The organism is Bradyrhizobium sp. WSM1417 (genome assembly GCF_000515415.1).
Taxonomy (GTDB): Bacteria; Pseudomonadota; Alphaproteobacteria; order Rhizobiales; family Xanthobacteraceae; genus Bradyrhizobium.
On the sequence record NZ_KI911783.1, the window covers coordinates 2473925 to 2530839 of the forward strand.

Genomic DNA, 56915 nt, shown 5'->3' on the forward strand with positions numbered 1-56915 from the left:
GCGCAAAGGCAGCGTGCCGCTTACAAGCCGTAGAGCGCCGCTAGGCGCCTCTTGCGCGATGGCAGCTGAAATCCATCGAGAAAAGCTGCACAAACGCAGGAATTTGTCGCGCGTGGCCAGCTCATTGCCGGAATCGAGATTGGATACTTATTACATTTGCGACTGTCGCGGAAGCACTCAGATGGATCGCGCCGCGCGCATCAGCATCAGGCTCAAGCCCTTGCGGCCGGTGTCCCGCACGGATCGCAAAACTTGGCACCGCCCCTGCCGTGTGCGGGCAGTGGTGCTGCGGAAGAAAATGCCCAAGGTGTCCACGTAACGCCGACAGGAGGCGAGAATGCGAAACAGCTCCCATAGTTGTCACCACGATCAGTCAAGGTGCTGCGCGGTGTGCGGCGGAAAGTTTGGGCTGGTCCGCCATTATTCCTGGCGCACGGCTCTTTGCTCTAAGAAATGCGTTGGCCGCTTCAAAGCCCGGCGCGAGGCCGATCACATCTGGCTTTGCTTGCTGCACTTGGCTCAAGACACGGCACGACCAAATGCGGCAGAGAATGCAAAAGCGACAAGGGCGGTGGCTGAGTAGGATTTTCATGGTATCAAAGTATCAAGCGACAGAGAGGTCGGCGACAATCATCGATTTCACTGCTTACAGGACCAACAAGCGTGCTGCGGCTGGGTCGTCAAGGAACCAGGTTTGCTCGACTGCACCGAATAGCGCGATCGTACCTCTCTATGTGTTTTGGCTTTTCCTGGCTTGGACCCCATTAGGTTTGATGGGTCTGCCCGTAACGGAAAACCAACGTTCATGATGCCGAGCACGCTGCTGCTCGTTGATTTTCGGTGCTACTATGCGATTCAGTCGCTCAAGGTTCCTTTGACGATAGGATAGTCGCGCGCGCAGTTCGCAACCTCCTGTGAGCATTTGTGCTCTAGCCTAGCGAGTCCGCGGAAGAATCAATGCCCTCTTGTTTACCGGCATTCGAGTTCCGGAATTCACATCGCCTGATGTCCGGCATGCTGTTCTCGCTTATCTAAACATGCGGTTTGATCCAGTGAAGACGTCGTTCGAGAACGTCGAGTTTCCCGAGTCCGGTAGGTTGGTTAGTCGAGGTCGACAGTAACCGATCGACTTCGCAGCTGGCTCAACAACCGCCGGAAACTGCGGCAATCCAACCTAGTCTCTCCACACGTTGGTGTGGTAGCTCCAAGAGCCTCATACTGTGCGGCTGTGAGTCGGCACTGACTGCGCCAGATGAGCATCGAATGCGGACGCCACAGTCCTGACGAGAAACTCGGCGCCTTTCCTGACGAACAGTCGCTCGTCGCCGTCCATGGTCACTGCGCCGTCTGGAATCAGGCTATCAGCCGCGAGCGATCGACGATGGCCGACTTCGGATCGCGACCGAGCGACCTTCGACAGGTCGAGGGCCATGTCGCACATCAGTCGCTCGATTAGATCGGCTCGGAAGCGATCGTCACCCGTGAAGGCATACCGCTTGAGGGTGGCGGGCCGGTCGTGGGCGATGCGCGCCAGGTAATCACGGGTTACCACGACGTTCTGTGCGAATCCCTGCGGCATCCTTCCGATGGCGCTTGCCCCTAGCCCGATCAGCGTTTCGGCGGTGTCGTCGGTGTAACCCGGAAGTTCCGACGCAGCCGCCCCTGGCGCTTCGCCGCAGCAAGATTGTCGCCGGGTAGGGCGAAATGGTCGAAGCCAATGCGCACATAGCCCGCGTCGACCGTAAGCGCGAAGCCGATACCCTTGCTTCAGAATTCGAATGAACGTGCGAAAGAAGCCTCCGGCTTGGACGGAGGTTTGGGATGGGATTGGACAGCAAAAAGGACGTCCATTTGGACGGCTCAACGAGGGGGTCGGTGAGCCGGCTGGAGGTTCTTGAAGGACCATCGGGGCGCCGCGTACGTTCGGAAGCCGAGAGAGCTCGGATCGTCGCCGAGAGTCTGTTACCCGGTGCCCAGGTGTCCGAGGTGGCGCGCAAGCACGGAGCGACGCGCTGGCAGATCTACGATTGGCGGCGGCGGTTTCGACAGCGAGGCATGTTGCCGCCGCGCGAGGCATCGCAGCCGACATTCGCGCCGCTGGTCGTGGAAGGTGCGTTGGAGGAGCGTCAGGTTCCGGCGATCAAGCTCGAGATCTCGATCGGCGATGTCGTGCTGCGGACGGACACAGCCATAGATGGCGAGCAGCTGTCCCGTGTGATCCGCGCGATGCGAGCGTCACGATGATCGCGGCCGGTGCCGATCTGAAGATTTACATCGCGACGCGGCCGATCGACTTCCGCTGTGGCCACGATGGGCTTGCGGCGAAGGTGCAGGAGATGCTTCGTCTCGACCCGTTCAGCGGCGCAGCCTTCGTGTTCCGATCGAAACGAGCGGACCGGATCAAGATTTTGGTCTGGGATCGAACGGGTCTGGTGTTGGTGCACAAGCGTCTTGAAGGTTGCAAGTTCGTTTGGCCAACGATCGCAGACGGCGTGATACGGATATCGCCGGCGATGTTCGCAGCCCTGTTCGAGGGGCTGGATTGGAGGTTGGTCCGCCCGGAAGAAGCGCGGCGTCCCCAGGCGGCTGGATAACTGCGGCAGAATGACTCGGCAGCTATTTTGAATGTGGCACGCGCGGCGGCGATGTGCTCGAAATAGCGCATGAGCATCGCGGCGCTGCGCGACGAAAATGAACAATTGAAAGCGCTTTTGGCGCAAACGCAGGCGGCCTTGAGCGAACATCAGGCGGCGCTGGCGACGTCGGAAGAGGCGCGGCGTCGGTTGGAGGTCATTCTCGGCGAATTGCGACGCGAGAAGTTCGGCGCGACGTCCGAGAAGCTGCGGCCAGATCAGTATCACTTGCCGCTGGAAGACGTGGAGATCGCGCAAGGCATCCTGGACGCGGCGCAGGAGAGAGCCGAGGCTGTGATCAAGGGCCGATCGCGGAGCGCGCCGGATCAAGGTTCTCATCGCAATCGCGGCTGCCTGCCTGCCCATTTGCCGCGGGTGGAACGGATCATCGAGCCTGCGAGTACGCTTTGCCCGTGCGGTTGCGGCGCCATGACGAAGATCGGCGAGGACGTCAGCCAGCGCCTCGACGTGATCCCGGCGCAATGGCGCGTGCTGGTCACACGCCGCCCAAAATACATCTGTCGCCGCTGCTCCGGCCCCGTCGTGCAGGCGCACGCACCGGAGCACGTCGTGCCCGGCGGGCTGCCGACCGAAGCGGCCATCGCGCATGTGATCGTCTCCAAATTTGGCGACCATACGCCATTTTACCGTCAGGCCGAGATCTATGCGCGCCAGGGCATCCGGCTTGATCGGGCGACACTGGGCAACTGGTCCGGCCGCGCCTGCTTCCATCTTCAGCCCATCGCGGAACACATGCGCCACCACCTGGCCATGGCGGATCGGCTGTTCATGGACGAGACCAAGGCGCCGGTACTCGATCCGGGGCGCGGCCAAACGAAGAAAGGCTACTTCTGGGCGATTGCCTCAGACGACCGCGGCCACAGCGGCCCAAGTCCGCCGATCGTGCTGTTCCGATATGCCCCCAGTCGCAGCGGTGCCTTCGCTGAGCAATTCCTGGATGGCTTTGGCGGACGCTTCCTGCAATGCGATGCCTATGACGGTTATGATCGACTGACCGAAGTCGCTCGACTGCAAGGGCCTTGGACGCTCGTGCATTGCTGGAGCCACTTGCGCCGACGCTTCGTCAAATTGGCCCGCAATAGCAAATCGCCGATCGCCGAGGCCGCCATTCGGCACATCGCACAGCTTTACGCCATCGAAGCCATGGTGCGCGGTGCATCGCCGGACATCCGGCTCGCCGCACGAAAGGAGCATTCGTTGGCTCTCGTCGCCGCTTTGAAAATGTGGTTCGAGAAGCAGCTGTCGATGATCTCCAGCGGTTCGACGCTCGCCGAGGACATCCGCTACGCGCTCAATCATTGGCAAGGTCTGACCCGCTTCCTCGAAGACGGGCGCCTCGAGCTCGACACGAACCCTGTCGAGAACGCCATCCGGCCAGTCTGCCTGACCAGAAAAAATGCGCTCTTCGCCGGTCATGAGGTCGGAGCCGAAAACTGGGCCTTGCTCGCCTCGATCGTCGCCACCTGCAAGCTCAACGACGTCAACCCGGCCGCCTACATCGCCGAAACACTCGAGACGATCATCGACGGCCATCCCCATAGCCGCATCAAAGACCTCATGCCGTGGCGATTCCGCAAAACGTCAAGCCAGCCTCAATAGGGTTGCGGCTAAGCGCTTACAGTCGACCAGGGCTTCCGCAATCAGTTCCGACTGAAGATGACGCTCGACTGTCTGGGGCAGGGCGTGTTCGTCGATCTTGCGCTGATGTTTCTTGAAGGAGGGCATATGCGCGTAACCGAACACCCACAAGCGATCCGGCCGGAGTTCGATGCATTTGGCGACCGTGTCTAGGCACGATTGCATGGTCTGAAGCGGCAGACCGTAGATAAGATTGAAGTTGAGCCAGCCGACGCCGGCTCGCCGCAGGCGCTCAACGCTCGTGGCGGTCTGCTCGAAAGTCTGCAGGCGGTTGATGGCGCGCTGCACAACAGGATCGAAGCTCTACACCCCCAGGCTCGCGCGATTGACTCCGCTGTAGCCCAAACCCTCTGCGATCGGCTCGGTCAGGGTACGCGGATCGATCTCCCCGGCCATTTCGGCGCCGGGCAACACGAGATACGAGAAGCGGAGCGCGCCGACGAGATCGGCGAAGGCCTCGGGCGTCATGATCGTCGGCGTGCCGCCGCCAAAATGGATGTGCGAGATTGGAAGGCGTTGGCCGTAGTTTCGGCGATTAGGTGCGTGGAAGCCTGTCGTGACCGTACTATTGCGCCAGATTCCGATCTCATCTGTTTCTCCTTCAGCTGCGGAATTGTCTACCGACTTCGCTGAGGAGGCACATTGCGCTGGCGCAATCCTTTGGCCGTTCTGGGCTTCAACTCCGCCCGCAGTAGTTGGCACCACGTTTTGGCAGCTCTGAGGTGCTGCGCTCGCCCGCAGCCGGCAGAACGATCCGAGCCCGATTCAAATCGCGCTGCAATGTCACCGCTGAGCGGCAACATGCCTCAAGCACCTTGCGATCCTTTTTTCGAAAGCTGGACTTCTCTTGTTTCGAGTATCATCCCGATGTTGAATCACCACTCACTATGAAAAGTGGGTACTAGGTCGATCAATCTGTCTATCGTTCGAGTTCGAAGCGGCTGCTCAACTTGGGTGTGCTCATTGACTCCGAACTGCCGTCGTAGTCCTGTCGAGTTACTCAACTTTACCCAACCAGAGTTTGAAAAGCCGCTTACGACCGAACGCTGAGCGCTAGCCTTCCCGACACTACGGCCTCTGGAAGAGGAGGGGGCGCGTGGTCTACGGGCCAGAGAGCCCATCGGAGGGAATCATGCCAAGGAAGCTTGCCGCTTGTCGCGGCCATTCGGCCAATTTTGCCAAAAAAGCTCTCATCAGCTCCACGCTTTTGGCCAGAATGGTCACGGCGTTTACCCAAGCCGAGGCGGACGACATCAACTGGCGCCAGTTCGAAGGCGCATCGATCGTCTGGGCCTACGACATTCATCCGTATGCCGATGCAGTCGCAGCCCAGTTGCCGGAATTCGAGAAGCTCACGGGCATCAAGGTGACGCCCGAGCTTTATCCTGAGGACGCCTATTGGAATAAGTTGACAATCCAGCTCAGTACCAAGTCGCCGAGCTGGGACGTTGTGGGTACGGGCATTCAACCAGCTTGGGATATTGCACCAGGTCAACTGCTTGAGCCGCTCGACCGCTATCTGAACGATCCGAAACTCACGGCGGCTGGCTACGACTACAAGGATTTCTTCCCTGCACTACGGGATGCGCTGACCTGGAAGGTCAAAGAAGGGCAGATCGAGCCGGGAAGCGGACAGGTGTGGGCCATTCCGCATGGCTTTGAGAACATCCAGCTGTTCTACCGCAAGGACATCCTCGCCAAGTACGGCCTCAAGATCCCGACGACTCCTCCGGAGATGTCCGCGGCCTGCGAAAAGCTGAAGGCTGCGGACCCCGCGATCACACCGTTGGGCGTGGGCGGCGTGCGATTTTGGAGCAGCATCCACACGGCTGCGATCTCGATTGCCAGGTCCTACGGGGTGCATGACTTCGTCGTCAAGGACGGTAAGCTGGACACCGACCTCGACTCGCCCGAGTCGATCGCGTTCCACAAGGACTACGTGGACATGATCAAGAAGTGCGCGGCTCCATCCTTTGCCAACGACAACTGGTACCAGGTGGTCGATGGCATCAATTCGGGACGAACAGCGATGGCGATCGATTCCAATATGTTCGGCTTTTGGAATGACGTGGCTGGCAAGCCTGCCTCCGGGAAGATCGCATTCGCGCCTCCGCTGCACGCTCCGAACAGCAAGGATTTCGAATCCAACATCTGGATCTGGTCTCTAGCGATGAATGCTGCGTCGCAGAAGAAGGGGGCAGCCTGGCTCTTCATCCAATGGGCAACGTCAAAACAGGTCGAGCTGAACGGCGCGATCGCTGGCAAGCTCGTCAACTCTCCGCGTGCCTCGACCTGGAGCGATAAGGCCTGGCTCGAATATGCGGCAAAGCCGGAGTTCAACAACTTCGTCGACACGTTCAAGACCGTTCAGGACAGGGCACAACTCGCCTTTACAGCTCGCGTCGGCTTTGCCGAAGCAATGAGTGGTTGGGCCGTGGCCATGCAAAAAATGGTCAATGGAGCTGACGTGAAGGCCACCTTGGCTGATCTCGCCTCCGAGATCCGTTCGTCGATGTAAAGCCCGCTGGGGGGCCGCGACCATCGTCGTCGCCCCCCTTCGCATTTTAGAGATACAGTGAGATGGACCTTCGAGGATCCGACGGAATCGTGACGCTGCAGCCTTCGGCCAGCGAACTTGCGCCGCCACGAGATGAGACCGTCAGGCGCGCCGAAAAGCTGCGTCTTGATTGGTGGAGCATTAGCGCGATAGCCCCCACCATCATCATACTTCTTGGCTTTCTTTTCTTGTTTTTCTATGACGTCTTTCAGTCGCTGACCGATCTCAAGTTCGGTCGCCCGCTGGTCCACTTCATGGGGCTCAACAATTACGCAGCACTGATCAAGACCAGCGACTTTTGGAACAGCATTCGTGCCACTCTTGTCTACGCCGGATCGGCGGTATTTGCGGAGGCTGCATTCGGTCTTGCACTTGCCAAGCTGTTCGCAACTGAAGTCTTCCTTGCGCGTGTGATGCGGCCCGTCATTCTCTTGCCCCTGGTCCTGCCCCCGATGAGCGTTGCGCTCATGTGGACGACAATGATGGACCCACAAAGCGGTATCATGAATTACTTGCTGTCTCTCGTGGGAATAGACCGGTTTGCGTGGATTTCAGATCCAAACACCGCGATGTTTTCACTGGTCTTTATTGACGTCTGGACCTACACGCCATTCTTCGCGCTAATCGTCTTCGCAGGCCTTCAGGGTATTAATGAAGAGGTGAGGGAGGCCGCGCGTGTCAATGGCGCGAAGGGATGGGCAACCTTCCTGCACATCGAGTTGCCCCTGGTCGCCCCATACATTCTGATTGCCGCAGTGTTTCGGCTGATCGAATCGCTCAATCAGTTCGACATCATCTTCGGGACAACGCAAGGCGGACCCGGAAATAGCACCTCAGTCCTTTCGGTGCGAGCTTACGTTACCGCGTTTCTCTCCTTTGGGCGTGGTGCCGCACTTATGGTCGTCAATTGGATGATCGTGCTGATCGGAACGTTTACCATGGTGAAGCTGTGGCGCTTCGTTCGGCAGCGCGTAAGCTGAGGAGGCAACCTATGCGATTGAAGCGCTCGACCTCCACCAGTTTGATTCTAAACCTGCTCATCGGCATTTGCGCATTGATCCTGGCCTTACCACTCGTCTGGATCGTGATGATGTCGCTGAAGCAGCAGACTGACGTCATGACCTGGCCGCCAACATTTCTCTTCGTGCCGATACTGGAGAATTTTCGTGTCTTGTTTGATGTCGCCCAGGCCGGGGCGACCAGCTATGGCACCATCAAAGTCGACTTCTTGACGCCGATCACCAACAGCGTCGTCATTGCTCTCCGCTCCGTAATCATCTCTCTGCTCGTTGGGGTGCCCGCCGGCTACGTCCTGGCGAGGCGAGATATACCTCTCAAGGAAGACATTGCCTTCTTTATTTTGGGCTTCCGCTTTGCCCCGCTCCTTTTGGTCGTCATCCCGCTCTTCAGCGTCTTTCAGACGATTGGACTGTATGACACCTATCTCGGGATGATCTGGGTCTACCAGGTCGTCTGATTGTTTGGCTGAGCCGCTCCTATATCGAAGACATCCCCTAAGATATCGAGGAGGCGGCTGCCATGGATGGCGCCAAACCGGTCCGGGTTGTGTTGCACATCGTGCTGCCGCTCTTGAAGCCGGGCCTCATCGGGGCCTCGTTGCTCATCTTTCTGCTCGCCTGGCACAACTTCGCTCTCGGTCTGATCCTCAGCTCGACCAAGGCACCAGTGACGGTCGCTCTTCTCAAGCTGCTCAATCCGGGCGTGCAGTTCTACCCTGTGATGGCCGCAGGGCTGGTCGTGACGATGATCATTCCCGTCATTCTGATCATCATCGGCCAACGTCACCTCGAACGCGGCCTCACATTTGGTGCCGTAAAATGAGCGCTAGGCCAGTGATGTTTTTCGGAACGACGAATCTCGATCTCTGCTTCAATGTCGAGCGCCTTCCGACGCCGGGTGAAAGCCTCATGGGAGCGTTGGCCAGCACCCCCGGGGGGAAGGGCGCCAATCAGGCTGTTGCCGCTGCCCGGCTTGGTCTTCGGCAAAAGTTTTACACGCGTCTAGGCGATGATGATACCGGACGATTGTTGTTGCGGTCGCTGCGCGATACCGGTGTTTGCGCGGATGCCATCGAGATCTGTGCGGGTGAGGTGTCGGGTTCAGCCGTGGTTATTGTCGGTGACGACGGCTCCAACATGACCGTCATAGACCCGGGCGCCAATCTCAACGTGACGCCGGACATGATCGAGAGCGCGGCGCGATTCATCGACCGAGAAGCAATCGTCGTGGCTGAGATGGGGATCCCGACACCAGTGCTCAATCGGCTGTTCGAGATGAAATCCGACCGGGGTTTCAAGCTGATCTTCAACCCGGCGCCGGTAAGACCCGGACTTTCAGTCGCGGCGTGGAGAAGTGTCGATTTTGTCACGCCGAACCAGACGGAAGCTTTCGAACTGACCGGGATCGAGGTGGAAGACTTCGAGAGTGCCGCGGGCGTGGCTGCGAAGCTTCTTGATCTTGGGCCACGGGCAGCGCTCATCACCTTGGGTGCGCAGGGAGCCTACTATGCCGATGCAACGAGCTCTTTTGCGCTGCGTGCGTTCCCGGTGAAAGTCGTCGATACCACAGCGGCAGGAGATGCGTTTAACGGAGCGTTCGCCGCATCACTGGCTCAAGGCTTGCCCTTAAGGGAAGCGGTCAGGAAAGCGCTGGACGTTGCAGCCTTGTGTGTTACACGACGCGGCGCTCAAAGCGCGATGCCGACGGCCCAGGCCGTTGAGGAGTTTCTGAAGTCCCAAACGATCTTGGAGTTGGAATGACCGAACAGTTCTCAGTGTCAGATAGAACGGTGCTCGTCACCGGGGCCGGTGGTGGGATTGGCTCTGCCATTACAAATGCATTCCGCCAAGGCGGGGCGAACGTCGTCGCCACCGATGCCAATCTGGAGAATCTCAGAGACACTCTGGCAAGATTGCCCTATGGCAATGGCGTATTGCCCATGGCCATGGATGTCGCCCGCGAGGAAGATGTCGCCAAGGTCCTCGATGAGGTTAGCAAGCACTTTGGCCGGCTCGATGTGCTGGTCAACAATGCCGGTATCAAATCTGCCCAGCCGCTCCTGAACGGTAATGCGGAGAAAATTGAGCGTACCATCCAGATCAACTCGGTCGCAGTCCTGCGCTGTTCAAAAATGGCCATCGAGCGTTTCATGAAACGCAAGGGCGGGCGCATCGTCAACGTTGGCTCCTCCTTGTCCTCGCACGGGGCCGTGTTCAACTACCAGGCCGGCGGAGCTGATTACTGTCTTTCCAAAGCGATCGTTCACGACGTCACGAAGTTACTTGCCTACGAATGCGCTCCCCTGAACATTAACGTGAATGCGATCGCGCCAGGGATCATCGACACGCCAATGCATGGCCGTCCGCGCGAGGAGACGGAAGCGCGCCACAGCGGCCGGATCCCCTTGGGACGGGTAGGAGTACCGGAGGATATCGCAGGGCTAGCCGTCTTCCTCGCCAGTCCTGCAGCTTCCTACATGACCGGGCAGATCGTTCACGTGAACGGCGGGATGCTTATGAATGGCTAGTGCGGGCTCTCACCTCAATTGGCCGCCAGTCGAAGGGATCATTTCGGATCTGGATGGCGAAGTCTATCGCGGGAACGCCGCGATTCCGGACGCCATCGCGGCGTTTGGGCGATGGCAGGCGGCCGGAGTGCCGGTCTGCTTCGTGACCAATAATTCAACGCACACTCCGGAGGACGTCGTCCGCAAATTGGAAGCGTTCGGCCTTGCCATCGCGCCGAAAGACGTGGTGACGAGCGCTATCACGGCCGCGGAACTCATCCGCGCGAAATACCCAGACGTGACGCGCGTATATGTTATCGGTGCGCCATCCCTTGTGAAGGCCATCGCCGGCGTGGGTCTCGAGACTACCGGCCGAAAGCCCGAGGTCGTACTGATGGGCTCGATCGGCAGATCACGCATGAGAAGATGCTGACGCTGGTCGACGCGATCTTGAACGGAGCCGCATTCATAGGCACGAATCCCGATCTCCTCTTGCCAACCGACAACGGGTTCGAGCCCGGAGCAGGCGCAACGATCACGGCGGTCGCTGCTGCCACGCAAATGAAACCCCTGATCGTCGGTAAACCCGAGGCGCATATGATCGAGACTGCACTTTCGCGTCTGCGGACAGCTCGCGGTTCCACCTTGCTGATCGGCGACCAGATACAGATGAATATTCAGGCAAGGAAACGGGCGGGTCTTCCGACCGTGCTGGTCACGACCGGTGTGCCGGCACGAGAGGACCCATCGCTGATTCCGCCCGATTTCATGGTGTCGAGTCTGAAGGAGATTGAGGTGCCGCCGATGATTACTGGCAGCTCGCGACAAAGGAGAGCGTGATGGCTGATGTCCGTCTGGAAGGTGTCAACAAGGCGTATGGAAGTATCCCCGCCCTACAGAATATAGATCTGACAATCGATCATGGGGAATTCGTCGTCTTCGTCGGACCATCGGGGTCAGGCAAGTCCACGCTCTTGAGAATGATCGGGGGACTGGCGCGAATTAGCGGAGGGCGGCTGCTGATCAACGAGCTCGTCAACGATGTTGACGCGGCCGACCGCAACCTCGGCATGGTGTTTCAGAGCTACGCTCTCTATCCGCACATGACCGTGCGAGAGAACCTCGCGTTCCCTCTGCGTATGGCGAAGGTTGATAGGGCCCGGATACACGCGAGAGTCGCTGACACGGCTTGTTAATTGCAAATTGACCATCTGCTGGATCGCAAACCCCGACAACTCTCAGGCGGGCAGCAGGCAGCGGGTAGCGATCTGCCGGGCCATTGTGCGTGAACCGGGTTCAGATTGCGAAGCTTCACAAGCAGCTTGGAAACACCATGATCTATGTCACCCACGATCAGGTCGAAGCGATGACCATGGCCAACAAGATCGTCGTTCTTAAGGATGGCGATATCGAGCAAGTGGGGCCCCATGATCTCTACCACAATCCGGCATCTCGCTTTGTGGCCGGCTTCATTGGATCGCCCAAGATGAACTTCCTCAATGCCAAGATCGAGGCGGCGCACGAGTCGGGCATGGACGTCAGACTGGACGCGGGTGCGAAAATATCCGTCCCGGTCCAACCGGATAAATTGCTCGTCGACAAATCCGTCACCCTCGGAATCAGGCCGGATGATTTCTCCCCACCCGCTGCGGAGAAGAAAGAGATAGCGATCGAGCTCGATGTCGATTTCATCGAGCATCTCGGCAGCGTCACATACATCTACGGCAACGTTGGAAAGGAAGCAGTCGTCGCAAAGGCAAGGCCTGAACCACCCAAGAGCGCCGGCAAGATCCGGCTTGCCGCTGCTCCGGCGGACTGCCACCTCTTCATGACGAACGCAAAAGCATCGCGGCGGTTGCGTGCGCCCGCAACTTTCCTTGGTGCCGTGCGGGACGTGGGCTCGGTATGCAGACGCGGACGGGTCAGGTGAAGGGAGGCGGTATCAGGCAGTTCTTCCGGAACTCCCGTTCGTTTGTGCTCGGGGCGGGAATCGGATCGGGGATGACCGCCAGAGCCGCCGAACTCGCGGGGGCGGACTTCGTTCTCGCCCTGAACGCCGGCCGTTTTCGCGCGATGGGCGGCTCTTCGCCGGCCTCAATTCTTCCAATCCGCAATACCAATGAATTTGTAGCCGGCTTCGGCCGGACCGAGATACTGCCCAGCACGAAACTGCCGGTATTTTTCGGGGCCTGTACCTTCGATCCGCAGCTCGATATTGACCGCTTTCTCGACCACATCATCAGATGGGGCTTCTCCGGGGTTACCAACTTCCCGTCCGTCATCCACATCGACGACTACAGGAGATCATTGCTGGAAAAGTCCGGTCTTGGTTATGCGCGAGAAATCGAGCTCCTGGTGAAAGCTGCCAGACGTGGCCTGATGACCATCGGCTACACCCGGACCAAATCCGAAGCAAGACGCATGGTCGAAGCAGGAGCTGAGGCCATCTGCATCAACTTCAATCTCAACCGGGGGGGCGAAACCGGATCCGCCGCCCCACCGATCAGCCTGTCGGAGCTTGCCGCGCGCACGAGCGCCGTTGCGCGTGTGGCGCAATCCATCGACAAGAGCGCAATCTGCCTGCTCGGCGGCGGACCTATTACAAAGCCTGACGAATTGCTGGATATTTGCCGCGAAACAGGTATCCAGGGCTTCATTGGCGGCTCTTCGCTCGATCGCGTCCCATTGGAAATGTCGGTCCTTGAGGTCACTTCCGGCTTTAAGACCATTCACTTGCTACGCGAGAAGGTCGATCTCCTCGAGCGCCAGCTCCAGTTGAGCGGCGTCAGGCACGGCATAATTGCGCAGTCCTCAATCATGAAGCGCGTCCTCGAGACCGCAAGGCGTTTGGCTGGCGGCCCCAATCCTGTGTTGGTGTGGGGTGAGGCGGGATCAGGGAAGCGGCAAATTGCAAGTCTCATTCATGCCTTCAGCGACCGGAAAAACACGAAGGCGGCGCTGTTTGATTGCAGGCCGGGTCCCGCAATCAATAAGATCGGTGCGCTGTTCGGCACTGAGGGCGATGAGAACAGGAGACGCCAACTGTCGCTCCTGGAAGCCGCAAGCGATTCTGCGCTCCTGCTGATGCATGCCGATCAGCTGTCGCGGGATGGGCAAGAGCGTCTTGCCGACTATATCGAGACGGGTAGTTTCACGCCGCTGAACGGCATACCCGTTGTAAGGTCCAACGCCAAGATCATCGCAACCGCAACAGTGGCCCGTGGAGCAGGCTTGGAAAGTGTTCTATGTCCCCGCCTTCTTGCCTTCTTTGTTGGGCTCGACATAGAGCTGCCCGCTTTGTCAAACCGACTAGAGGACCTTCCGCAGCTGATTCAGCATTTTACAGTCGAGGCCAAGGGCGATTCGAACGCGCAAACGCTGGCAATCGAAAAGTCGGCGTTCTTGGCGCTAGCGGGCCATCATTGGCCCGGAAATTTGAGGGAATTGCGCCAGATCGTCAACCAACTTGTAGCCCTGAAAGATACCCACATAGTCGCCGAGGTTCTCAAGCCGTTGCTGAACGCCGCGCTGCCCGGCAAGCCCACATCGGCATTCTCCGAGCGCGAATGGATCATCGAAGGGTTGAAACGAAACAGGCTCCATCGCGGGAGGACTGCCCGCTCTCTGGGACTTTCAAGAAAAACGCTCTACAACAAGATCAAGAAGCTGAGGATCTTGGAGTAGCAGTCGCCCTCAATTTTAGGGCCCGGGCCGCTTAGAAGCTCTCGCGTCCAAGAGCGCGAACTTTGGCATCGACGACCTGTGCTGGCCAAGGCTGACCAGCTCCATCTCGTCGCCAATCCTCAGCTCAAGAGCCGCTTCCGGGAAATCGACAATCCCGTGGAGATGCGAACCAAGTCGTCTCTCTGCCGATATGATTTCAGAGTCCTTAGCAGCAGCGAACAAGCTCTTGAACCCCAGGCTCGCAAACCATTCCATACGCCGAAGTTCCAGCTCCTGTCCGGCATCGATTGGCTCGCCAGTCGTCGACCGCTCAATCATAGAGGCAGGCGGGAAGTTTATTACTCCGAGAATTCCGGCATCTCTCAATAATTCGGCTAGGTCGTCCCAGTACGCGAACGGGTCGAGCATCATGATCGCCGCGTACATGTGGACGCGTCTTCTCTTGGGAGCGTTTTTCAAGTCTCGCAACAGGCAGTCATTCCAGTCGATAATAGGCAAGGTGGCCATGACGAGCATGGAGTCTTTCGGAAGGCTCCGCAAAGATGGTGCGTAGATTTCGAGTGATGTGCTCTTACGGGCGCTCGACAGAACAGTGGCAGGTTTGCCGACAGCTATCATCTTTACCCCATTCGACCCGATTTTACTCATCCGCATCTCTCACCTATCTTATACGTGCTTTCGGCCTGATCTAGATGTGCGCGCAGGCCGAACTTCTGCTGGCTGGCACATATTCCAACGGGAACTGAACCCAAAGAGGCTCAGGCCAAACGACTATCGCCGATTTCTTATCGACCGGGGCAGATCCGCTGGCAGACCGGGCTCGTCTGCTTTCTTTCCACCCATTCGGCCTGCTCCAGCATTGCACGTTTCATGAAATCGATCCTCTCGTATTTTCAATCCCGGTGATGCGAAGAGAGAAGTCCTAGCTCGCGTCGTACTTTGGTGACCGCCCTCAAACAATACTGTTTATTCCTGTTGGCGGTGCAACCCGGATCGCTAGCCGCTCAAATTGCACGCCAGTATGCAGCGTCGTTTGGTAGGCGGCGAGAACGGAAGCCCTGCCAAGCTCCAACGAACGCGGAGGCGCGATCACATCTGCGATCTCGAGGGCACGCGCTTTACCTGCTTCCACCACTTCGGGTATCAGCCTGCCTCTCGCAGTATGGACCGAAATAGAGTTGCCACCAAGGACCCAGAGATTTGCCCGCCACGCGGGTCAAGCGGCTCGAAATCGTCGTGCTCGACCACGTGTGAGGATTTGCGTCGCACGTTAGCTTGAGCGCGAACGTGCCCGTGGGACGATGGGACCGAGATGACTACAGTCAGAGCGTGGCTCTTGTCGTACTAACGCGTCGCGCTTCAGACAACGTGTCGGGAATCGGACGACGCGAGATCATCCAGCAAACCAAATAGCTGATGTTTCCCGAATTAGGTTGCTCTGGCGGTGCAAACCGATTCACCCAAGCACTGGTACGGCGCTTGCTTAATGAGAGGCGGAACCACGTCTGCGCGCCTTGGCGGTTAAATACGCTTTGTTGTGATGGACCCGTCACATCAGTTCTTCGAACAAGCGGGGCTAATAGCATGTCCGGTGTTGCTGCTGCGTTTCTATGCTCTTCAAGCAATTCGCGGGCGACGGTTTATGATCGGCTGAAGCACATGCTTCCGAAGCTAGCACTTCGTGGGCAGGCGGAGATAGGCGTTGCAGCTTTCATGAACAAGGAAGGTATTCGATATGCGAGAGCGCTTGAGCCATCATGCGATTCCGTGCGCATTGAGTACGATGAGCAGGATCCGAAGTTTAGGCCCCATGTTGCAATTGCCCACATTCGTAGCCGATGCCGAGAAACCAGCGATGGCGGCGAAGTTCAGCCAATCCACCACAATGCGGGCACCAGCCGCCATTTGGCAATTTCTCTGGATGGAGCTTTGGTCAATGCCCGTGAACTCAGGGAAGAATTGCTTGCCCAGGGCTACAGGTTAGGCGGCAACACAGATGCTGAGCTCTTGCTCAAATGGATCGAACGTTCTTGTGAAAGAGACTATTGGCGGCACGGTCTGCCCGTTAGTTATGAAAACGTCTTGCGCGACGTTGATGACCGTATTGATGGTGCTATTAGCGCGCTCTTACTGGACGGTGAAGGAACTCTAGTTGCATACCGTAATCGATGTGGTTTGCGACCATTGGAAACTATGCAAACAGATGACGGCTTCTTGCTATTTGCTTCGGAAAATTGTGCCTTCGCCGGTCTAGAGGGTAAGACGCAGCAAGTCTTACCGGGACACATCAAGTATGTAGACGGAAAAACGGGGGGCTGTGTTGATCGTTCCGTGAGCAACAGGCGACACAAAGCCAAACTCTGCGCCTACGAATCTCTTTATCTGGGAAATCCAAAAACGTCGGTTGAAGGCCGATCGCATTTCGAAACCCGGTACAACATCGGTGTCGCCCTTGGTGGCCTTGTTGCGCAGCGATTGCAAGGAGAGCCAGACTCCCCGCTCACAATCGTTTCCTCGATGCCGCATACCGGAGGACCGTACGCTGATGGTCTGTTTGCATCTCTCGCCGAATACGGCCTGTTCGCCCAGCGTCGGGAAGTAGTCGCAACGCAATTCCTTCAGCGAACTCTCATCGGTACACCCAGCCAGCGAAAGTCTCGCATTGCTCAAAAGTACCGCGTCTCGGGACCTAGCGTTGCTAAAAGCACGATAATCATTGCCGACGAGGCCCTCATTCGTGGCGACACCAGTCAGGCTGTTACGAATATGTTGCTAGCCGCTGGGGCCAAAGCCGTACATTGGGCGATCGGTTCGCCGCCCATACTGGCTCCGAACTACTATGGCATGGGCATCGATACACTAGATGAGTTGGCATTCTGGCGGATATGGAAACGATTGCCACCCGAACAGCGCACGCAAAGCCTTCGCTTTCACAAGATGGAGCCACAAGTTCTCAAAATCATCGAAAGTCGTATCGCCACGTCCATCAACGCAGCCACGATAACGTATCTGCCGTTTCCACTTCTAGTGTCGCTGTTGCCAGGCAGCCAAGACGGCGTCGATTTGTCACCGTTTACATTTGAGATGCCAACCCCTGCGGGGCAGAGGCGCGCGAATGAGAACTTGCACGAATTAGTGGCCGATCTTCCCTATTCGGAATCAATCCCTGCTTGAGGTCAGATCATGAAACCCGTTCTCGTCTTCGATTGGAATGGCACGCTGCTCGACGATGCCTACGCACTGCTCGAAACAACCAATGCGATACTAGCTCGCTTTGGTCGTGCAGCGATCGACATGAAGACGTTTCGGGAACATTGCGACGTTCCGCTATCTCTTCTTTATCGCAGTCTGGGACTGTCGCAAGACGAGCTTGCGACGGTGGATCGCGATGGCAGTGCAATCTTTCACGACGCCTATGAACGTCTTGCCGATAAAGCCGATCTGCGCGAGGGCGCGCGCAGAGTCTTGGAGTTGGCGCGTCGAGAAGCGGCTTCGTCCATCATCGTGAGCAACCACATAGTCGACCCTCTGCGCTCCCAGTTGAGAAGACTTGGAATCAATGACTACATCGACGACGTGCTCGCCTTCGAAAGCCGCGACACTCAATACAAATCGATGAGCAAAGGAGAGCGGCTTCGTCTGTACATGCAGAAGAAAAACTTGAAGCCGGCCTCAACCGTCATTATCGGCGATATGCCGGTTGAAACGGATATTGCACGGAATCTCGGACTGATAAGTGTATCTATTACCGGGGGATTCGTTTCTGAGTCGCGCTTGCGGGCGGCAAGTCCGGACTACACGATTAAGAACCATCATGAGCTGTTGCCAATCCTACGAAGCCATGGGTTTTTGCGGAATGCATAAATCATGATTGGCAAGGGATCATCACACAACGTCGCTCCTAAACGGTGAGGCAGAGAATAGACCTGATCGGCGTTGGACGACCGGTATGGGCATCAGCCTGTTGCGTCAGCAAATTGTTTGCATCTCAAAGCCAACAAGAATCGCTTCGGTGCGGATCGCTTGACTGGTGCGGGCTCATGAACATCCGTCAATCGCTGAGTTGGCGCGACATGTAAGTGCCGTTCTGTTATCCTCGCCCTCCAGCCGCGAGGTTGAGGCGGTCTGCCTTGGGCAAGACGGACTGTTCGTCCATATGCCCGAGGAGGTTTAATGATTGACTGCTCGACGTCGTATCCTGCTTCGACGGTTGCACTCGCTGAGCAAGCCCAAAAAGGCGGCCTGAGCTTTATAGATGCTCCACTGACGCGGAGCCCCGAACAAGCAGAGTTAGGCCGCCTCTACGCGATCCTAGGATTGAATGAAAAGCGTTTTCCTGCGGCTGAACGCATTCTTGCCGCATTTTGTGAGACCGTTCTTCATGTCGGCGATGTCGGACGAGGTCACAGGTCAAGCTTGTTTACAACAGCATGACGATGGGGATAGCGGCGGTAGCCGCGGAGGTTTGCCAATTTGGGTGCGGTCCTGACATCGTTCTCGTAATGCTCCGCTCTCTGGTTAGTCGCGGCTCCACTAACACCGGAATATTTCAAGGCTTCGCGGCCTGTTTGTTGGTCGAGAAGCCCGATGTTCTGGCGATCTCAATTGCGAATTCCGCAAAAGGATATTGAATGCGCGGTGCGCCCAGGGGGCGAGAGTCCAGTTTCGGTGCCGGTGTTGGCCGCCGCCGCGCACAAACTAAATGTCTCAGTTGTTGCGGCCAAAGGCGAACTGACGCTGCCTCATCTCTCCTGTCCCGTCGATAGAGATCTTCGGACTGTTGATGGCGATTGAGAACGGACTTTAAGCACGGAGAGAGTGCAGATCGTTGCTATGGACAGGTGTAGCTGACAGGGCCGCGAGCCTCTGTCAGCCTGCGCACGTCAGTGTTCCAGTGATAACCATCGGATCACTCCACGCGCACGAGCGGCAGGTGGTAGAAGGTGGCACTCACACCGCGAAAAGCCGCTCGAGGGAGCCATTGTGGCGCGGCTCGCGTGCTCGTGTTGCGGGCGAACCAGAGTCCCGTGGGGCCCGTTGCCGACTGGGACTTCGACGATCCGACAATGCCCAACACCAGCAGGGATACCGGCGCCACTAGCATTGTCGCGGCGTCGGCACTGCGGCTGCCATCTCTGACAAAGACCCCAATCACCGGGCCGTCGCCAAGCGCACAGTGACGGAGCTGATCGACAAATACGTGAGGCCGATTGCTCCCGGTGATCAGCCGCTGGGAATGCTCATGGGCGGGTGCTTCACGTAAAGCGATCATGCGCGATATCGACGCCGCGCCGAGCTGCGAGAGAATCTTCGGCAGCTAGTCCCGTATGGATGTCTTGCCATTCTGACGCGCTGGGTCTCGCCTGGGCGGATCTAATCAAGGTACGTGGCCAAAGGTTTGTCAGGCTCGGAAACTGTCTTGAGCCTCCCTAAGCGGGCGCGGGTTGGCGAAGTCACGGAAGGGTCCCCGACGAGTGGCGAAAGACACTCAATCCGGCACCGGACAGCCGATCCGAGAGACCGCAGTATCCCTCCAGGGGCGATCTCGACTGTTCTCGTCAACTCGCAAAGGGATTTGAAAATTGGCGGAAAACCTCGGCCCATGATTGATGACAAGATGATGCGCAAGAGCGCGGCTATCGTTCGTTCGCGGACAGCAGAAATTGCGTCGATCATGATCTTAACAGGGAGTCCACGCCTGTCGACTTCCGTAAGCGAGCAATGGGTGGATGGTGCCGGTGCGCGGGGTGGGGCCAAGCCGTTCAACGGGCCACTATACGTGTCACGTCGGACCAAGGCGATGTGGTGGGGAGCAGGGGGAGTATGCCCGTTGGCCAAGACGCTCGACGCAATTCTGCTGGTCGAAGATCACGCCGATCCCGGGTATGGCGGAAGTTTATAGTCCCGGTGATTCCAGCCACCCTCCACAGTTGAGCAGTACCCGCGCGGCGCGCGAACAGATCCGTGAAGATTATCGGTTCATAGAGGGGAGAGAGCATTCCGATGCAGCTAGCGCGCAAGCTCCAAAAGGGCAGTCTTCCATTCAATGATAGCTAACCTTAGCGAGCATGGAATGTTCTGAAAGGCTGCGCAAAAAGACGGTACGTAGAATTCCGGGAACGCGCGTCCGGGCGCAGCTCCGCGGCACTCACCACCCCTACCCAATCTTACCCAACTGCACTCAACCCCCATCTTATTCCCGATTTCAGCCCGGTCTAAGACCGCCTGTGTTTGGAATAGTCCGGGAGGAATACCGTGTCTCACCATTGCACGGACGACCAGAGGTCTGTCCGGGTTGGTAACTCGTCCGAGCTTGCGGGCGCGGGCGCGGTCGCGATCGTGGCGACGCTAGATACCAAGGGCGGTGAAGCGTCGTACCTTTCGGGCATCATCGAGGCGTGCGGCCGCAAAACCCTCCTGATCGACATCGGTACATCGAACTTGGTTCCCGGAGACAAACAGGTCGATAGCAAGAGTGCTCGCGTCGCCTCGCCTGCCGAGCTCCTGAAACAGATCGCCGCAAGCTCGCGCAAGCAGGTTGACGGCCTGCTCCAATCAGGCGCGATCAGTGCGATCGTCGGGATAGCGGGTGGCAAGGGGAGCGCAGTTTTCGGCGAGGTCGTATCGGACTTGCCTTATGGCTTCCCCAAGCTGCTGGTGAGCAGTGCCAGGCCAGCGCTACTGGCCGAATTGGCCGTCCATAACGATATCATGCTCTATCCGAGCCTCGTCGATCTCCTCGGCATCAACGTCTTTACCGCACGCGTGCTGGAGAATGCGGGGCGGGCCATTGCCGCCATGCAGCATGCGCCCGCCGAACACGCGCGTAAAAGGAAGATCGTTGCGATCACGGCCTTCGGCGTGACGACGCTTGCAGCAAATCACTGCGTGGCGTGCCTTGCAGATGCCGGCGCAGATGCGATCGTGTTTCCTGCCAACGGAGCTGGCGGCCGCAAGATGGAGCAGCTCATCGCAGCCGGCGAATTCGACGCTGTGATCGATCTAACTACAACCGAGCTCGCTGACGAAATCGTTGGGGGCACCGCAAGCGCAGGCTCGGATCGGCTCAAAGCGGCGTCGCGCCATTTGCTCCCGCAAGTGATCGCGCCTGGCGCGATCGATATGGTCAATTTTGGTCCGCCATCCAGCGTGCCTGACCAATTTCGCGGCCGCCAGCTCTACTCCCATACACCTTACACGACGCTCATGCGCAAACGGCTTCGGAGAACGCGAGCGTCGGTCGGCTCACGGCCGAGCGGCTGTCGCAGGCTGATGGGCCTGCGATAGTGTTTTGGCCCCGGGAAGGCGTTTCCGACTATGATCGCGAGGGCGGCATTTTCCGTGATGTTGATGCCGACAGAGCCTGGCTCGATGCAGTCAAAGACAATATCCACCCCCGCATCAAGGTACGAGAACTGAACTGCCATATCAACGATGCCGAATTCGCCGAGGCTGCGGCGACGTGGATCCTCAAACAGTTGAGGCAAGGAAGCACATCCGATGCGGATGTTTGAGCGAACCGAAATCCTTTCCAGGATCGCAGGCCAGATAGCGGACCGGAAAGCAGTTCTTGCCGCCGGGAGCAGCTGCGGGCTGGTCGCGAAGTGTGCCGCCCTCGGAGGGGCCGACATCCTGGTGGTCTATAGCACCGGGCTTTCGCGCCTCATGGGGCTTCCAACAAGCCGGATCGGTGATTCCAACGCGCGTACACTCGAGCTTGCAGCAGAAATCCGCAACGTCGTCTCTTCTGTGCCTGTGATCGGCGGCGTCGAAGCGTGGGATCCTCTTCGGCTCGACCTTGATGCGCTTCTCGATAGGTTCTGGGCGGCCGGCTTCTCCGGCGTGATCAACTATCCGACCATCTCCACCATGGGTGAAAAATGGCGTGACCGCCGCGGCCGCGTGGGCCTCGGCTTCGAACGCGAGGTCGAGATGATCGCTGCTGCGTGCAAGAAGAACATGTTCTCGCTCGCCTATGTCGCAAGTGCAGAAGACGCCAAAGCGATGGCGAATGTAGGTGCCGACTGCATCGTCGCCCATGTCGGCGCAACCCGTGGCGGGCTTGTAGGTCATGAGCAGGGCCAGTCCATTCAAGAGGCGATCAGGCGCATCAACGACATCAACGCGGCGGCGAGAAGCGTCCGCTCCGATGTCATCCTGCTTTGTCATGGTGGCGCTGTCGCGGAGCCGCAGGATACGGTCGAGGTCTACCGATCGACGCAATGCGTCGGGTTCGTCGGCGCCTCCTCCATCGAAAGAATTCCAATCGAACGGGCAGTGAAGGCGGCGGCTGAGGAATTCAAAGCTGTCTCGCTTCCGCGGCACTGATCTGAGCGCAAATTATCGCAGCAAGGCTGGAGTGAACAAGCCTATGGGCCAATCAGGCAAACACAACATAGCGGCACTCCCCCGAGGTAGCAGGCCGGAACAGACTGTCGAGACTGATGTCCTCGTGGTCGGCAGCGGTGCGGCCGGACTGTCCGCGGCGCTCTATGCGGCAAAGGCCGGACTGCGGGTCACCGTATGCGAAAAATCCGCCCGCCTTGGCGGCACGACCGCGCTGTCGAATGGCATGATCTGGGTTCCTTGTTCGGCCCAGGCGCGCTCAGCGAAGATCGATGATTCGCTGTCGCAGGCGAGGACCTACCTGCAGCATGAGCTTGGCACCTACTATCGCGCAGGCTTCGTTGATGCCTATCTTGAGGACGGCCCAACGGCGCTTACCGCACTTGAGGATGGGACAGAGGTCAAGTTCACGCTAGCCTCTGCCCCTGACTATCATTCGAGCCAAGCCGGCGGGCTCGAAAAAGGCCGCGCACTGAGCCCTGCACCCTATGATGGGCGGCTCCTCGGCACCGACTTCGATCTGATAGGCGACCCCATCCGTGTTGTGCTCGGCGGAATGATGATCTCATCCAGCGAAGTGAGAAGCTTCCTGAACCCGTTCCAATCGTTTGCGTCGCTGAAGCATGTCTTGCGTCGCGTCAGCGGCTACACGCGAGATCGCTTAAGTTACAGGCGTGGCACCGAGCTCCGCGGAGGCAACGCCCTGATCGCGCGGTTGCTGGTGAGCCTGCGCAAGTACGGCGTCGAGATATGGCCAACATCGCCCATCCTAGAACTCGTCAAGCAAGACAGACGGGTCAGCGGGGCAATCGTCAAGCGGGTTGATTCTATCATTCGCGTGCGCGCCTCGCACGGGGTCATCCTCGCAACAGGCGGCTTTGCTCGCAACAGCCAACTAAGAGCAGAGCTCAGCCGCGCCCACCAGCACGACGACACCCTGGCGCATCCCGATGTCACCGGTGATGCCATTACGCTCGCGACCCGGCTTGGAGGGGCGATTGACAACAACGTCGCCTCCGCCGGCTTTTGGACGCCTGTATCGATCCTGAAGAGTGGCAGCTCCTCGCGAGTGGTTCCGTATGGCTGGCTCGACCGCGGCCGTCCCGGTGTCATCGCCGTGGGGCCGAATGCCAGACGTTTCGTCAACGAGTCCAATTCGTACCATGACATTTGCCTCGGAATGTTCAAAAGCGGATATCCCGCGGACAAACGGTTCTACTTCGTCTGCGACCAGGATTTCGTCCGCTCGCGAGGCATGGGACATTTGCTCCCCTGGCCCTGGACGTTGAGCATCGGAAAATATGCGCGCCTCGGCTACATCAAGATCGGCCGCACGCTTCCCGAGCTTGCAAAACAGTTGGGACTGGACCCTGGAGAGCTTCAAAAGACGGTTGAAGAGCATAACGCGCACGCTGCTGAAGGACGCGATCCGCTTTTCCAGCGCGGTGAATCGGCTTTCAACCGCACGCTCGGTGATCCGGCCATGGGAACGAAAAATCCAAATCTCGGACCGATCAAAAACGGCCCATTTATAGCGCTCACGATCGTCCCGGCAACGCTTGGAACGGCGACTGGATTGGCAACTGACACTTGCGGACAGTTGTTGGACGGACAGGGCAGGCCGATCGCGGGTCTCTATGCTTGCGGCAATGATATGACCTCGCCAATGCGCGGAATCTATCCCAGCGCGGGCATCACGATCGGCCCGGCCATCGTGTTCGCCTACCGCGCGGTCAACAGCATCCTGCGATCGGCTCACCAAGGGCAAGAGGGCGCGGCTTCCGGAGCATGATCGCCACGTGCACTGTTTTCGGCTGCGTGGCGGCATGTAGTAGGTAGGACGGCAACAGGCGGGGGTGGCGCGTGATCAAGGCAGCATCGGCAAGCAGATCCGAACGACGTCCTCGGACGTGGCCATCTCATCTTTGACTAAGAGGGTTCACGATGCGTCGTTCGCGCTATGCTAAGATCGTCACAATCCTTGTCCGGCAACCGCCGAACCTGACAAGATCCGTGCTCTCTACCTTTCGGGCACAGACACGCTCCGGCTGAACTTTAGTCACGGAACGCGGGACGACCATGCGCGCGCATATGTCTCGATCCGCACGCTTCAACGAGAGCTCGGCCGAGCGATCGGGGGAATGCATCGACGATGCTCGCGTACACCTGAGTGTCAAAGGCCTGGGGACAGCGGAATTGTCGGGCGCGTCTTTGTCGGCGGCATGATCCGGGATCACGAGGGTGTAGACCTGCCGGGGACCCCGCGCGTGTACGCGTGGCGTTCATTTTAGGCGGAAAACCGCAGCGCATCCCGAAAGCGCTTCGGCTTGCTATTGAAGGGCATAGCTAGCTAGTCTGCTCCTTGTTCAGGCTTTAGCCGTCCAGCGACAATGAAAGAAATCCGTTGGTCTTCTGTTGCGATATCGTCAAACCAATTGTTAGTAGCCTCGTCGCATTTGGCCAGATGGTCGCGTACCGCATCGATAGGATAGATTGGCCGTCGACGTGACGCCATTTCAGCGGGTGGTTCGGATCCCGCCGCCACTGCTCCAGCGCGCCGGGCGTGCGTCGGATAACCGCGGCGGCCTCCAAATGGCGTCCAAATTAGAGCTGCCCGGCAGCGTATCGATGTCGAACGTCGCGGGCGGCGGCATGCCACAGTTCTTGCGACAGCGCTTCGGCACGCGGAATTTTCCGGCTACTTGGCCGCCCTAATGCCGCGATCGGAGTCTTTTCGTCCTTGCCGCTCATGCCTCCGCCCCGAACGATAGTCGGTATGAGGCAATCAGATTGTAGGCTTCTCCGGCAAGAAACAAATATAGCGCGCAGGTATGGCTGCTGGATAGCTGCGGCGTGCAAATAGGACTGATCAAACCCGTTTCTGACGCCCTCCGACATCACGCGATGCAAGTGATCGGTGCGCATCATGAGATGGACCAAGCATTGCGCGGCGACATTCGAGTGAGTAGTATCCGCCCGGAACCTGGTCCGCATAGCGTTAGCGACTTTGATCTTATTCAAAGTTCGTTATCAACTCATCCAGTCTCGATGAGTCGTCGAGCTATTTACGCGAACAGACCCAGTCTTCCACGTCATTGTCGGTAATTCCAACAACCTCTGACTTGGAGCCGGACGATGTAGCTGGGTCCGCTCCGCTTCTTCTGTGGGGTCATGCAGAAAACCGCGCTGGAGCAAGCGCGGGACATAATGCTGGCGCTTACCAGGATGAGGAGACCTATCCCATGCCTAGGTCAAATCCCGGATCTCAAGTGTGCCGTCGTTGCAACCACTGCTGTCGCGTTTACGACGTATGTCGCAATCGCTTCGATAGCCGATGGTGCTGCAGTTGGATCGGCAGCTTCCTAGGCTCATCGGCGCTCCTCGAGGCTTGTCTTGGCAGGAGAGTTTGCGGTCGCCATCGCGTGGTACGGCATTTGCTAATCTCGTTCCAGTCGTCTCGGCTCCCGGAGAAATACATGGTCGATGTGCCAGACGTTGTGCTGTCCGCACGAGAAAAACAGTGCTTGCGGTGGGTAGAGGAGGGCAAGTCATCCTGGGAAATAGGGGTAATATTGAGAGTCAGCGAGAACACCGTCAATTTTCATCTCAAGAACGCGATGCGAAAGCTAGAAGTGACCACCCGATCCCATGCCTAGGCTAAATCCCGGATCTCAAGTGTGCCGTTGTTGCAACCACCGCTGTCGCGTTTACGACGTATGTCGCAATCGCTTCGATAGCAGATGGTGCTGCAGTTGAATCGACAGCTTCCCAGGCTGATCGGTGCTCCTCAAGGCTTGTCTTGGCAGGAGAGTTTGCGGTCGCCATCGCGTGGTACGGCATTTGCTAAACTCGTTCCAGTCGTCTCGCCCCCAGGAGAAACACATGGTCGACGTGCCAGACGTTGTGCTGTCCGCACGAGAAAAACAGTGCTTGCTGTGGGTAGAGGAGGGCAAATCATCCTGGGAAATCGGGGTGATATTGAGAGTCAGCGAGAACACCGTCAATTTTCATCTCAAGAACGCGATGCGAAAGCTAGAAGTGACCACCCGAATCCAGTGTGCTATCAAGGCGCGGCGCCTCAAGCTTATTTGAAGTACTGGAGTGCTGCTGCCGTCACTTGTGTCGACGGCGAGGTATAACATACGGCGCTACGGCTACTCCATGAGATGGGATCGCATCTGCAGAGAGTAGTGGTTCGTTGTGAACGCAGAGGTATAATTAAATTCCGGGGCTATTACGAGAACGACGTTTATCTATTTCGCAGAAAGTCGTGGGGGCGCACCACTATAGGCCCGGTTCTGATCGAAGGTAGTAAGTCTCAGGCTGAAGCGGGCAACCTTCACGCCAACCGGCGCCGCAGCGCGCAGCCAGATCTGATTGGCGTGCGGCCCTCTAGGACGTCGATATAGACGCAAGGGTCGAGCAGCAGCTCCGCTCCGCCGCGACCGGAGATTCTACGGCAGGCGATTGCCTTCGCCATGCGCTCCGGATTGATCCGCCGCACAGGAAAAAGAAGCGGATAGAACAGTGAACTGTGGTACCCATCACTCTAGTAGGTATGCAATTTCTCGCAGATCTCGCGAATTATAACGTATGAAAGAACTCGTCTTCCCCATTGCGGTGCGCAGCTTCAGTGTGTCCTCGCGGCATCGGGGGACGTCATCCGCATCGCGGATGTTGAGAAAGTGATTGCTGTTTTCACGCGTCAAGGCGGCCCAGCCGCGCAGTTATCGTCTCGACAGATTCTCGGGGTCTCGCGGACGCAGACGTCTTTCTCGCCGCGTTATCCGATCGAGCTGACACCGACGGGCCCCAGTCAATTGCTCCAACATCGCGGCCCGCGGGAATTACGGCCCGCGAGCTTCGATCAGACGCCGATCGCGGCATCCAGTTGCCCAACCTATGTTTTCGCTGCGCGGTGTGCGGCAGGCTGTCAGGCGTCCAGCGTAGGCCAAGGCGCATTGTATTAGTCGGGCGGCCAGCGCTTGAGCCAAGTCGAAGTTTCTTGTGCATCGGGACAATGCTCGAACAGATTTTCGATTCCGAAGTCGGTTAAGGGCCACGACGCGGTGTTCGCCGGCGCCATAGATCCAGATGACGCCGACCTCGGGATTTGGTCGCTCCGGCCCCTGAAACCGGATGCCTATTTAGGAAATAGTCTCGCTTGCCAAACGCTTTCTCGGCATATTGATCGATCGAACCGATGATCGCTTGCCCGTTCTGGTGGCAGGTAACGGCCGGGTACTCCTGGTGCGGCTGCGCCGCGACAAGCTTTGGATGTTTCCTGGCGGGCACCGGAGCGGCCGCGAAACAGCGGAGCATTGCCTCTGGCGCGAGATCAAGCCTCCAGTATGTGGCGTTGCAGGATTTAGGCAAGCGCGAGGCGGCGAGTTGTCGTGCGTTTTTGTGCGCAACGTTGTGTTTGCAACGTCTTGGCGCATAGCAAGCAAGTGCGGGTTGGCTTTCATAAGGGAAAGCACGCGCCACGCGTCGTTTTGCGTCCCCGGTCCGCGCACGGAAGCATCAGGCGATTGGCCCGGCTTTTGCTCTCCTGCTTGCTACGCCGTGCGGCTCCCCTGCTTGTCGGGATCGACCGCTGCAGAATGTGGATCTCTAATGCTTGCACAGATCACAATCGTCTCGGAGCCACCTGCGAGCTTCACGCTGCACAACGGCCTGCAGGTGATGGTGATCCCCGATCATCGCACGCCGGTTGTGAACCAGATGATGTGGTACAGGGTCGGCTCCGCCGACGAGACCCCCGGCAAATCGGGATTGGCGCATTTCCTCGAGCACCTGATGTTCAAGGGGACGGCCAAGCATCCGCCAGGCGAGTTCTCCCGGACCGTTCTGCGCGTCGGCGGCGAGGAGAATGCCTTCACCTCCCCCGACTACACGGGCTATTTCCAGCGCGTGCCGCGCGAGCAGCTTGGTAAGATGATGGAATTGGAGGCCGACCGGATGACCGGCCTCATTCTCAAAGATGAGAACGTGCTGTCCGAGCGCGACGTGGTGCTGGAGGAATTCAACATGCGCGTAGCGAACAATCCCGATAGGCGGCTCACCGAGCAGATCAGGGCGGCGCTTTATCTCAACCACCCCTACGGCCGCCCCAATCTCGGCTTTCGCCAGGAGATCGAGAAGCTCGACCGTGAGGACGCGCTCGCGTTCTACAAGCGCTTCTACGCGCCGAATAACGCGATCCTGATCATCGCCGGCGACGTCAATCCCAAGGAAATCCGCCCGGTGGTGGAAAAGAATTTTGGCGACATTCCTGCACAGCCCGCGATCCCCGCGAAGCGCGTGCGGCCACAGGAGCCGACGCCCGCGGCCCCCCGCACCGTGACGCTCTCCGATCCCAGCGTCGCGCAGCCCACCTGGCGCCGCTCCTATCTCGTGCCGTCGGCTAGCACTGCGGCCGCAGGCGAGAGCCCTGCGCTCGACGTGCTCGCGCAGTTGATGGGCGGCGGGATCAACTCCGATCTCTACCGTGTGTTGGTGATCGACAAGCAGCTCGCCATCAGCACGAGCGCAAACTACCAGCGCACCTCGCTTGATGCATCGCAATTCATGATTTCGGCCACGCCGAAACCTGGTGTCGGATTCGCCCAGATCGAGGACGCGATCGACAAGGTGATCGCCGAGCTGACGCAAAATCCCCGGCGCGCCGAGGATCTCGAGCGCGTCAAGACCCAGTTGATGGCGCAAGCGATCTACGCCCAGGATGACCAAGCGACGCTTGCGCGCTGCTATGGCACCGCGCTCACCACGGGGCTCAGCATCGACGATATCCGAAGCTGGCCGGACCGCATCCGAGCCGTCACCGCCGAGCAGGTGCGCGAGGCCGCGCAGAACTGGCTCGACAACAAGCGCTCGGTGACCGGCTATTTGATCAAGGATTCTGCGCCCAAACCCAAGGAGAAGCGCTCGTGACCTATTCTCTCACTAGGCGTGCCGTTCTCGGTGGGGCCTCGCTCGCGCTCGCGACGCTCGGCTCTGCACCATGATTTGCGCTACCAAGATCCAGCGCCTGATCTCGCCCGGCGGCATCGAAGCCTGGTTCGTGCAGGAGGCCACCGTCCCGCTGATCGCGATGAAATATGCCTTCGGCGGCGGCGCCAGCCAGGATCCGGCTGAGAAGCCCGGCGTCGGTCACCTGGTCGCCGGCCTGCTCGGCGAAGGCTCCGGCGATCTCGATTCCAAGAGCTTTCACGAGCGGCTCGACCGCCGCGCCATTGAGCTGAGCTTTACCTCGTCCCGTGACCAGTTTCGCGGCTCCTTGCGCATGCTCAAGGACAACAAGGATGAGGCTTTCGACCTGCTGCGGATAGCGCTGACCTCGCCGCGTTTCGATGCGCCCGATGTCGAACGGATCCGTGCGGCGGTGCTCGCGAACATTCGGCATGACTCTGCCAATCCTTCAACGCTCGCTCATCGCAAGTTCTTCGAAGTCGCCTTCAACGATCATCCTTATGGCCGGCAGGCCGGAGGAACGTTCGAGAGCGTGCCGAAGATCGACGTCCCCGATCTGAAGGACTATGTCCGCCGCGTGATTGCCAGGGACACGCTCAAGATCGCCGTGGTCGGTGACGTCGATCCAGAGACGCTTGGCAAACTGCTCGACAAGTCTTTTGGCAGCCTGGCGGCAAAGGCGCAGTTGACAGAGGTTGCCGATGTGGTTGCGGCAAAGCCGCCGCAGCGCGTCTACGTTCCGCTCGACGTGCCGCAGACGGCCGTGAGCTTCGGCGGTCCGGGCGTCCGCCGCAGCGAGCCGGATTTCATGGCGGCCGATGTCGTCAACCAGATCCTCGGCGGCGCCGGTCTGTCCTCGCGGCTGTTCCGCGAAGTTCGTGAGAAGCGTGGGCTCGCCTATTTCATCCGTGAGACGCTGATCTGGATGGATCATTCCGCGCTGTTCGTCGGCAATACCGGCACCCGCGCCGATCGCGCCGGCGAGACGGTGGAGGAGATCGACAAGCAGGTCCGCCGCATGGCCGAGGAAGGCCCGACTCAGCAGGAGTTCGACGAGGCCAAGTCATACCTGAAGGGCTCGCAGATCCTAGCGCTGGATACATCGTCAAAACTTGCGCACGCGCTGCTGCAATACCAGATCGACAAGCTGCCGATCGACTTTATCGAGAAGCGTAGCGCGCTCATCGACGCGGTGACGCTGGACGACGCCAAGAGGGTTGCACAGCGGCTGTGGGGCCAAGGCCTGCTCACTGTCATTGTCGGCTGTTCCCCGCTGGCGCAGCCCAGTCGACCACCGCGCCATCGGCCGCAACGCCGCCGTCCACAGCTGAGTCGGCTGCCGAGCCATCAGCCGCACCCAATTGACCTTTGTGTTCGTGAGGTGACATTCGGGGAGCGTCTTGAGGTCGCTGGTTCAATCCGGCTCCCGCAATCAACTTGAAAAGCGCTCAGATAAAGACGGCGGATTTTGATTTCACCAGGGGAGGTTCGATCGCTCCCGCCCCAGCCACGCAGTCCTGAATTTGGTCAGGCTTGCCCTGCAACGCGACAATGGGCCGGAAATCCCGGCGTTTCGCGCTTTCAGCTTTGTCTCCAGACTCCTGGTCCGCAGAACCAGAGGCGGAAATTGCGGAAAGTCTCCGGCCTGCCCGCGAAATATTCCCGTTTTGCGGAGACTAACGGCGGAGACCGGTTTGACCACAACTGTCGGCCGGGCGCCGCAGTCGAATTCGCCGTCGTCTTTAGCTCGAGGAGGAGCGAATGGATTCTGGTCACTCGAGTGCTGCCGCGCGGGAGAACGGCACTGTCGATATTGAGAACTGATAGGGCCATTAGACAGCGAGCGGCTTAAGCTCTAATTCGTCCTGCACTCGGGCATATGCAGCCTCAGCGGCCTTCGAAAAGGTCTCGGCTTCAGCATCAATGTATTATTTGAAATAGCGGAGCCCGGATGAGTCCGGAGCTTCAATACCAGCAAATTTGTAGTTCACAGTCGTCTTCTTTCGTTCGCACATGCAGCATGAGTCATGCAACGAAAGTCGTCAAACAAAAAGGTAACTATTGGGGCATAAGGCTGCTTAAGGTGCAGCACAGATTAACATGTGACAATTGGATTTCGGCAAATCAGGCCTATATTAAAGGCGGGAGGATTGCCCATGCCTGAGTATCTCGAAGATTTGCAGATGCTTCGTTTGATTAAGTCATTTCGGAAAATCAAAGACCCGGAAGTTCGCCGCCTAATCCTGCGCTTTGTCGAGGAGAAGCTGACGGAGACCATGAAAGTGAAGGAGCAAAGCTGAGGGGCCGGACTGTTTTGCGAACGAACGGCCCCATGCCAACCATGGCTGGAGAGCGCATTGTCATCTCGCGCACAGCTCTTGAATCTGGTCAAGCGGTGAGCTTATTTCAAAGCTATGGACGATTATCCAGAACACCTTGCCCCTCCAAAAGACAAGAGGGGCGCCGTAGATCCCAGCAAATTTGATGAGTAGTGGATCACATCACAAGAAGAGTTCCCGACCGTGCCCCCCGAGGTCGCGAGGTATTGGCTTCATGAGCACTGGGGCTATTCATCCTTTTTCTGGCTCCCCTCAAGGCTGTACCGCTTTGACAAGGTGTCTTGGGCTGCAGAGACCTTGGGAAAAATTCTTTCCGACGATGATGATTTCAGGGATGAACACGTCAAGACGTTAAATCGGGGCAAATGGCTCGTTGAAGGCAAGGAGATGGGGCCATATAGGACTGCCCGCTACATGCTGGAACATCGGACATTCCCTTTCCCAATAGTGGTCCTTGATAATAGAAATGGCGGCGTAAACGGCCTGCATGCGCGATCGCGTGAGTTTCCGAAAGCTTATATGCTGGTGGAGGGGCACCGCCGCTTCAGTATGGCATTGTTCTTGGCTCGGACAGGAAGGATTAGTCCCACGGTGCCGGTTTGGCTGATGACAAAAATCCCGGCTGGTGAGGCCGGGATATTCTCAACGAGTGGCGGGAGTGGGGTAGGAGGGCTGGGCAGAATGATGCAGTCGAAAATCCATCTCGCTGTAGAGGCGCTGCCACAAGCTCGCGCATACTTCGATTTAGTCTTTGTAGGCTCTCGCCCTTCGACCTGAACCACAACCGGCCTGTCAGGCGATATCAGGTGACGGTTGAGCTTGGCCTGGCCGTCGTCGAAAACGATCAAACCCGCTGACCAGGGATTGGCGCACATTTCGAGCTTAATCAAGTAGCTCGTGGCCTCTTCTCCGGCTTTCTGCGGTACGTGACCGAGATGTAATTTCCGGCCGGGACGTAGGCGATTGCCTCGTAACCCTCGCACTTCGAACAGCAGGGCAGGACGTCTTCATACGGTTGGCCGCACTTCGAGCACTGCTTCATGGCTTCCTCCATACGTGTGCCCTCCCGTTGTGGGTAGAAGCGAAACGGGGCTTAAGGGTGCATTCAGCGGAAGAGGTCGAGCTGGGGTGCATCGACGATGCCATTGTCCGGCTTGAACTTGGCGGTCATCAGGTCCTCCGATGCCCAGGGGAATTGCAGAAGCTCGCACGTAGGACAGGGCGAGTTCTCAGGCTCTGGTGCTTCCCGGGTCCACTGCTGGTGCTCCCAGTCGTGCCTATACCAATGTCAGAACATTCACTGCTCCTCGATTGGCTCATCCGCTTCGTACTGGCTATCGGTCAGGACTTCGGGCCGATACCTGGCCAGTTTCGCTTCCTCTCACTTCGGGCAAACCCTCGCGAGAGGAATACCGCGAGCGTCATTGCGCCAGCGGGACATGAAACCCGAACCACGGGGGCAGGGGCGTGAGTCATCAGGCATCGAAGCCTCCTGGAAAATTATCGCCGAGCACATTGCAAGGTCATCAGCTCTCCACGCGGCTTCACCACTTGCGTGGTTTCCATGAACGCGCCAGCGTACCTACCGGAAGGTTTTACCGAGCTTGGGTGTAAAGTGTGCGTACGGAAAAGCGGTCACCCATCGCGGCCATTGTAGTTATCGAATTGCATTCGGCACACCTTACGGAAACAAGCGAAAAGACTTCTTAATTTGCATCCTGAACCGCCCCGGGTTTGCCGGAGGCTCCAACTCCTGAGAGGATGGAGCCATGACAAGCAAGACGACGAACAAGTTTTCGCCTGAGGTCCGGGACCGTGCGGTTCGGATGGTTCTGGATCACGCCGGCGAGCACCCGTCGCGCTGGGCTGCAGTGACATCAATTGCTGCCAAGATCGGCTGCACACCGCAGACGCTGCATGACTGGGTCAAGAAGGCCGAGATCGACAGCGGGCAGCGAGCCGGCGTTCCGACCGACATGGCCGAGAAGCTGAAGGCCCTGGAACGGGAGAACCGTGAGCTTCGACAGGCCAACGAGATCTTGCGCAAGGCGAGCGCTTATTTTGCGATGGCGGAGCTCGACCGCCGGTCCAAGCCATGATCGCCTTCATCGACGATCATCGTGGGGCGCATGGGGTCGAGCCGATCTGCAAGGTCTTGCCGATTGCCCCCTCGACCTACCACGCCCATGTGGCAAAGCGGCGCGATCCGGCCAAGCTGTCGGCGCGCGGCAGGCAGGATGCCAGGCTGAAGATCGAGGTCCGGCGCGTCTTCGACGAGAACTTCCGGGTCTACGGCGTGCGCAAGGTCTGGCGCCAGCTCAAGCGCGAAGGCTTCGATGTTGCCCGTTGCACGGTGTCGCGACTGATGCGGGACATGGGTTTGCAAGGGGTCATCCGCGGCAAACCCGTCAAGACCACGAGCAGCGACAAGGCTGCGCCATGCCCGCTGGATCACGTCAACCGCCAGTTCAAGGCGCCAAGGCCGAATGTCCTGTGGCTGTCCGACTTCACCTATGTCGCGACCTGGACCGGATTTGTCTACGTCGCCTTCGTGATCGACGCCTATGCCCGCAGGATCGTGGGCTGGCGGGCCTCTCGCACAGCGCACGCCAGCTTCGTGCTGGATGCGCTGGAACAGGCTCTGCACGATCGACGGCCGGTTCATCGTGGCGGGCTCGTTCACCACAGCGACAGGGGCAGCCAATACGTATCCATTAAGTACACCGAGCGCCTGGCTGAAGCAGGTATAGAACCTTCCGTCGGCAGCGTTGGAGATTCCTATGACAACGCTCTCGCCGAAACGATCAACGGCCTTTACAAAGCAGAGGTGATCCATCGGCGTGGACCATGGCGCAGCTTCGAGGCCGTAGAGTTCGCGACCCTGGAATGGGTGGACTGGTTCAACAATCGACGGCTCATGGAGCCCATCGGCAACATCCCGCCTGCCGAAGCCGAGCAACGCTACTACGCCATGCTGGAACAACCCGCCATGGCGGCATAACTTAAACCAAATGGCCTCCGGCAAACCCGGGGCGGTTCAGTTGATAGCCCACCCAAGCTTCTTAGCGACGGCTTGCGATCTGAACACGTCATCGAGATAACTCTGCCAAGAATCAGGGGCATTACCACTTCCCCAGCCTTTGCAGCCCGCTCCAATAGCGATTTCGTCTCGAGGGCGCCTTGATCTGAATCGGAATCCAATCAGCCATTGCCGCCTCCGATCGCGTCCGCCAGTTCGTCCGTCGCGCCTTGACTGGCCCGGGGTGTCACGTCCTTAACGGCGTCCTCGATTTCATCGGCAGTGTGGTAGCCCATCAGCAACTGAGGGCAGTTCACACGGCCAAAGAACGCGGCGGCGCGGTACTGAAACATCTGCTGCTCCATCTTCCGCCATTTTGAGTTCTTGTCCCAGCCCTCGGCCTTCACCATGCGCGAAGTGATTTTGAGGCCTTCGAGGTTGGTGCCGTCCTTTGCGTTCGTCCAGGCAGTGCATCCGTAGTCGTCTCCCTCACCCTCAAACTTGAATTGAAGGGCTTGGGCAAACAGACCGCTGCCATTGCTAAGCGCGATGACAAACTGGCCGTACCAAGCCGGGCGGCCGTGAACTACTACGAGCTGTTGGGCAATCGTGAACGGGCTGATGCCCATGTGCTTGAAGCGGGCAGCTAAATCTAAAAGGACAGGCAGTTAGCCACGTTGCCCTGAAAGTTCCGCGGCAACAGCGTACTTTTAGACAGGGCTCCGGCCAAGCGCTGAGCCAGCCCTGAAGCCAGCTTGGGTGGCGAACATGTCGGCGGTGTCGACTGCGGCCCGACCTCAATTCCAGTTTTTGCGGCCTCGCGTACCGCAACCTCGGCCTTCGTGCTGGGCGCGTCTTGGCGCCCCAGCATCGTTTCTAAATCGTTCACATCTCCGTCTTTCTATTGGTTCATCGTCGATATCATTAAAGAATCTTTGGTGATGGATTCGATGGTAATTGTGACCCGACACATCGATGAAATCGACGACATGTGTCATCAGCACGGGTGATACCAACAACGGTGTTCTCGATATTGATGCTGCCGCTGGCACAGAGCTCACCAGGCTGCCGCTCAACGCACCCACTTCAAATCAAAAAAACAACTGTAATGCTAAGCTCGACTGACAAGCTGACGAGGCGACATAGAGGCCCCCTGAGGCCGCGCAATTAAGGAATTTGTTACGAATCATGCTCACCATATTGCTATTGCATATGGGTCGCGATTTGCGGCCATGGAATTCCTGAAGTGGTTTGAACCTGGGCATGCCGGGTTAGCGGTCTCTTTCAAGAGGAGAGGCCCGATGTTTAAGGGCTTCACGGTCGTCGTTGTGGCGCTGATTAGTACAGCGCAGGTGGATCAATATCTAACCCACGGTCGGTACACCGACGCGGCCATGGCTATGCTGCGACAAATCGGTCGCGCGGTTGGATTTTTGATAGTTCTTTGCGAAGGAGGCGCGTTATGGAAGGCATCTCATGGGCCGATCTCAACGGGGATGAACAACGCGCCATTGCGATATTGGGAGCCGGTCTTTCCATTGAACTGTGCTGCCCCCTTGCTCTCCTGATGTTAGGTCGGCTCGGTCTGACCATAGGGTCTCATTTGACGGCTGCTGGAGACAATTTGCGAAGAGATGCCGTTTCGAGGGGTGTCGCTAGGTAAGCGGTTCGGTGTCAGTTGATGACGACGGGGGTGGGAATGCCAAACGCAATCGAGCTGATTGTGGATGGTTACGTTCGCTTGAACTATCGGAGGGCTCTGGATGATCTCAGTATACGGCGCCCGAAGCTAGGCGGTGGACCTAAAGGGACGTGCAGGTTTTGATTTTCTGGACAACCGTCCAGCAGATCGAGGAAGATATCGTCGTGATCGAGGCTGGGCTGGCGCGGTTGGATGGCGCGGGGACGAGCTAACCTCCCCGAAGCCGTTCGTGTTCAAGCTGCGATTGACGACGCGCAAGGGCGCGAGGATCACGGCTTGGTTGCTGGTGATGCTGTAGCGGTTGCGCGTCTGAGGTTACGGACGACGGCGTAAACCTGAATTCCTCCCGAAGCCGATGAGGTGCACCCAAAAAGAAAGGCCGCCTGCGTCGCCACAAGCGGCCCAAAGTCTAGGGAGGAAACGCCCAAGGAGGGCAGCGATAGCGGGAGTGCTACCGCACGCCCTATAGATAAGGCGATCGCAGAGACGGCTCAATTGAACGTAAGGGGGCACGGACCGATACCAAGGTTTATTGCGCTCGCCCTTAAAGCCACACCACGATTGCCGGAGCGCAAGCCGATGCTGCAGACGTGGACATAACCGTAGAAGATCAGCCAGCTTTCCTCTCGGGCGTTGTGATCATGGCTCCGCGGGTGAGATGGGGCATTAAAGCGCCGCATGATGCCGCAGATAAATTGTCAATCTACTGGGGATCGGGGCGCCGCTTGACTACTTGGCGTCGTTGGTGTGGATAGGTCCGGTGTCAAGGTTAGACCGGACCCGGCAGCGCGCGAGCTTGGATCGCTGCTTTTGACACACAACGGACCTGCTTGCGGCCGCCAGCCGCCCCACTCGCGACAGGTTCATTTGGGCGGAGGCGGCAACGCTCCGATCTGGTCAAGAAGTGCAAACCTATCGGGCACGCCCCAATGCTCCACGAGTTTCCCACCAGCGAAACGACAGATGTCCATGACGTCTATGGTCACCGGCTTTCCAGAGCGCGGATCGAAGCCCGTTGCCTTGCAGCGCGCCCACACCGTGTCCTCAGTTTCGACTGAAGCATTCAGCGTGAGCTTCAAGTTGTTAATGCTTCTGCGAGCATTCTCGATCTGAGATTTCAGAATGTCTGGACCGGGAAGGTCGGTATTCGTCAGAGACTGATGCTCAAGCAGCCGCTCTGCGCAACTTCGTCTGCGACCGACAGATCACCGTGCGAGAAACCACGATCAATTATGGATTTGAAAATTTCAAGGTTCGAATGTGCCAAGAGTGCCCTCCAATGCCTGAATTATCGGCCGTATCGTAGCACAAATCTGCCATGCTTAGAGGCAGCTCCTGGCCCGACTCGGACCTCCGGCCATATGGCATTTTGCGCCGCTACTAAGGGCATAGCAGACGTCAAGCGCGCCTTGACTAGCAGCACTCGACCTATGAGTAGACGGCCTACCCGAGCTCTGAGTGATACTCCGAGCACGCATCCCCGATCGAGGCCAGCACGTCGCAGACCTTGGCAACGGCCTCAGCGGCACAACGAACGCCGCACAATGATCCGCACGGACGCGAACCTCGGAACGGACCAGTGTGAGCGGCTGGTCCGAACCAATCAGACCTTGCCAGAGAGATATTAAACTCGAGGCTGGGACCGGTAGCACCAACCCTAGGTAATGGACCCAGCATCTGCCTCGCAAGATGCGACCCGGCCGCGCAGCAAAATGGGTGATTTTGGGGCGGGCGTCTCGAAGGATGCGCCGCAAGGACGACGGCGCCCGCCAGGTTCACGCTGCCGTGCTGCGCGGGCTCTCCGCTGTTTCCTTGTCCGTCTCCTTGTCGCGAGACAGCCATGCTGGAAAGCGAAGCAGGCGTTCGTTGCCGTCTTTCGGCAGCACGATGGGAGCTTCATTCGACGAACTCGGGAGGTCCAGCGCTACGTGGCCGACTCGCACCGCATCCGCGCGCTGATCCAGTTCGCGCAGCAGGGGATCGAGCACACTGTCGATTTCGGTCGCCACCGACACCAGGAAACTATTGAGCTCGCGAGCCTCGGGCACAACTGCAGCAGCCGACTCGATCGCCTTGGAGAGACCATCCACGACGGGTGCAAACGCGCCGGCGGCTTGCCTGATTCGGGATTTTATCGCTTCGATTTCGCCCAAAACGCGATCACGCTCCCGCCTGGTCTTCTCCTCCGAAAGGCGGGCTTCAATTTCGGCGATCTGAGCCGTCAGGGTCGTGGCTTCGGATGCGAGTGCATCGCGTCTTCCGCGCGCGCGATCAAGATCGCGGCTGAGATTGTCCACTAAATCGTCCTTTCCGAACATGGCTTTGCTCCGTAGGACAGCCGTTTTGGTCTGTAGGACGGCCTTGGCGCGAACCGCCAGCCGGTTGAGCGACCGAAAGGCTGGATCGGCCGAAACAGGCATCAACTTCGGTCGCGTCACATGGGCCGACATGGTGATCCCCCACCCGTCCACATTAGCCGACCGCATGGTTAACAAGTGGTTAATGTCAACAGATGAAACACGGGGCACCACGCCGGCGACGCCGCCTTCGTCTCCTCGCTGCCATCCATTTCCGCTATAATCGCCACGGTAGCATCACCCGGAGGCGCGTCCCGTGGAGCACGCACCCCCGAGCCCAAATACCTCGTCATCTGCTGTGACGGCACCGGCAATGAGAGCTCCGAAAACATCTCCAACGTTCTGAAGCTCCATCGCTGCCAGCGCAAGACGGACAGGACGTCGCCGCGGCTGATGGTGTCTTGCGATCCCGGGGTCCGCTCGGTGACGGCACTCGTAAACCGCGCCGCTCGCGCGTTAACCGTCCATTAACCAACGCGGCCTAGCCTGCGGTAATCGTCCAGCCATCATTAGCTCGAAATGCCTTCCCGGTTCGCTCCAGGAGAAGCGCCGATGTGCGTTGAGTTGTTGACGTATGCCGATCTGGGTGCCCGCCTCCATATCTCCCGAGAGGCCGCGCGTTCGCTTGCGAGACGCCGCCGGTTGCCGCGCTCGCGGTCGGAGGACGGCAAGGCCCTGTTGAGCGTTGATCTGCCCGAGCTCCGGTGCACACCCCGCCCAAGACGCGGCCGGGCAGACCCGATCGATGCCTCCCTGGCACAGATCGAAGCAGTCAAGATCGAGGCATTCAAGGCGGAGGTCGCGCGGCTCGAGGCCGTCGCAACCGCCTACAGGGCGGTGTTCGAGCGCGAGCGCGAGCGCGCCGATCGCCTCGCCGTCGAGCTGACGCAGGCGGCCGCCGAGACGACGGCCGCCAATGCGTGGGCGGCACTACTGGAAGACGAAGTGGCGGTTCTGCGGAACGGTCGCCATGCCGGCGGCGCGATCGCGGGACAAGCCGCGCGTCGATTGGGACATCTGGCTGCTGCGATCGTGGAAGCAGACCGCGCGACTCGCAGGTAGCACTCGATCCTCATCTCCATCCCCGGCTTGCCGGAGCAATCACGAGGGAAGAATGACTGGCACCACCGATATCCACGAAATGAAGGCCCGCATCGTCGTGTTTGGTGTCGGCGGCGCCGGCGGCAATGCGGTCAACAACATGATCACGGCCGGGCTGCAAGGGGTCGAGTTCGTGGTCGCCAATACCGACGCGCAGGCGCTGGCCATTTCGAAGGCGAGGCGCCTCATCCAGCTCGGCACAAAGGTGACCGCAGGCCTCGGCGCCGGCTCGCAGCCGGAATTGGGACGCGCCGCAGCCGAGGAGGCAATCGATACGATCCGCGATCATTTGACCGGCGCGCACATGGTCTTCGTGACCGCCGGCATGGGCGGCGGTACCGGCACCGGGGCTGCCCCCATCATCGCCAGGACTGCACGCGAGCTCGGCATCCTCACCATCGGCGTGGTCACCAAGCCATTCTACTTCGAGGGCCAGCGCCGCATGCGCTTTGCCGAAGCCGGCATCGAGGAGTTGCTGAAGACGGTCGACACCCTGCTGATCATCCCGAACCAGAATCTGTTCCGGGTGGCCAGCGAGAAGACCACATTCGCCGATGCCTTCGCCCTCGCCGATCAGGTGCTCTATTCGGGTGTGGCCTGCATCAGCGACCTCATCGTCAAGGAAGGCCTGATCAATCTCGATTTTGCCGACGTTCTCTCCGTGATGCGAGAGAAGGGCAAGGCCATGATGGGAAGGGGCGAGGCATCCGGCGAGAAGCGCGTGCTCGCCGCCGCCGTGGCCGCAATTTCCAATCCATTGATCGAGAATCCTTCGATCAAGCGCGCCAGTGGCCTCATCATCTCCATCACCGGCGGCCGGGATCTCATGCTGTTCGAAGTCGACGAAGCTGCGACCCGCATTCGCGACGAGGCCGACCCGGACGCCAACATCATCGTCGGCGCGTCGTTTGATGAAAGCCTCGAAGGTATCGTCCGCGTCTCAGTGGTGGCGACCGGAATCGATAATCTTGACCCGGCGCAGCAGACGCAACCCGCGGAAAGCCCACTCACGCAGCTCGCCGGCAGGCTGCGCAACGACAGCCGCCGCATCGCCGATCGCATCGAGCGCAGTGCACCCCTTCCGCAAGTGGAAAGCCCGCCTCTCCGCCCGGAAGCGCGACAGCCCGTGGGGCAACCGGCAAGGGCGGCTCCGGAATATGCGCGCCACGCGGCCGACCGGCCGCTCGATCCTTACGGCCGCACCGCTGCGCGCAATGCGCCCGATGAGGCTATTCTCGATATCCCGGCCTTCCTGCGGCGCGCCGCTAACTGAACGGTCGCAGGAGGGGAGTTACGGTCGTCACCTCGGGGCGCGACGAGGTGGCGAGCCCGGGATCCATCGAGGCGGGGTGACTATTGAGCAATGGATTCCGGCTCTCGCGCCAAGAGGGCGCCCCGGAATGACGGAGCCGCTTCCGGCGAAGTTTTGAACAGGCGTTCAAGATTGGGTCTGACGCATACTAGACGACCGATTCCATGAAACCTGCGCCGTGGAGCGGGTTGAATTGGTGGAACGGACGGACTGTTGGCGGATTCCTCGTTTGCGGTCGGCGAAACGAGGAGCTGTATCATGGCAGGATGGCGGCGAGCGGTCGAATTGGCAATGAGTGATGAAGAGCTGTCGACCTTGGCGGCTCTTTCGCGGTCGAGAACTGAGCTGGCGAGCCGGGTATCGCGGGCCCAGATGCTGCTGGCGTATCGGGAAAATCCTTCGTTCTGCGCGGTGGGCCAAAGACTTGGGGTCCATCATCAGACGGTGCAGCGCTGTGTCGAGCGGGCACTGGCCGATGGCCCGCTGGTGGCGCTCGATGATCGTCCGCGACCAGGCAAGGAGCCAACGATCACGCCTGAGGCCAAAGCCTGGCTGGTGTCGCTGGCGTGTGACAAGGCCAAAGACCATGGCTATCCGCATGAGTTGTGGACGACGCGGCTCTTGGCGCGCCATGCGCGCGAACAGGGGCCGGTGGCAGGGCATGCGTGTTTGGCTAATTTGGTCCAGGGAACAGTGTGCAAGATCCTCGGCCAAGAGGAAATCAAGCCGCACAAGGTGAGCTACTACCTTGAAAATCGCGACGCCGAGTTCGAACAGAAGATGGCGGAGGTCCTGTGCGTCTATCGTGAAGTCCAAGTCCTGAAGAGAGCCTCTGCCAAGGGAAAGCGACGGGCAAAGCCGGTGACGGTCGTCTCCTGCGACGAGAAGCCGGGAATCCAGGCCATCGCAACGACAGCGCCGGATTTGCCGCCCAAGCCTGGCGTCCACGCCACCTTTGCGCGCGATCATGAATACAAGCGCCATGGCACGCTCAGCTTGTTGGCTGGGATTGATCTGCTGACTGGCAAGGTCCACGCCCTTGTCAAAGACCGCCACCGCAGTCGAGAGTTCATCGAGTTCCTCAGGCTTGTCGATGCCGCCTATCCGCCCAACACTGCGATCAAATTGATTCTCGACAATCATTCCGCGCACATATCGAGAGAAACCAGAACCTGGCTCGCCACTCGACCGGTTGGACGCTTCGAACTCACCTTCACCCCCAAGCACGGCTCGTGGCTCAATCTCATCGAGGGGTTCTTCTCCAAGTTCGCCCGTTCAGTCCTGCGCCATATCCGGGTGGCCTCAAAACACGAACTCAAGGAGCGCATCATGGCTGGCATCGACGACGTCAATCGCCATCCGGTCATCCACAACTGGTCCTACAAACTCGCCGACGCCGCCTGATATGATTCGAACCAAGAAAACGCTGAACTAGATGACAGCGGCGCGGATCACGCAGTCCCGAGCAATCGCGCTTCGGGAAGGTCGATTTTGGCGCGGCCATACCGGACGCCGAAACGCCCCCGAAGGGGTGTATTTCTTTCTGCTCCTGTGGTTTTAAACAGGAAAGCGGGTCACGATTGCCGCGATTATCATCATCGCCAACAGCGCCGCCCCAAACCAAAGCCACTGCGTACGCCAGTCGTCCGGCTCTAATTCGTTCATTTCCCCTTCGCCTTCAGCCCCAGTTCTGCGATGCAATGGCAGATCCCGCCAGCGCAATACAATTGAGAGCAGCGACGCAAACCGGCATACGCCGGCCGACGGTCTTGATCTGGTACATGGGCAGCCCTCCGCTCCCGATTCAACCGAAACGGGCGAGCAAAGGCAATAGCCTCAAAGGACTCGCCCATCCCAGCTCCGCAGCGCAATTCTGCGCTTAGTGCATTGCCTCAGCGCGGGCGCGAACGATTTCCGAAAGGAGTAGCTTGGCCGTCATTTCCGGCGGTGACCCGCCAACGTGGGTTGCCTTGCTTCCAAATGCAGATTGCACGTACACGATCGAGTTTTGGACGAAATATGTCCCGTGGTGTGCGACACCGTAGAGTATGACTGTGATGGTTCGAACTACAGCAGGCCTTCCCATGTGAAGCCTCGCTCATAAGAGCAGTCCTTATTACTCGCATTAAGTGCATGATTCGGGTGGGCGTAGAAGCCCAAACCAGCTGCCCGTGTCCATCCTTGAGCTGTAACCCGCGACCTGTCGCGACGACGGCGCATGCGACACGTGTTGTCCGGGCTTTGGCCGGGGGGCGTCGTTATGTCCAAGGTCGCAAGGCCCAAAGCGCCGCGCGCCTGTCTCACTGGCAGGTTTCTAGCCCCCGGCTGCCGGGCCGACACTGGCAATGGCCCTAGAAAGCCAATTTAGTGAGCAGCCACCATGGAAAACGTGAGAGGACTGCCAGCGGACTCCACCCGTGCGATTTTGTCCGGACTCGGTATCCAACAGCGGGAGCGCAAGGGCTCTCCGCGATTCTCGCCAGACTCAGGAGAGAGGCCCGTGACGAGATCGGCCGGCTGATCCAATTCCTGGGCGCTAGCGATCCGTACGTCATGACTGAGCTGGGGGGCAGATGCCTCCCGTGTGACGTGGGCGCCAGAGGAGGCACGAGCTCCGTAACAGCCCTTTCGAACGGCCACCGTGAAGTTGCTGTAGAAATGGGGCACATCGAAGTAGCCCGCTCTCAGCATGGTCCTGCTCCAGATCGCGCCGACCACCCGCGGCCCATCGCTCTTGGCTGTGGTGGTGGTCGAGGCTTGAGAGGGACGGCGCGTCGTGTCCGATCAAAGACCCAAACAGCAGGCACCATGTCGCCGATGGCTTCTGTCAACACAGCGCTGTGACAAGAGACAGTATCGCCGTCCGGGTGGTTGAGCGGTGGCCGGATGAGATCGGCAAAAGGATCGCTGTGCCACCACGACCGCGCACTCATGGTTCGTTTTTTTAGGAGTTTAATATGATCAAACTAAATCTCGGCAACCTACCGCCTGACATGATCGAGCCGCCGCAGGATGCGCGCCACGCTCATGGGGTGTTTTACGGTCGGCAGTCATTTGGCGAGTTGTTGGGGACGCGGTCGCGACTAGCCTTTCTTTTGTCGGATTTCGGGCACTAGTTTTCGTTTTTAAAAGGAGAAGTTAAGTGGCTATAGGGACGGTAAAGTGGTTCAACCCGACAAAGGGGTATGGGTTTATCCAACCTGACAACGGCGGCAAGGACGTGTTTGTTCACATCTCGGCTGTTGAAAAGGCCGGTTTCACTTCTCTCGCCGAGGGCGCCAAAGTCAGCTTCGACGTCGTGAACAATCGCGGAAAAGACTCGGCTGAAAATCTACGGATCGGGTGAGCCTTTCAAACGGCGACCCAACTCGGTTGCGCCTGGGCGCCGCTTCGTTATCACCGCTCTGTCCGCATGTAAGGGCTGCGCTCTGAGACCAATCGGGGGCCCCCGTCAGGGAAGCCTCGATCCGGAGTGGGGTCTCTGCGGGGCGCTCAGCCACCACAGCCCATTCAATGATGCCGACTGCGAAAAGGGCTGCGGCTAAAGTCCAAGGATACCGCATCATTGCGTCCTTGTTAGTCTGCCATCAAAGTCCCGATCAGGTTGAGCAGCGCTTGGTGCTCCGGACCTTTGCGCTGCCCCGCAGGGATTTGAGGATTTCAATGTACGACGTCCGTCCTCCACAGCCGGCATTCGGCTGATGCTTCGCGACTGGCGCGCTCGAACGCGGTTGTCGCGCTAAATACCAGATATCGCCATTGCTGCTTTCATACAGGACCAGATCGATCAGAGCGAGCTAATAACGCCCCGCACTATTCGGTTCCTGTTGGGCATCGTGCCGACTTCCGCCCGCCAGAAGATCCTGCGATAGTACCTGCGCCCGAACCGCTTGAGGGTCCGCCAGCACTCAACCCAGTCCCATGTGCTCAATTGGAACCTCTTCCGCAATTGGCGTGTTCATCGCGACAAACAACCCACAGGAGTTGGCGATGAACAGAATGCTTATGTCGCTCGGGACAGCAACCTTGATGGCGATCTCAGTTGCCGGCGCATCTGCGAAAGACAAGCAAAGTGAAACGTTCCTTAAGAAGGCGATCGAGGGCAATTTCGCCGAAGTGAGCATGGGAGAGCTGGCGCAGCAGAACGGTCAAAGCGATGCCATCAAGTCGTTCGGCAGAATGCTTTCCACAGACCACGCTGCGGCCAATCAGAAGGCGTTGAATGCTGCCGAGGGCTTGGGAATGAACCCACCTGGCGGACCCAATGCGAAGCAAAAAGCCGAGTATGACAAGATGTCAAAAATGTCCGGAGCAGGCTTCGACAGAATGTTCGCTACCCACATGGTCGCAGACCACCAGAAGGATATCGCCGAGTACAAGAAGGCATCAAAAAGCAAGGATGCTGCCGGGGAATATGCTTCCGGCCAGATAGATACGTTGCAAAAGCATCTGGACACCGCAAAATCCTTGAAGGCTGGTAATTGATCCGACGCGGAAGGCTCAAGTAGCTCTTCTAGAATTTGGCAAAAAGAACCGAGGCGCCAATTGGCCGGGCGGCTTAGCTTTGCAGCCGCCCAGCGGCGGGTCCCAGCATCCAACGTGGCTCGAGCCTCATCGGGTACCGAGTAGGTAAGACCGTGCACTTCGTTCATCACGAAAGCATCACCATCATCGATGCGATATATGCACGCCGCTCTGCCTCGGTGTTGCCGGCTCGGTTGATCGCTGTGCAACCTTCATAGCCATTAGGACTAGAGGGTGTTCGGCTTCATTTCGCAGATTTTTATGGTGTAGAAGCAGATGGCGGCGGCGTCGTCGGCCCCTCGATTGAAGTCGAACTCGCCGATGGCGGCCCCGCGTTCCTCGTCTTTGATCGCTCCTCGGTTGCCAACTTGGCGTGGTGGCCGGCGGTGAAGGTGAGAAACCGAGAATATAGGGGGTGGTCCAGAAGCCGGGCGGTTGGCCATGAGTGTGCTGGATGCTTGCTATCAGGGGACGAATGGCCAAACCGCTGCTGCGGTAGCGACTTTGCGCGTGAGTGGAAGAGACCGATCATCGAGTACTTTCGTGTCGTTAGTTTGCGGCACTGCCGTCTTGGGTTCGCGGAGCGGGCTACGACCTCGGCGGCGCGCTGCAACTGGGAGCCAGAACGAGGACTCCCTACCGTTCATAGGTGCTGCCGCCCCGTACTGATGCCGTAGAGGGTGGCTGAGCAAGGAAGTCGCGCGAGAATTGTCGCGTTCTTCATATCGGCTCCTGCTGTGATCCCTCGGACAGCAGCGCAGCACCTCCACTATTTCGTGCGCATAACGCGTCCGCGCTATCGATAAACGCCAGGCGGTGGAGCAAGGAACGCTGGCAATCGCCCGCGGCGGCCTGTGACCCGCTGAGCTTTGCACCACGCGAAGCCTACCAGTTCGACTGGAGCCACGAGGTCGTCCTGTTGAGCGGCACCACGGTGATGGTGAAGGCTGCTCACGTCCGGCTCTGCCACAGCCGCATGCTGTTCGTGCGGGCCTATCCGCGGGAGATGCGGGAGATGGTGTTCGATGCCCATGATCGAGCATTCGCGCTGTTCAAGGATATCTGCAGCCGCGGCATCTACGACATGAAGACCGCGGTGGAGACGATCTTTGTCGGCAAGGACCATCGCTACAATCGGCCGCTTCCCGCATGTGCAGCCACGATCTTGTTGATCCGGTTGCCTGCACGCCGGCGTCGGGCTGAGAGAAGGGCTAGGTCGAGAACCAGGTCGGGCTGGTCCGGGAACCCTTCTTCACACCACGCCTGCGGTTCAAAAGCCTGGACGAGCTAAACGCTTGGCTGCTCGGCAAGTGCATCGCCTACGCCAAGGCGCATCACCATCCGGAACTGGCCGATCAGACGATCTGGGAGGTGTTCGAGGCAGAGCGTCTCAAACTCGTTCCTATGCCGGGCGGTTCGACGGCTTCCATGCGGTGATGGCGTCGGTATCGAAGACCTGCCTGATCACAAGGTCCGGCCGATGCAGCGCCAGGCTCTCGCGCGTGACCTCGGCATGCCGAGCTCGACCGCGACATCGTGGCCTCGATCCCTGAGCTCGACATGCAGCCGCTGCGTCAGGCTGTTGAAGGAATGCGACAGGAGCAGGATGTGCATGATTTTGCCTCAACAGATTCTCGGCAATTGCTCGCCCGACAGCCAGTCGACGATCCGCCCGCCGCCGAAGCTCGTGGCCATCTGCACGAAATGATGATCGTCGGCTACGGCCTCGCCGATGTCGGCGGCGTCGCGGCCAAGCGGATGCGCCCGCATCGCGGCCAGCACTGCAGCAGTATTTTCGGGCGCCAAGATCGCGACCAGCTTGCCCTCATTGGCGACATGGAGCGGATCGAGCCCGAGCAGCTCGCACGCTGCCGCGACGCCCGGCTTGACCGGGATCGCCTCCTCGCGAAGATGGAAGCCGAGGTCGGACTGCAGGGCGATCTCGTTCAGCGTGGCGGCAAGCCCGCCGCGGGTGGGATCGCGCATCAGGCGGATGCCGCGGCCGCCCGCTTCGACCATCTTCGCGACGAGATCGTTCAGCGCCGCCGAATCCGAGACGATCTCGGTCTCGAAGGCGAGATTCTGCCGCTTCGACATTATCGCCACGCCGTGATCGCCGAGCGTGCCCGAGATCAGGACGCGATCGCCGACGCGGGCATTCTCCGCCGAGAGATCGAGCCCGTGGGGCACGACCCCGACGCCGGCGGTCGAGATGAACAGGCCGTCGGCCTTGCCGCGCTCGACCACCTTGGTGTCGCCGGTGACGATGTGAACGCCGGCCGTGCGCGCAGCCTCGCCCATCGATTCCGCGATCATCTTGAGGTCGGCGAAGCGGAAGCCTTCCTCGATGATAAAGCTTGCAGAGAGGTAGAGCGGGCGTGCACCGGCCATGGCGATATCGTTGACGGTGCCGTGCACTGCAAGCGAGCCAATGTTGCCGCCGGGGAAGAACAGCGGTGAGACCACATAGCCGTCGGTCGTCATCACCATGCGCCCGGCACCAACGTCGAATGCCGACTGGTCGTTGCCGCGCGCCAGCCATTCATTGCCGAAGGCCTCGTGGAACAGACCCGAGATCAACTGCGCCATGGCCCGGCCGCCCGAGCCGTGGGACAGGTCGACGCAGCCGTTCCTGATGTCGAGCTTGCGCTGGTAGGCCTTCATGACACGCGCCTTTGCTGGTGGTCGCGGAAGCGGCCATAGGTCCAGTGTGCGGCGCAGCCGCCTTCGGAGGAGACCATGCAGGAGCCCATGGGCGTCTCCGGCGTGCAGACGGTGCCGAACAGCTTGCAGTCGACCGGCTTCTTCACGCCGCGCAGGATGGCGCCGCATTCGCAGGCGGGATTGTCGTCGACGCGCAGCTCGTGCATGTCGCAGCGCAACTCGGCGTCGTATATGGCGTAAGCGCGCTTCAGCTTCAGCCCGCTATAGGGAACCTGTCCGAGCCCCCGCCATTCGAACTGATCGCGCAGCTCGAATATGTCGGAGACCTCCTCCTTGGCGCGCAGATTGCCGTCGCGGTTCACCGCGCGGCTGTACTGGTTCTCGACCTCGTGCCTATCCTCGTTGACCTGCCGCACCAGCATCAGGATCGCCTGCATCATGTCGAGCGGCTCGAAGCCCGCGATCACCACGGGCTTGCCGAACTCCTCGGCAAAGAACTCGTAAGGGGCCGTGCCGATGATAGTCGAGACATGGGCCGGCCCGACGAAACCGTCGATCTCGATCCGGCCGATGTTGCGGATGTCGGGACTTTCCAGGATGTTCTGCATCGCCGGCGGCGTCAGCACGTGGTTGCAGAACACGGTGACGTTTTCGAGCTGCTTCTTCTGCGCCAGCCGGATCATGACTGCAGTCGGCGGCGTCGTGGTCTCGAAGCCGATGGCGAAGAACACGACCTCGCGTCCGGCATTGTCCTGAGCGATCCGGATCGCGTCGATGGTGGAATAGACCATGCGGATGTCGGCGCCGCGCGCCTTCGCCTTCAACAGCGATGCGCCCTGCGAGCCGGGAACGCGCATCAGGTCGCCATAGACGCACAGGATGACGTCCGGCCGCTCGGCGAGCCGGATCGCCATGTCGATGCGTCCGGCCGGCAGCACGCACACCGGACAGCCGGGGCCGTGGATCATCCGCACGTTCTTCGGCAGCATGTCCTCGAGGCCGTAACGCGAGATCGCGTGGGTATGGCCGCCGCAGAATTCCATGAAGCGATAGAGCTTTTGCGGATCGGCTTCCGCGCGGATCGCTTTCGCAAGCCCGAGCGCGATCTCCTTGTCGCGAAACTCGTCGGCATATTTCATGACGCGGCTCCCTGCCCCTCGGCGCTAAGCTCGCGCTGCAGCTCGAGCGTCCGCATTGCCTCCTCCGGATCGATCTTCGTCAGGGCATAGCCGACATGGATGATCACATAGTCGCCGACGGCGAGATTCTCGATCAAGGCGACCGATATCTCCTTGCGGACGCCGTCGATCGAGACGATCGCCATCTCGTCGGGCAGGAGCTTCGTGACCTCAGCAGGTATCGCGAGACACATCAGGCGGTCCTTCCAGGCCGTACTGTTCGAGTTGGAGCGCGGCGATCCAGGCCTGGCCGAGGCTGAGACCGCCGTCATTGGGCGGCACTTGCCGCGGCAGCAGCGGCAAGAGACCGACGGCGATACAGCCGCGCTCGATCTCGCAACTGAGGATCGCGTTGAGAAAGCAGCCGCCGCTCAGGGCGACGGTCGTGACGCCGGTCTCGCGCGCCGCACGAGCGATCCAGTCGACGCAGGCAGCGGCGAACGTGCCATGGAACAGCCCGGCCCCCTCGACCGGATCGATGCCCTCGGCCGCAAGGCGCCCAAGCAACGGAAACAGGGACAGCACCCCATCCTTGATCGTCCAGCCGTGTTTCATTGAACGCGGCGCGCGAACCCGCGCCTCCAGTTTCATCGCGGCTTCGCCCTCATAGCTCTGCACCTGGCAAAGACCGAGCAGCCCCGCCGCCGCGTCGAACAGCCGGCCAGCGCTGGTCGTCACCGGTACGCCCGGCTGGTCGAGCAAGGCATGGAGACGCGTAGCCTGCGGCTGCGCCGCAAACCGGGTCGCGATCGCGTTGCCGCGGGCCAGGCCGTGCAATGCGCTCGCAGCCATGCGCCACGGCTCGCGCGCGGCGCGATCGCCGCCCGCCATCTTCATCGGCGCCAGATGGCCGAGCCGCCGGAACTGCGCGCCCCCGCACAGCAGGAGCTCGCCCCCCCAATTGCCGCCGTCGCTGCCCTGGCCGAAGCCGTCGAGCACCAGCGCCAACGCAGATCCCGCGCGGCCATGCTCCGCCATCACGGAGGCGGCATGGGCATGATGGTGCTGGACTGCGATCAGCCGCCGCCCGCTCGCTTCGGCGAGGCGGGTCGAGGCTATGTTCGGGTGCAGATCATGGGCAATAACCGCCGGCTCGACGTCCAGCGTCGACAGCAGGTGGCCGATGGTTTCCTCGAAGACACGGACGCCTTCGGCGGTGTCGAGGTCGCCGACGTGCTGGGAAACGAAGGCCTCGCTGCCGCGCGTGACCGTCACGGTCGACTTCAACGCGCCGCCGACCGCAAGGATCGGCGGCACCGGTCGCGCCAGCCGAACCGGCTCCGGCACGTAGCCGCGGGCACGGCGGATGAACTGCGTCCGGCCGGCGACGACGGCCGCCACGGAATCGTCGGCGTGGGTGACGATGTCGCGATCATGGCTGACGATGAGGTCGGCGATGCCGGCAAGGCGCAGCTCGGCCTCGCGATTGTCGATCAGAAGCGGCTCGCCGCCGGGATTGGCGCTGGTGGCGACGATCGCCCAGCTCTCGCCGGCGACCGGATGCGCCGCATCCAGCGCCTCGAAGATCAAATGAAGGAGCGGAGTGACCGGTAGCGCGATGCCGATCCGCGCCAGCTCCGGCGCGATCGCCGGCGAGAGCCGATGGCGCGATGTCAACAGCACGATCGGCCGCGGCGACGTCTCGAGCAAGGCGAGCTCGGCAGCATCGGCGTCGGCGATGCCGGCGACCGCGTCCACCGAGCCGACCATGACGGCAAACGGCTTCTGGTCGCGCCGCTTGCGCTGGCGCAGGCGCTGCACGGCCGCCTCGTCCCGGGCATCACAGACGAGCTGATAACCGCCGAGCCCCTTGACTGCGACGATCTTGCCTGCGGCGATCGCGGCAGCGATGTCCTCGATACCGTGGCTGAGCCGCGGGCCGCATTGCGGGCAGGCGATCGCTTCGGCATGGAAGCGGCGGCTGTCGGGATCGGCATAGTCGCCCGCACAGGCCTTGCACATCGCAAAGCGCTTCATGGCCGTGGTCGCGCGGTCGTAAGGAAGCCGCTCGGCAATGGTATAGCGCGGACCGCAATGGGTGCAGTTGACGAAGGGGTAGCGATAGAACCGGCTGGCTGGATCGAACAGCTCGCTCAGGCATTTTGGACAGGTCGCGGCATCGGCGACGATACGTGTCGACACCTTGCCCTGGTCGCTCGCGCGGATATAAAACCCCTCGCTCGCCACCGCCCCGACCGGCTGCACCGAGATCTCGTCGATCCGGGCGAGCGGCGGCTTTTCCAGCGGCAGTGCCCTGACGAAGTCTGACGCGCGCTCGCCCTCGACCTCGATGACGACGCCATGGGGATCGTTGGCGACGAAGCCGCCGAGGCGATAGCGCGTGGCGAGGCCGTAGACATAGGGGCGAAAGCCGACGCCCTGTACCGCGCCGCGCACGTGCAGGCGCAGCCGCCGTCCATCCCCCGCCGTGGCCTCGCCGCCCATCGTCACTCCGCCGCCGTCATCGCGGCAGGCGTCGGCGCCGGCATCCGCTTGCGGATCCAGGCAAAGAACGCCGCAAAGCCTTCGCCGGTGCGCGCCGACACCGTCAGGACCTCGATCTTCGGGTTGACCCGGCGCGCATAATCGATGGTCTTCGCCATATCGAAATCGAGCACGGGCGCGAGATCGATCTTGTTGACCAGCATCAGCGACGACGCTGCGAACATGTCGGGGTATTTCAGCGGCTTGTCCTCGCCCTCGGTGGTCGAGAACACCACGATCTTGCAGGCCTCGCCGAGATCGAACGCCGCCGGGCAAACCAGGTTGCCGACATTCTCGATGAAGAGCAGGCCGCCGTTCAGCCAGGGCAGCCGGTCATAGGCCTCGCCGACCATGGCGGCGTCGAGGTGACAGCCCTTGCCGGTATTGACCTGGATCGCCGGCACGCCGGTCGCGCGAATGCGCTCGGCATCATTCGAGGTCTGCTGGTCGCCTTCGATCACGCCGATCGCAAAGCTTGCCTTCAGCTCGGACACGGCGCGGACCAGCAGCGAGGTCTTGCCGGCGCCGGGGCTGGAGACCAGGTTGAAAGCGAGCACGCCGTCGGCCGCGAAGCGGGCGCGGTTGTCGGCCGCAAGTCGGTCGTTCTTGCCGAGGATGTCGCGCTCGACCTGGATGATGCGGTCGCTGCTCATACCGGCGATCTTCTGGCCAGCGGGATTGGCGCCGGAGTCGAGCAGCCCGGCCTCATCGGGGGCGTGGTCGTAGGCACCACCGTGGTGATGGTGGTGACCGTGATCGTGGCCATCACCGCGGTGATGATGATGGTGCCTGCCGTGCTCATGGCCATCGCCGTGATCATGATGATGACCATGCGCATCTTCGATCGATGCCTTGCCGTCGCTGCAGCCGCAGACCGTACACATCAATCGACCTCCAATTCCCTTACGCGCATCTCTTCGCCGCCCGTCATCTGCACTTGGTAGCCGCCGCAGGACGGGCACGGCTCGTAACGCTGCCCGATCTCAACGGTTTTGGAACAGGCCATGCACCAAGCCGTGCCCGGCGTCTCGACGATCTCGAGCCGCGCGCCTTGCGCGATGGTCCGCGCGGCCACGGCCTCGAAGCAGAATTTCAGCGCCTCCGGCGCGACATGGCTCAGCGCACCGATCTCCAGACAGACGACGTTCACCTTGGTAAAAGCGCGCTTGCACGCTTCCTCCTCGACAATACCGACGATGCCTTCGCACAGCGCCATCTCATGCATGGCCGGCCTCGCGAAATCGCAGGCTGAAGCCGACGCAGGGATCGAAGGAGCCGACCAGCGCGCGAACCGCTTCCTGTCCCTGCCGGCCGGTCGCGAGCGTAGCGCCCTTGAGGCTCCTGACCAGCGGTCCGCGGGCGTGAAAATTCCACTCGGTCGGTGCCAGGAACTCGAAGTTGACGACGCGATCCTCGTCGTCCAGTGCGACGGCGTGATGGAGGCGCCCGCGTGCGCATTCGACCGCGGCTGCTCCCTTGCCCGCGCCGAGCCGGTAGCTCGCGACGACGCCTTCATCGAGATCCGCATCGCCACGATCGAGCCAGGCGCTGAGCCGCGCGACCTCGGCGATCCGCGCCTTCAGACGCGCGGCGGAGCCCGCTTCCGCCGCCGAGACCGCTTCACGGCGTGCCCTGCGCGCCCAGACGCCGGTTTCCGGAATGCGGCCGCAGAGGTCCGGCGCATCGGAATAGGCCGCACCGTCCGCCAGCAAACGCGTGACGATGTCTAAATCGTCCGCCACCGTCAGGAAGGATGGATCGCCCTTCGGCTCTGACACCAGCTTGCCGTGGCATCCCGCGACGGAGGCGGCGAGCGGGCTGCTCGGCGCGGGCGTCTCGTCTTCTTCGCCGGCGATCCCGATCGCGCCGAGCGCGGCCTTGATCTGCACCACCGCGTCGCGACGCAAGGCCGGCGGGACGCTCTCGTCCGCGCCCCTAAGCAGCGCGCTTGCCTGCATTACGGCGCGCACCGCCGGAGCGTTTGTGCCGCCGAGCGCGAGCCGTCCGACGAACAGGCCGCGCAGCAGTTCGGTCAGCCGCTCGACGACGACTGCGGTGACGCGGCGCCGCACCGTTGCGGGAGCCGCCTCCCGCCCTTGCGCGGCTTCCACCGCCGACTGGAACGCCACGTGATGGGCGATCGAGCACAGCGAGAACAAACGCGGCAGCACCGGAAGCAGCGAAGCCGCGGGCTTTCCCGCAAACAGCCGCGTCAGCGGCGGCCGGTTGCGCGGCTTGATCGCGACGTCGGCGATCGTGGCGCCGGACAACAGCACCGTAATATCGATCTCGTTGCGGAACGAGAGACTCATCCAAGCCGCTCCGTCAAGGCACCCCGCAGGAAGTTACGCCGATCGATCGGGCTTGTCGCGGGCTCGCGGCGGCGAACCGTCTCCTCGCTGTCCGCCGGCAGCATCAGTTCGGCAAGCGCGGCTTCGGCCGTCGCTCGCGCGGCATCCATGTCGGCGACTTGGAACATCGGCGAGAACAGCGAGCAGCTCGCGATCCGGCCGATCCGGGCGACCTCGCTGAGGGTGAATTCGATATCGCCCGCGGGAAAACGCATTCGCACGGTCGCGCCCGAGGTGGCTGACGTCACCGCGCCCGCCGGCATCGCCACGTTCAAGAACCACGGCGTGACCATGATGCCGACGATCGTGCCGTTGAAGGGGCGGAAACCGACCGCCTCAACGCCGAGCGCATCGTTGTAGATGGGTAGATCGCGCATCGCGCGCTCGCCGATCTCCCGGTAGCTTGCGGCCAGAAGCTCGCCCCACGCCGCGGCGTCGGCGTCGCCGGCAGGACCTGACGCACTCGCTGGCGCGCTGCCTGTCATGTTTCGATCGCCATGAACTTGGATTTTGGCGCGTCGCAATTCGGGCAGTGCCACTCCTCCGGCAGCGCCGCGAACGGCGTGCCCGGCGCGATCTGCGCTACCTCATCGCCATCCGCCGGATCGTAGACGATCCAGCAGATGCCGCATTCCAGCCGCGTGACGTCGGCGACGTCCTGGCGCACGCCAAAATTCTCGAAGGCGCTCATTTGAAGTAGGCCTCGATGATTTCCCGCAGCCGCTCGGCGGAATCCTCGAAATCCTCGTCCGCTGCCAGCGCAACCGTCGGCACGCCGCCGACTTCGAGCGTATCGAGAATGATTGTGTCGATGGCGTTGAAGAACTGCACCGACCAGACATTGCGGATGCCGGTGGAGAGCACCCGGCAGGTGCCATAGCCGCGCGACACCAGCTGAATCGGTCCGTTCCGGATCGTGTCCTGCAGGAAGCTCATGTCGACCGGGCTCATCGGCAGCAGCGTGAAGTTGATGATCTGCGAGCGAATGCCGGGCCGCCAAGCCTGTGCCCGCTCGCGGATTTCGGCGAGCACCGGCAACACGTTCATGGCGCCCGCCGGCACCTGCCCGATTTCGAAATCGGCGGATGTCAGGTCGGCAGCCGCACGCTTGACGATCTCGGGAACCGCGCCGATCTCGAGATATTCGGAAGTGGCGTCGGTCTCGAGCCGCACACGCCAAATTCCCGCCAGCACCGATTCCTGGATCTGCGCCAGCGATCCGTCCGGCAGCGCGACGACGCCGGCGACCTCGCCTCGGCCGAGCACGTCGGCCACCAGCTTGCTCTCGAGATCGTTGAAATTAGCCAGCCGAAACAGTGTTGTCGGCGCGTTCGCCTTTTTGTCCGCGATGGCATCCGCGATCCTCGAGAGCAGCGCGACCGCGTTCGGGCAGCTCTTTGCAAGCTCCGCACTGTCGAGCGTTGCAAGCTTTGCGAGCGCGCCGGCCGCCGTCAGGCTGCCCTCCGCTGCATTGAGACTCTCTTCGCCGATCGGAAACACGTTGACTGGTTGCTCGGCGCCTTCGGGCGCATCCCAGAAGCTGGCCTTCATAGCCCGACCTCTTGTGCGCGATGCTGGGGAACGATGGTGACGGCGACTGCGGCGCCTTGCCCGCGGGGCCGGTCGATCAGCTTGGTAATGCGGTCGGCATAGACCGACCAGTCCTGGATCTTGGCGATCAACCCCAGCGTCTTGCCGTTGGCGACGAAGATCAGCGTCGGCTGCACCCGCACCTCGAAGCGTTCGCCGAGCGCACGCTCAGCGTCGCGTGCGATGATCGCACCGCGCAGCCGATTGCCGAACGCTGCGATAAGCTCGGGCAGCACCACGGCGACATCGATTGCCTCCGGAAACCGGTTGGGATCGCCCGCCGACAGCAGCACCGCGACCGCACCGGCCTCGTCCGCTCTGCCAAGAAAAAGATCGACCGTCGCAGCATCGACCTCGGGCAGACCACTCCGCGCCAGATCATGCTTTCCCACCTGGAATTCCATCGAACCTCTCCTGACAAGCTTGTGGTTTTGCCGAACTAGAGGTCAGCAAGCCACGTGCCAGGATCGGTTATCACATGTCCGGATTTATCCCATTGATCCAGATCATGTATTTCTTGGCGGCGACTGTAAGCCAAGCTTCAATGGAAAGATACTTGCCGTATCTTTGCAGGTAGAAATCGACCTTCCAGGCACACAGCGGCCGCCGAGGCCGGCCGGTCACTGATGTCGTCAACGCATCAAACGGGAGAAGCAGCGGCGATCCTAGTCGGACCGCAGGTGCTCGGGTAGTTGCGGCTCGCGGTCGATGAGGTCTGCGAAGAAGCGGTCGCAATCCTCGCCGTCGAGCGCCGCGCTGAGACCTTCGATCGCATTCGCGATCAGGCGTGCCTCGTCCTGGTCCAGCAGCCGGATCGCGGTATCGATATAGACCAGCACCTTGGCGCCGACCGGAGGTTTCGAGAGCAGCAGCACAGAGACGCGGCGCTGCTCGCCGCGATACGCGCACAGCGCCGA

49 protein-coding genes, 8 pseudogenes and 1 other annotated feature (1 of these 58 cut by a window edge) are annotated in these 56915 nt (G+C 60.1%); of the genes and pseudogenes, 37 read left to right on the forward strand and 20 right to left on the reverse strand.

From position 1 onward, the window contains the following. Nucleotides 1-1213: 1213 nt before the first annotated feature. Nucleotides 1214-1579 carry a hypothetical protein gene (locus BRA1417_RS40165; protein ID WP_027515963.1) on the reverse strand — a complete coding sequence of 122 codons (366 nt, stop codon included), beginning with the start codon at nucleotides 1577-1579 and terminating at the stop codon, nucleotides 1214-1216. A 296-nt stretch (nucleotides 1580-1875) separates the two neighbouring features. Here BRA1417_RS40165 and BRA1417_RS0111825 point away from each other — a divergent pair, with 296 nt between their 5' ends. The 3 genes from BRA1417_RS0111825 (at nucleotide 1876) to BRA1417_RS0111835 (ending at nucleotide 4253) form a co-directional block, all read left to right on the forward strand. Next, nucleotides 1876-2244, forward strand: a complete 369-nt coding sequence (locus BRA1417_RS0111825; protein ID WP_245286198.1) for a transposase — start codon at nucleotides 1876-1878, stop codon at nucleotides 2242-2244. Then, the gene (gene tnpB / locus BRA1417_RS0111830; protein WP_007601228.1) at nucleotides 2241-2594 is read left to right on the forward strand and encodes an IS66 family insertion sequence element accessory protein TnpB; all 354 of its coding nucleotides are present in this window, start codon (nucleotides 2241-2243) and stop codon (nucleotides 2592-2594) included. Before BRA1417_RS0111825 ends, tnpB begins: the two co-directional genes overlap by 4 nt. A gap of 69 nt (nucleotides 2595-2663) precedes the next feature. After that, nucleotides 2664-4253, forward strand: coding sequence for an IS66 family transposase (locus tag BRA1417_RS0111835; RefSeq protein WP_007601229.1), 1590 nt, complete (start codon nucleotides 2664-2666; stop codon nucleotides 4251-4253). A gap of 21 nt (nucleotides 4254-4274) precedes the next feature. On the opposite strand, the pseudogene BRA1417_RS40170 reads toward BRA1417_RS0111835, so the two are convergent. Further along, nucleotides 4275-4823: pseudogene (locus BRA1417_RS40170) on the reverse strand (radical SAM protein); the annotation flags it as partial. Between the two features lie 175 nt (nucleotides 4824-4998). Beyond that, nucleotides 4999-5155 (reverse strand): annotated as a pseudogene (locus BRA1417_RS43885) (IS630 family transposase); the annotation flags it as partial. Between the two features lie 269 nt (nucleotides 5156-5424). Between BRA1417_RS43885 and BRA1417_RS0111850 the strand changes: the two are divergent. The 10 genes and pseudogenes from BRA1417_RS0111850 (at nucleotide 5425) to BRA1417_RS0111885 (ending at nucleotide 14059) form a co-directional block, all read left to right on the forward strand. Then, a complete protein-coding gene (locus tag BRA1417_RS0111850) occupies nucleotides 5425-6810 on the forward strand; it encodes an ABC transporter substrate-binding protein (protein WP_156948687.1) in 1386 nt (461 codons plus the stop codon). Nucleotides 6811-6899: 89 nt separating this feature from the next. Then, nucleotides 6900-7829, forward strand: coding sequence for a carbohydrate ABC transporter permease (locus BRA1417_RS0111855; protein ID WP_245286199.1), 930 nt, complete (start codon nucleotides 6900-6902; stop codon nucleotides 7827-7829). Between the two features lie 11 nt (nucleotides 7830-7840). Further along, entirely contained in the window at nucleotides 7841-8326 is a 486-nt protein-coding gene (locus tag BRA1417_RS45550) for a hypothetical protein (protein ID WP_245286200.1), read from the forward strand. A gap of 62 nt (nucleotides 8327-8388) precedes the next feature. Next, on the forward strand, nucleotides 8389-8691 hold the full coding sequence (locus BRA1417_RS45555; RefSeq protein ID WP_245286201.1) for an ABC transporter permease subunit: 303 nt from the start codon (nucleotides 8389-8391) through the stop codon (nucleotides 8689-8691). A gap of 14 nt (nucleotides 8692-8705) precedes the next feature. Next, entirely contained in the window at nucleotides 8706-9629 is a 924-nt protein-coding gene (locus tag BRA1417_RS0111865; protein ID WP_245286356.1) for a ribokinase, read from the forward strand. Continuing rightward, nucleotides 9626-10396, forward strand: a complete 771-nt coding sequence (locus BRA1417_RS0111870; RefSeq protein ID WP_027515969.1) for an SDR family NAD(P)-dependent oxidoreductase — start codon at nucleotides 9626-9628, stop codon at nucleotides 10394-10396. Before BRA1417_RS0111865 ends, BRA1417_RS0111870 begins: the two co-directional genes overlap by 4 nt. Beyond that, entirely contained in the window at nucleotides 10389-10808 is a 420-nt protein-coding gene (locus BRA1417_RS45560) for a hypothetical protein (RefSeq protein WP_245286202.1), read from the forward strand. The genes BRA1417_RS0111870 and BRA1417_RS45560 overlap by 8 nt, the downstream gene beginning before the upstream one ends. Beyond that, nucleotides 10802-11215, forward strand: coding sequence for an HAD hydrolase-like protein (locus BRA1417_RS45565; protein ID WP_245286203.1), 414 nt, complete (start codon nucleotides 10802-10804; stop codon nucleotides 11213-11215). The genes BRA1417_RS45560 and BRA1417_RS45565 overlap by 7 nt, the downstream gene beginning before the upstream one ends. Then, nucleotides 11215-12305: pseudogene (locus BRA1417_RS40185) on the forward strand (ABC transporter ATP-binding protein). The gene BRA1417_RS45565 and the pseudogene BRA1417_RS40185 overlap by 1 nt, the downstream one beginning before the upstream one ends. A gap of 71 nt (nucleotides 12306-12376) precedes the next feature. Beyond that, entirely contained in the window at nucleotides 12377-14059 is a 1683-nt protein-coding gene (locus BRA1417_RS0111885; RefSeq protein WP_245286204.1) for a phosphoenolpyruvate hydrolase family protein, read from the forward strand. Nucleotides 14060-14074: 15 nt separating this feature from the next. Here BRA1417_RS0111885 and BRA1417_RS0111890 read toward each other — a convergent pair whose 3' ends face one another. Continuing rightward, complete coding sequence (locus BRA1417_RS0111890; protein WP_051448478.1) at nucleotides 14075-14707, reverse strand: hypothetical protein; 633 nt, start codon at nucleotides 14705-14707, stop codon at nucleotides 14075-14077. A gap of 936 nt (nucleotides 14708-15643) precedes the next feature. Between BRA1417_RS0111890 and BRA1417_RS40190 the strand changes: the two genes are divergently transcribed. From BRA1417_RS40190 to BRA1417_RS0111975, 15 genes and pseudogenes are all read left to right on the forward strand, one after another. Continuing rightward, complete coding sequence (locus BRA1417_RS40190; RefSeq protein ID WP_245286205.1) at nucleotides 15644-17233, forward strand: hypothetical protein; 1590 nt, start codon at nucleotides 15644-15646, stop codon at nucleotides 17231-17233. Between the two features lie 9 nt (nucleotides 17234-17242). Beyond that, entirely contained in the window at nucleotides 17243-17923 is a 681-nt protein-coding gene (locus tag BRA1417_RS0111900) for an HAD family hydrolase (RefSeq protein ID WP_027515972.1), read from the forward strand. A gap of 261 nt (nucleotides 17924-18184) precedes the next feature. Continuing rightward, the gene (locus BRA1417_RS42630; protein ID WP_256379226.1) at nucleotides 18185-18493 is read left to right on the forward strand and encodes an NAD(P)-binding domain-containing protein; all 309 of its coding nucleotides are present in this window, start codon (nucleotides 18185-18187) and stop codon (nucleotides 18491-18493) included. Between the two features lie 153 nt (nucleotides 18494-18646). Next, a complete protein-coding gene (locus BRA1417_RS43890) occupies nucleotides 18647-18853 on the forward strand; it encodes a hypothetical protein (RefSeq protein WP_156948688.1) in 207 nt (68 codons plus the stop codon). 808 nt (nucleotides 18854-19661) lie between these two features. Beyond that, nucleotides 19662-19961, forward strand: coding sequence for a hypothetical protein (locus BRA1417_RS0111915; protein ID WP_027515974.1), 300 nt, complete (start codon nucleotides 19662-19664; stop codon nucleotides 19959-19961). A 437-nt stretch (nucleotides 19962-20398) separates the two neighbouring features. Further along, nucleotides 20399-21573 (forward strand): annotated as a pseudogene (locus BRA1417_RS40195) (Tm-1-like ATP-binding domain-containing protein). Then, nucleotides 21560-22387 (forward strand): phosphoenolpyruvate hydrolase family protein, encoded by an 828-nt coding sequence (locus BRA1417_RS0111925; RefSeq protein ID WP_027515975.1) that lies wholly within the window; start codon nucleotides 21560-21562, stop codon nucleotides 22385-22387. Before BRA1417_RS40195 ends, BRA1417_RS0111925 begins: the two are co-directional and overlap by 14 nt. A gap of 43 nt (nucleotides 22388-22430) precedes the next feature. After that, complete coding sequence (locus BRA1417_RS0111930; protein ID WP_027515976.1) at nucleotides 22431-24197, forward strand: FAD-dependent oxidoreductase; 1767 nt, start codon at nucleotides 22431-22433, stop codon at nucleotides 24195-24197. Between the two features lie 1702 nt (nucleotides 24198-25899). Continuing rightward, a pseudogene (locus tag BRA1417_RS42640) lies at nucleotides 25900-26061 on the forward strand (helix-turn-helix transcriptional regulator); the annotation flags it as partial. A gap of 226 nt (nucleotides 26062-26287) precedes the next feature. Continuing rightward, nucleotides 26288-26497 carry a helix-turn-helix transcriptional regulator gene (locus BRA1417_RS0111940; protein ID WP_027515978.1) on the forward strand — a complete coding sequence of 70 codons (210 nt, stop codon included), beginning with the start codon at nucleotides 26288-26290 and terminating at the stop codon, nucleotides 26495-26497. Nucleotides 26498-28021: 1524 nt separating this feature from the next. Further along, nucleotides 28022-29338, forward strand: coding sequence for a pitrilysin family protein (locus BRA1417_RS0111950; RefSeq protein WP_084462202.1), 1317 nt, complete (start codon nucleotides 28022-28024; stop codon nucleotides 29336-29338). Then, nucleotides 29335-30686: pseudogene (locus tag BRA1417_RS40200) on the forward strand (M16 family metallopeptidase); the annotation flags it as partial. The gene BRA1417_RS0111950 and the pseudogene BRA1417_RS40200, both read left to right, overlap by 4 nt. Before the next feature lie 847 nt (nucleotides 30687-31533). Further along, nucleotides 31534-31677 carry a hypothetical protein gene (locus tag BRA1417_RS44740; RefSeq protein ID WP_198034819.1) on the forward strand — a complete coding sequence of 48 codons (144 nt, stop codon included), beginning with the start codon at nucleotides 31534-31536 and terminating at the stop codon, nucleotides 31675-31677. A 222-nt stretch (nucleotides 31678-31899) separates the two neighbouring features. After that, nucleotides 31900-32493 (forward strand): hypothetical protein, encoded by a 594-nt coding sequence (locus BRA1417_RS0111965; RefSeq protein ID WP_027515980.1) that lies wholly within the window; start codon nucleotides 31900-31902, stop codon nucleotides 32491-32493. Between the two features lie 992 nt (nucleotides 32494-33485). Then, nucleotides 33486-34717 (forward strand): IS3 family transposase gene (locus BRA1417_RS0111975; protein ID WP_156948677.1). Its coding sequence is split into 2 segments (ribosomal slippage): nucleotides 33486-33777 and nucleotides 33777-34717, totalling 1233 coding nucleotides; the frame shifts between segments, so codons are not numbered across the junction. Then, nucleotides 33770-33886 (forward strand) — a sequence feature (AL1L pseudoknot). It overlaps the preceding gene by 117 nt. Nucleotides 34718-34917: 200 nt before the next feature. Here the strand turns inward: BRA1417_RS0111975 and BRA1417_RS40205 are convergent. Next, a complete protein-coding gene (locus tag BRA1417_RS40205; protein ID WP_027515981.1) occupies nucleotides 34918-35364 on the reverse strand; it encodes a hypothetical protein in 447 nt (148 codons plus the stop codon). Nucleotides 35365-35490: 126 nt separating this feature from the next. Here BRA1417_RS40205 and BRA1417_RS43905 point away from each other — a divergent pair, with 126 nt between their 5' ends. Together BRA1417_RS43905 and BRA1417_RS40210 are read left to right on the forward strand one after the other, a co-directional pair. Beyond that, a complete protein-coding gene (locus BRA1417_RS43905; RefSeq protein ID WP_156948690.1) occupies nucleotides 35491-35745 on the forward strand; it encodes a hypothetical protein in 255 nt (84 codons plus the stop codon). Between the two features lie 291 nt (nucleotides 35746-36036). Next, a complete protein-coding gene (locus BRA1417_RS40210; RefSeq protein ID WP_156948691.1) occupies nucleotides 36037-36303 on the forward strand; it encodes a hypothetical protein in 267 nt (88 codons plus the stop codon). A 997-nt stretch (nucleotides 36304-37300) separates the two neighbouring features. Here BRA1417_RS40210 and BRA1417_RS42650 read toward each other — a convergent pair. Together BRA1417_RS42650 and BRA1417_RS0112000 are read right to left on the reverse strand one after the other, a co-directional pair. Next, nucleotides 37301-37612 (reverse strand): annotated as a pseudogene (locus BRA1417_RS42650) (ester cyclase); the annotation flags it as partial. A gap of 600 nt (nucleotides 37613-38212) precedes the next feature. Further along, the gene (locus BRA1417_RS0112000) at nucleotides 38213-38887 is read right to left on the reverse strand and encodes a hypothetical protein (RefSeq protein ID WP_027515982.1); all 675 of its coding nucleotides are present in this window, start codon (nucleotides 38885-38887) and stop codon (nucleotides 38213-38215) included. A 129-nt stretch (nucleotides 38888-39016) separates the two neighbouring features. On the opposite strand from BRA1417_RS0112000, the pseudogene BRA1417_RS42655 reads away from it, so the two are divergent. The 7 genes and pseudogenes from BRA1417_RS42655 to BRA1417_RS45575 all read left to right on the forward strand — a co-directional run. Then, nucleotides 39017-39223 (forward strand): annotated as a pseudogene (locus BRA1417_RS42655) (phospholipase effector Tle1 domain-containing protein); the annotation flags it as partial. A 123-nt stretch (nucleotides 39224-39346) separates the two neighbouring features. Next, complete coding sequence (locus BRA1417_RS0112005) at nucleotides 39347-39856, forward strand: hypothetical protein (RefSeq protein ID WP_027515983.1); 510 nt, start codon at nucleotides 39347-39349, stop codon at nucleotides 39854-39856. A 52-nt stretch (nucleotides 39857-39908) separates the two neighbouring features. Further along, complete coding sequence (gene ftsZ, locus BRA1417_RS0112010) at nucleotides 39909-41168, forward strand: cell division protein FtsZ (protein ID WP_027515984.1); 1260 nt, start codon at nucleotides 39909-39911, stop codon at nucleotides 41166-41168. A 297-nt stretch (nucleotides 41169-41465) separates the two neighbouring features. After that, nucleotides 41466-42611, forward strand: coding sequence for an IS630 family transposase (locus BRA1417_RS0112015; protein WP_027515928.1), 1146 nt, complete (start codon nucleotides 41466-41468; stop codon nucleotides 42609-42611). A gap of 1738 nt (nucleotides 42612-44349) precedes the next feature. After that, nucleotides 44350-44553: a cold-shock protein gene (locus BRA1417_RS0112035; RefSeq protein WP_027515986.1), complete on the forward strand. Its 204-nt coding sequence runs from the start codon at nucleotides 44350-44352 to the stop codon at nucleotides 44551-44553. Between the two features lie 644 nt (nucleotides 44554-45197). Further along, nucleotides 45198-45692, forward strand: a complete 495-nt coding sequence (locus BRA1417_RS0112040) for a DUF4142 domain-containing protein (RefSeq protein WP_027515987.1) — start codon at nucleotides 45198-45200, stop codon at nucleotides 45690-45692. Between the two features lie 958 nt (nucleotides 45693-46650). Continuing rightward, nucleotides 46651-47022, forward strand: coding sequence for a hypothetical protein (locus BRA1417_RS45575; protein ID WP_245286206.1), 372 nt, complete (start codon nucleotides 46651-46653; stop codon nucleotides 47020-47022). A gap of 173 nt (nucleotides 47023-47195) precedes the next feature. Here BRA1417_RS45575 and BRA1417_RS44745 read toward each other — a convergent pair whose 3' ends face one another. From BRA1417_RS44745 to BRA1417_RS0112110, 13 genes are all read right to left on the reverse strand, one after another. Next, entirely contained in the window at nucleotides 47196-47345 is a 150-nt protein-coding gene (locus BRA1417_RS44745; protein WP_198034939.1) for a hypothetical protein, read from the reverse strand. Between the two features lie 9 nt (nucleotides 47346-47354). Then, complete coding sequence (gene hypE, locus BRA1417_RS0112055) at nucleotides 47355-48395, reverse strand: hydrogenase expression/formation protein HypE (protein ID WP_027515988.1); 1041 nt, start codon at nucleotides 48393-48395, stop codon at nucleotides 47355-47357. Continuing rightward, the gene (hypD, locus tag BRA1417_RS0112060) at nucleotides 48392-49534 is read right to left on the reverse strand and encodes a hydrogenase formation protein HypD (protein WP_027515989.1); all 1143 of its coding nucleotides are present in this window, start codon (nucleotides 49532-49534) and stop codon (nucleotides 48392-48394) included. The genes hypE and hypD overlap by 4 nt, the downstream gene beginning before the upstream one ends. After that, on the reverse strand, nucleotides 49531-49767 hold the full coding sequence (locus BRA1417_RS0112065) for a HypC/HybG/HupF family hydrogenase formation chaperone (protein WP_027515990.1): 237 nt from the start codon (nucleotides 49765-49767) through the stop codon (nucleotides 49531-49533). The genes hypD and BRA1417_RS0112065 overlap by 4 nt, the downstream gene beginning before the upstream one ends. After that, nucleotides 49745-52018: a carbamoyltransferase HypF gene (hypF, locus tag BRA1417_RS0112070; RefSeq protein WP_027515991.1), complete on the reverse strand. Its 2274-nt coding sequence runs from the start codon at nucleotides 52016-52018 to the stop codon at nucleotides 49745-49747. The genes BRA1417_RS0112065 and hypF overlap by 23 nt, the downstream gene beginning before the upstream one ends. A 2-nt stretch (nucleotides 52019-52020) precedes the next feature. Beyond that, a complete protein-coding gene (hypB, locus tag BRA1417_RS0112075) occupies nucleotides 52021-52941 on the reverse strand; it encodes a hydrogenase nickel incorporation protein HypB (RefSeq protein ID WP_027515992.1) in 921 nt (306 codons plus the stop codon). After that, nucleotides 52941-53282 (reverse strand): hydrogenase maturation nickel metallochaperone HypA, encoded by a 342-nt coding sequence (hypA, locus tag BRA1417_RS0112080; protein WP_027515993.1) that lies wholly within the window; start codon nucleotides 53280-53282, stop codon nucleotides 52941-52943. The genes hypB and hypA overlap by 1 nt, the downstream gene beginning before the upstream one ends. Further along, nucleotides 53275-54369, reverse strand: coding sequence for a nickel-dependent hydrogenase large subunit (locus BRA1417_RS0112085; protein WP_027515994.1), 1095 nt, complete (start codon nucleotides 54367-54369; stop codon nucleotides 53275-53277). The genes hypA and BRA1417_RS0112085 overlap by 8 nt, the downstream gene beginning before the upstream one ends. After that, nucleotides 54366-54893, reverse strand: a complete 528-nt coding sequence (gene hybE, locus BRA1417_RS0112090; protein ID WP_027515995.1) for a [NiFe]-hydrogenase assembly chaperone HybE — start codon at nucleotides 54891-54893, stop codon at nucleotides 54366-54368. The genes BRA1417_RS0112085 and hybE overlap by 4 nt, the downstream gene beginning before the upstream one ends. Further along, on the reverse strand, nucleotides 54890-55099 hold the full coding sequence (locus BRA1417_RS0112095) for a rubredoxin (RefSeq protein ID WP_027515996.1): 210 nt from the start codon (nucleotides 55097-55099) through the stop codon (nucleotides 54890-54892). Before BRA1417_RS0112095 ends, hybE begins: the two co-directional genes overlap by 4 nt. Further along, nucleotides 55096-55959, reverse strand: a complete 864-nt coding sequence (locus tag BRA1417_RS0112100) for a hydrogenase expression/formation protein (RefSeq protein ID WP_027515997.1) — start codon at nucleotides 55957-55959, stop codon at nucleotides 55096-55098. The genes BRA1417_RS0112095 and BRA1417_RS0112100 overlap by 4 nt, the downstream gene beginning before the upstream one ends. Continuing rightward, the gene (locus tag BRA1417_RS0112105; RefSeq protein ID WP_027515998.1) at nucleotides 55956-56402 is read right to left on the reverse strand and encodes a hydrogenase accessory protein; all 447 of its coding nucleotides are present in this window, start codon (nucleotides 56400-56402) and stop codon (nucleotides 55956-55958) included. Before BRA1417_RS0112105 ends, BRA1417_RS0112100 begins: the two co-directional genes overlap by 4 nt. A gap of 261 nt (nucleotides 56403-56663) precedes the next feature. Continuing rightward, nucleotides 56664-56915: the 3' portion of a HypC/HybG/HupF family hydrogenase formation chaperone gene (locus tag BRA1417_RS0112110; RefSeq protein WP_027515999.1), read on the reverse strand. The gene runs 45 nt beyond the window's last position; 252 of the gene's 297 nt are visible here — the last part of the coding sequence; its start codon lies beyond the right edge, outside the window; its stop codon occupies nucleotides 56664-56666.

Excerpts from the sequence above, each read along its gene's own strand:
- BRA1417_RS40165 (WP_027515963.1), bottom strand. The coding sequence starts at position 1,579 with ATGCCGCAGGGATTCGCACAGAACGTCGTGGTAACCCGTGATTACCTG.
- BRA1417_RS0112005 (WP_027515983.1), top strand. The coding sequence starts at position 39,347 with ATGTGCGTTGAGTTGTTGACGTATGCCGATCTGGGTGCCCGCCTCCAT.
- BRA1417_RS45565 (WP_245286203.1), top strand. The coding sequence starts at position 10,802 with ATGCTGACGCTGGTCGACGCGATCTTGAACGGAGCCGCATTCATAGGC.
- BRA1417_RS0111835 (WP_007601229.1), top strand. The coding sequence starts at position 2,664 with ATGAGCATCGCGGCGCTGCGCGACGAAAATGAACAATTGAAAGCGCTT.
- BRA1417_RS44740 (WP_198034819.1), top strand. The coding sequence starts at position 31,534 with ATGCCTGAGTATCTCGAAGATTTGCAGATGCTTCGTTTGATTAAGTCA.
- BRA1417_RS0112100 (WP_027515997.1), bottom strand. The coding sequence starts at position 55,959 with ATGAAGGCCAGCTTCTGGGATGCGCCCGAAGGCGCCGAGCAACCAGTC.
- BRA1417_RS0112000 (WP_027515982.1), bottom strand. The coding sequence starts at position 38,887 with ATGTCGGCCCATGTGACGCGACCGAAGTTGATGCCTGTTTCGGCCGAT.
- BRA1417_RS0111925 (WP_027515975.1), top strand. The coding sequence starts at position 21,560 with ATGCGGATGTTTGAGCGAACCGAAATCCTTTCCAGGATCGCAGGCCAG.
- BRA1417_RS0111900 (WP_027515972.1), top strand. The coding sequence starts at position 17,243 with ATGAAACCCGTTCTCGTCTTCGATTGGAATGGCACGCTGCTCGACGAT.
- BRA1417_RS0111890 (WP_051448478.1), bottom strand. The coding sequence starts at position 14,707 with ATGAGTAAAATCGGGTCGAATGGGGTAAAGATGATAGCTGTCGGCAAA.
- BRA1417_RS0111950 (WP_084462202.1), top strand. The coding sequence starts at position 28,022 with ATGCTTGCACAGATCACAATCGTCTCGGAGCCACCTGCGAGCTTCACG.
- hypD (WP_027515989.1), bottom strand. The coding sequence starts at position 49,534 with ATGAAATATGCCGACGAGTTTCGCGACAAGGAGATCGCGCTCGGGCTT.
- BRA1417_RS40205 (WP_027515981.1), bottom strand. The coding sequence starts at position 35,364 with ATGGGCATCAGCCCGTTCACGATTGCCCAACAGCTCGTAGTAGTTCAC.
- hypB (WP_027515992.1), bottom strand. The coding sequence starts at position 52,941 with ATGTGTACGGTCTGCGGCTGCAGCGACGGCAAGGCATCGATCGAAGAT.
- BRA1417_RS0112105 (WP_027515998.1), bottom strand. The coding sequence starts at position 56,402 with ATGGAATTCCAGGTGGGAAAGCATGATCTGGCGCGGAGTGGTCTGCCC.
- hypE (WP_027515988.1), bottom strand. The coding sequence starts at position 48,395 with ATGAAGGCCTACCAGCGCAAGCTCGACATCAGGAACGGCTGCGTCGAC.
- BRA1417_RS0112095 (WP_027515996.1), bottom strand. The coding sequence starts at position 55,099 with ATGAGCGCCTTCGAGAATTTTGGCGTGCGCCAGGACGTCGCCGACGTC.
- BRA1417_RS45550 (WP_245286200.1), top strand. The coding sequence starts at position 7,841 with ATGCGATTGAAGCGCTCGACCTCCACCAGTTTGATTCTAAACCTGCTC.
- BRA1417_RS0111930 (WP_027515976.1), top strand. The coding sequence starts at position 22,431 with ATGGGCCAATCAGGCAAACACAACATAGCGGCACTCCCCCGAGGTAGC.
- BRA1417_RS44745 (WP_198034939.1), bottom strand. The coding sequence starts at position 47,345 with ATGCACATCCTGCTCCTGTCGCATTCCTTCAACAGCCTGACGCAGCGG.
- hybE (WP_027515995.1), bottom strand. The coding sequence starts at position 54,893 with ATGACAGGCAGCGCGCCAGCGAGTGCGTCAGGTCCTGCCGGCGACGCC.
- BRA1417_RS0112065 (WP_027515990.1), bottom strand. The coding sequence starts at position 49,767 with ATGTGTCTCGCGATACCTGCTGAGGTCACGAAGCTCCTGCCCGACGAG.
- BRA1417_RS0111870 (WP_027515969.1), top strand. The coding sequence starts at position 9,626 with ATGACCGAACAGTTCTCAGTGTCAGATAGAACGGTGCTCGTCACCGGG.
- BRA1417_RS0111940 (WP_027515978.1), top strand. The coding sequence starts at position 26,288 with ATGGTCGACGTGCCAGACGTTGTGCTGTCCGCACGAGAAAAACAGTGC.
- hypA (WP_027515993.1), bottom strand. The coding sequence starts at position 53,282 with ATGCATGAGATGGCGCTGTGCGAAGGCATCGTCGGTATTGTCGAGGAG.
- BRA1417_RS40190 (WP_245286205.1), top strand. The coding sequence starts at position 15,644 with ATGTCCGGTGTTGCTGCTGCGTTTCTATGCTCTTCAAGCAATTCGCGG.
- BRA1417_RS40210 (WP_156948691.1), top strand. The coding sequence starts at position 36,037 with ATGTTTAAGGGCTTCACGGTCGTCGTTGTGGCGCTGATTAGTACAGCG.
- BRA1417_RS0111885 (WP_245286204.1), top strand. The coding sequence starts at position 12,377 with ATGACCGCCAGAGCCGCCGAACTCGCGGGGGCGGACTTCGTTCTCGCC.
- BRA1417_RS43890 (WP_156948688.1), top strand. The coding sequence starts at position 18,647 with ATGTTCTGGCGATCTCAATTGCGAATTCCGCAAAAGGATATTGAATGC.
- BRA1417_RS0111865 (WP_245286356.1), top strand. The coding sequence starts at position 8,706 with ATGTTTTTCGGAACGACGAATCTCGATCTCTGCTTCAATGTCGAGCGC.
- ftsZ (WP_027515984.1), top strand. The coding sequence starts at position 39,909 with ATGACTGGCACCACCGATATCCACGAAATGAAGGCCCGCATCGTCGTG.
- BRA1417_RS0111915 (WP_027515974.1), top strand. The coding sequence starts at position 19,662 with ATGATTGATGACAAGATGATGCGCAAGAGCGCGGCTATCGTTCGTTCG.
- BRA1417_RS0111850 (WP_156948687.1), top strand. The coding sequence starts at position 5,425 with ATGCCAAGGAAGCTTGCCGCTTGTCGCGGCCATTCGGCCAATTTTGCC.
- BRA1417_RS45560 (WP_245286202.1), top strand. The coding sequence starts at position 10,389 with ATGGCTAGTGCGGGCTCTCACCTCAATTGGCCGCCAGTCGAAGGGATC.
- BRA1417_RS0112015 (WP_027515928.1), top strand. The coding sequence starts at position 41,466 with ATGGCAGGATGGCGGCGAGCGGTCGAATTGGCAATGAGTGATGAAGAG.
- tnpB (WP_007601228.1), top strand. The coding sequence starts at position 2,241 with ATGATCGCGGCCGGTGCCGATCTGAAGATTTACATCGCGACGCGGCCG.
- BRA1417_RS0112085 (WP_027515994.1), bottom strand. The coding sequence starts at position 54,369 with ATGAGTCTCTCGTTCCGCAACGAGATCGATATTACGGTGCTGTTGTCC.
- BRA1417_RS0112040 (WP_027515987.1), top strand. The coding sequence starts at position 45,198 with ATGAACAGAATGCTTATGTCGCTCGGGACAGCAACCTTGATGGCGATC.
- BRA1417_RS45555 (WP_245286201.1), top strand. The coding sequence starts at position 8,389 with ATGGATGGCGCCAAACCGGTCCGGGTTGTGTTGCACATCGTGCTGCCG.
- hypF (WP_027515991.1), bottom strand. The coding sequence starts at position 52,018 with ATGGGCGGCGAGGCCACGGCGGGGGATGGACGGCGGCTGCGCCTGCAC.